The organism is Streptococcus pluranimalium, assembly GCF_047785745.1.
Taxonomy (GTDB): domain Bacteria; phylum Bacillota; class Bacilli; order Lactobacillales; family Streptococcaceae; genus Streptococcus; species Streptococcus pluranimalium_B.
Genome location: NZ_JBLOJT010000002.1, coordinates 1 through 57,671, shown reverse-complemented (window position 1 = coordinate 57,671; position 57,671 = coordinate 1). Strand labels below are relative to the sequence as shown.

Genomic DNA, 57,671 nt, shown 5'->3' with positions numbered 1-57,671 from the left:
CTATCAAATTCGCTAAATTTAAGGTAGTAAAATATGGGACAAAGACACCAATATTGTCAGCACCACAACTTGCAAAAGTAATCATAGCGACTAGAAAAATCAGGTTTTTATTATCTTTGCTCAAACCTTCTTTGGCAATAGCTTCTCCATCAGAATCTCCTAAAAGCAAAACTTTGAGGCCTAGGAAAATTGGAATCAAACCGAGCAAACCTAAAATCTCTTTACTAGGAATATAATCTAAGACAAATGCAAAAAGCAAACTTAGCAATATTAGACTAACAGAGCCTAGAAATTGTCCTAAATAGATGTTAATGATGTCTTTTCTGCTTTTTCTTTTGGCAAAAAATAACATTAGGATGATAAGTAAGTCTACGGCTGTCCCAGAATACAGGATTATTGAAGTAACAACATTTTGAATCATAAAACACCTCATTCAAATATATTTTTGAATGAATTTTAACATTAAACTTTGTAGATGTCAACTTAAAATCCACCAATTAATAATTGCATGTCAATATTTGTATTGTGTTGTTTCAGAAATATATTGTAATTCAAATTGTAGAAAATTACATCAAATATTATAATGAAAAAAGAATCCAACAAAAATATGAGCCATTGGAAATCTCGTATGATGCATATATGTCTAATTGCAAACATTAACTAGAGTAATAGCCTAGTTACAAGTCTACCTCAGTTCCTTCTAAAAATCTGACAGTTATCTGTCCATCCTCCACAATTGTAATACTATCCAATGCCTGACACATCTCATACGAATCGAATTCCCAGGATGGCTTGTTTATTATATCAGCCAACTTTGTACTATAATGCTTTTCTAGCGGACGATTTTCTTCTATAATCTTATTCCACTTCCCTTGCAACAGATCCACGTTCTCACTCAATAGTTCTACAGCCATTACTACGGCTTTCTCTAACGTTTCTTCATCAATATGGTTATTCTGACAGCCAATCTGTCCTTTGACCCTATATCGATTGTTACATTGCCAAACCTTGCGTTTACCTCGACTGGTGGTCCAGTTCTTTCGACCAAAGGCTGAACCACATTCTTTACAGAACACCTTAGTTGTAAAAGGGTTATCGTCATTTTGCATGATATAGGACTTGAGCTGATGCTCCTCTCGGTAGGCTTTCCTCCTTGCCAATTCCAACTGTACTAATTCCCAAATGTCTTTGTCAATAATAGCTTCATGGCTATTTTCTACATAGTACTGGTCAACCTGACCGTCATTTTGAACTCGTTTCTTAGTCAAAAAATCAACGGTAAAGGTCTTCTGCAATAAGGCATCACCCTTGTACTTTTCATTTTGAAGCATTTTCTGTATAGCACTTGGATACCAATTTGCCTTCCCAGTCCAACCAGATATTTCATTGTCATTCAAATACTTAGCTATGGACTCAGGACTATACCCATCTAAGAATTTCTCGTAAATGAATTTAACTGTTTCAGCTTGCTGAGGGTTAATGATAAGCCTACCATTATCATCCTTGTCATACCCCATGAACTTAGTAGTATTCACGCGCACCTCACCACGTTCAAACTTCTTACGAATTCCCCATGTCGCATTCTCTGAAATGGAACGTGACTCATCCTGTGCCAAGGAAGAAAGGATTGTTAGAAGAACCTCACCTTTGGAATCTAGGCTGTCAATATTCTCCTTCTCAAAAGTCACGCCAACACCCAGTTCTTTCAGCTCTCGGACATACTTGATACAATCAAGGGTGTTTCTGGCAAACCGACTGATCGACTTGACCAAAATCCTATCCACCTTACCTGCCCTACAATCTTGTATCAAGCGGTTAAAGGCATCACGTTTTTTGGTATTGGTTGCTGAAATGCCCTCATCCGCATAGATGTCAACTAACTCATAGTCCTCGTGTTTAGAGATGAACTCTCGGTAATAATTTACTTGGTTTTCATAACTTGATAGCTGTTCTTCTTGGTCGGTGGACACTCGACAATATGCGGCTACCTTGATTTTCTTCCTGACCTGATGAAGAACGCTGGTCTGCACTTTCTTGGCCGGAATAACTGTAATACTCTTCCCCATCTCTATCTCCTTCTATTACTGTAACTGGTGAGTTTATCTCCCAATTTGAAATATCTACTTCTGGCACTCGCATTCCCTGACAGGCTACTTTTCCCTCTTTTATGTATTTGGAACAGCACCAAACAATTTTTTTCTTGTAAGAAACTTGTCTCTTTAATGTCGAACCACAATGCTGACACTTTAACAACCCAGTAAATTTATAGGTTTTGTTTCTACCTTTTTGCCATCTTCTACTATTTAGCTTATCTTGGACTCTTTGCCAATCTTCTTTTGAAATAATAGCTTCATGATTATCTTCTATCAAGTATTGTTCAAGTTCCCCTTGGTTCAATTTTTTAGGACCATTCACACCATCATGGAAATACTTCTGCAGTAGGACCGAACCTTTGTATTTTTCATTGCTTAACATTTGACGGATTGTGGTGTCATGCCATTTAGCACCTGTAACAGTCGCAACACCCTTTTCATTTAACTGTTTGGCAATACGATGTGTACCATTTCCTGCAAGGTAAAGTGCAAATATTTCCCTTATTATTAAGGCTTCTTCTGGCTTGATAATCAACTCACCGTTTTCGTCAACATCGTATCCTAAGAATCGCTTGGTGTTAATGACTAGCTCGCCTCGTTGGAATTTCTTCTGAAAAGCCCAACGTTGATTGCCACTCATACTCCTTAACTCATCCTCTGCAATACTTGCTAATACTGAAAGCATCACTTCCCCTTCACTTGAAAGGGTATGAATGTTTTGTTCCTCAAAGAATATGTCTACTCCAATTGCCTTCAGTTCACGACTAATTTCAAGAACTGTAACCGTGTTTCTGGCAAAGCGGGCAATAGACTTGGTGTGGATAACATCAATCATACCTTTACGACAATCTTCTATCATAGCTTGAAAATTTGGACGATTATCCTTAGAACCAGATATACCTCTATCATGATAAACACCTACAAAATCAATATCGTCTCTATTGGAATACAGGTTTTCAAAATACTGTTTCTGATTTTCTAACGATTCTAACTGACTTCCATTGGTCGTCGAAACTCGAATGTAGGCACAGACTCTCTTCCTATGTTTTTGTCTATTGACTCTAATCTTCTTTACGGACATTTACTCTCCTTCCTATGTAATGGCACACTATATATCACTCTAAAAAGGATATTAGTCAAGTTATCAGACAAACTAATTCGACCTGATAAATTTATGCCATAGTTCATGGAATACAAATATTCCTCCTACTTTACTAGGTAGGTTTGGGAGCGATTTTTCCGCACTTTTTGAAAAAAAGGCAAAAAAATAAAGCCTGATGTTCCCACCAGGCTTATATCTTAATTATGAAATTCTAAACCAACCAACAACTTTACCAAGTTTAACTGTTCCAGTAGAATCGTAGAGTGAGCCATCCGCCATCCATTGACGTTTCACACGACGAGTGATACCACCGCCACCAATTTCCAATTGGTCATTGATACCGTTCTTATTATGGTCAGAATATCCATCAATATTCTGTTCCACACCATCAATACTTTTTCCATCTGAATCCGTCACACAGACACCAATGTGACCATATACCAAACCATCCGTCTGAATGACATAAAAATCACCTGCTTTAGGATTCACACCCCAAGCATCGTAGATTACTTGAAAACCATTTGATTTTGCTTTCTTCAAACAATCAATGGCGTTAGTATAGGACATATTCTTGTCCGTAAGTTCTTGAACAATCTTATCCACCAAGGCAACACACTGTCCGCCATAAGGGTTAGATGGAACAGTCACCTTTTGACCGACCTTAGATAAAGCGGACGCAACCACACGGCTTGCAACACTGGTTGGAATAGCGGTTGTTGTCCTTGAAGCCGCGTTGACCTTTAGAGTTTGTCCAACTCTTAAAATATCCGTCTTCTTCAAGCCATTTACCGCAAGAAGAGCATCAACTGTTAAACCAAACTTCCGAGCGATTCCATAATAGGTATCGCCTTTCTGTGCTTGATAGGTCTGCTCACTATGGCCTTTAGTTGTTCCTTCTACATCCTGCTCAAGCACCCAAGACTTGATTCCATCAAGTAGATAAGCTCTCTTACTGTTGGACTGGTGAACATTCTTCACTTGGAGGATTTTGTAGGTGCGCCCCTTGACCCAGTTGGCAATTTTCTGACCAGTCTGATAATGAGTCGCATGAGGCAACACCCTAAGACTATCACCAACAAGATAGATTGGTTTTGAAGGAGTTCCTGAACTCCCAGCGGTTGAACTGGGAGTCGAGGGAACTATGGTCTTGACTTCAACTCCTGTTATAGCTGATACAAGACCTTTCGCAATGTCCTCTTTCTTCTTTTCAAAAATCGCCATATCTTGTTCATTATCGATGAAGGCAATCTCCACCAAACGATAGGTATATCCACGACTTGCTGCTTGGTTGGCATTATAGAGCCAATCTACCTTCTTAATGCCACGATTTTGGAAATAACGTGAAAGAAGAGATAGGATAGCCATATCTTCCTTATCCGCTTCTAAGGAAGATTGAATCAAGACTTCTGTTCCTTTGGCACTGCCATTAAAGGCATTGAAGTGCAATTCAGTAATCGAGTCGTATCCCTTACCAATACTAGAAATACTCCGATAATCATAAACATTTTGTTCGGTAATAAAATCAATCTGTTGCCCACTGTACTTAGACATGATCTTGGCTAATTCTCGAACCTTTCCTGCTTCTGTGATACCCAGTTTGGCATTCACTGCTCCAGGATCATAGCCTGTTCGACCTTGTCCATGACCACAAATAACTAGATATTTTCCCATATCTTCTCACCTCTCATTGATTTGCTTTAAGATTGCTTGTAGTTTCTCAGGTATAGGTAAACCGATTCGAACGGTATTTTCTAGAATACTTAGTCCCTCATTGCTGAGATAAAAGAAAATGACCATGGTGCGAATGGTTCCACCTTGCTTGATAATGGCTGTATCAATCAGATGACCTAGTGAAACTAAAAATAAAATGGCTATCTTTTTAAAGATGCCACGAAAACCGATACTACTAGACAATTGTTTCTCTACAACCGCCGCAAAAATTCCTGTTAGATAGTCAATAATAACGAAGACAAGTAGGGCATATAGGATACCATCCAACTCCCCAAATAGACTACCAATCAAGCCTCCAATCATGGAAAATAAAATCTTATTAAGAGTTAACAGTTCCTTCATCGGTCACCTCACTTTCTACTGAACCTTCCTGCATAATGGTAGGGTCTGACCAATCCGGTTGACCGTTCTCATCAAACCGCATCAGATAAAAACATTCATGAAATAAATCAGAAAGATTCAGAGTTAATGTCGTACTGCCCCACTGATTAAAAGCCCAAACTGTTTCTGTTGTAACCAACTGGCGCTTTCCATTTTTAATAGCAGGTCGCCTTACTTCTTCAAGATACATGTAAAAATCCTGCTCTGCTGTCTTACAACGAATGAACTCTCCATTCTTACGCATGTAAGCGAGAGCTGTCTCCAAATCAAATGGTTCTGTTACTTTGTCAATATTGAGAAGTGCCATGATAACTATTTTCCTTTCCCTTCTTCAGGTTTTGTCTGAACTTCTAATAGCTCAGTCAATTCCTGTTTTTCTTTACGCAACAGGCTAAGTTCCTCATCCCTTTCCACCAATTGGATGGCAATGAGGTTCTTAGCAGTGATTTCATCAGATAGCTTGGTGACAAGCTCCTGGATAGTTAGTTTAAGTGATTGGTTGATTTGTTCTAGATTCATCTGTGAACTCCTTTATTTAATCGTGTCCCATGTCAAGATGACGTCACCTCGACCTGTGATGTTTACTAAGTGTTTAAAATTGTGATTGAATTGATGAAGTACATCTTTTAGACTGACATAGGTTGTCCCATTTCGATAGATGCGGATATCTCCGATATTCAAAATAGAACTTGGTCGGTCGGATGCTTTAAAGGCATCAATACTCAGTCGGTTAGGCAACGTTACAATCTCCCACCCATCTGGATTGGTATATGGAGCACTTGCTAAGCGAACTTTATCACCTACCACATCAATTTGGTCAGTATCAGTACCGTTCCATGCTCGAATCCCTACAAAGCCACCGTCATTGGCATTCCAGTTATTCCATCGATTCGAACCGATAATGGTTACCCCACATGGTTTCCCGTTTGACGTTCCTGTCTCAAAGGAAACCCATTGGTGAGGATATCCACTAACCTCTCGAGAAATGGATGGAGAGTTGGTATAGAACTTGATGTTTCCAAGTGATAGATTGATTTTCATAGCTCCGTTGATTGCTGACAAAATACCTCCAGAAATTTTGTTGGCAGATAGGGTTACTGACTGCACTTGGGTTATAAAGGCAGACTTGGCAAACAACTGCTTGAGATAGGCATCTGTTGCCATAAACTTGGTAAAGAATGCTTGATCAACCTTTAACTTATCCGCAGTGATGGCTTCTGCTCCAATTCGAGCTGCTGATATAATCCCTGACGTAATCTTTCCTGCATCAAGACTGGCTATCTTACCGCTCGCAATCACTCCATCTTGGATATAAGTTGTACCTGTTATTTGAACGAGTTTTCCATCAATCTTGACTGTGCCATCCTTATTGAGATTGAGCTGACTCAAGACTGTTCCTGCACTGGTCAGATTTCGAACCGACCACGCCCCTGCAAGTGTTGAAACCTGCGTTTGAATGGCATTTACTGTGGCAGTTGTTGCTCGACTTGTTTCTAGATTGCCAACTCGTGTCACAATCCCAGTAGCCGTTTGAACAACCTGACTGATTTGATTGGTGTGATCACCAATTGTTCGAGTGTGACTGCTTACAGTATCCCGTACTTCATGAAAAGCTGTTACTGTCGTCAAGTCGTCTAATGACGGAGTCCAATAGTCTGGAAAGATATCACCAGTTGATACCATTAAAGCTCTCACATGAAACTTACCTGTCTTAACTCCATCAATTCTGACTTGAAGTTCAAAACCTTTAGAGTGTTGGTACATCTCTTGAGTGATGGTAGAGGTTAGTTTGATTAACCGATAATTGTTACCTGTTGTCAGATTACTGCTCCACTTATTGTAGAAAGGGTGATACAAATTCCAGTTGGTCCATGTCCAAACATTTTGACTATCCAAGATTGGACCTTGAAGTTTCATAGTACGAGTCGTCACCGCAGGGTCAAAGATAATCTCATCCGCTGAGATATGAACATATAAATGAACTTTTGATCCAACATAAATTCCACTACTATCCCCAAATTGCACTCTTCCTAATGATGCTATCCAGTTACTATTGGCATTTATCGTCTGATAAGCACCCCATCTATCCGAAGTACCAGCTATCAAATTACGATGTGAAACTGAGGTTGGGATTCTGCTTTCCGTTTGACTGATTCGTTGAGTGAAACTATCAGAGGTTGTTTTGACCAAGTTCTGCACACTGGTTGTCGTCGCATAAGGTTGTAACGAACTGCTCGTAAGATAGCCACGACCCGCAATATTGGAATCAACCTGTGACTTGGTTTGGTAGCCTTTTGAGTTAATGGCAGATTCAACTTGCGTACTTGTTAGTCGTTGTTCAATTTGCCCAGCTTGTGTTCGAATAGTGGTTTCTGCACTTGCTACTCGGCCAGTCAAGCTATTAAAGTCTGTCTTTGCGACTTTCTGTGAAATGGCATCATTGGCAATCCGCAGGTCTGCCTTGGTTTGAGTAATCTGACTTGCGTTTGTATTGGCCTTAGCCAAGGCATTCTCAGCGGTTGTTTTGACCCCCTCAAGAATGGTCTTATCAGCCTTAAGCAAAATAGATTGCTGTGTTTGTTGGATGGATGTAGTATGTCCCTCAACAGTCCGTTTCAAGTTATTAAAATCCGTTTGACTGACCTTTGAGGATACATCCGAAACTAATTGTCGAATCTGGGTTTCACTACTAGAAATCTTTCCATTTGCTTCGGTTAATCTTGTAGAAACCTGCTCTACACCAGAAGCCGTTTGAGTGATGAGTGTCCGTTGGGTGGTCAATTCACCAGCTATATCTGCTGGATTTTCTGAATACCCTGTGTCTAGTGAGGTCTTTGCGACTTTCAATCCTGCCACATAGAATTTATTGCCATTTGGGATAGTACTGCCATTGTACTCTGTCCGAAATTGGAGTGAACCATCAGATAATACATGAACTGTTTTCCAGTAGCGTTTCCAGTCACTGGTGACAGAAATAATATCGTCAGACTCTCTCACTCTTGCGACTGGAGCACGATAGACACTCGAACCGGACCAAATCGCTGAAACTTTGATGGAAGAAAGTGGCTGATTCGCTTTGGCATAAAAGCTAAAGGTAATGACATCTCCTGCTTTCACAACAATATTCTGATGACTTCCGTTGAACCCTGCTTGGGTTGAACGAACAACCAGTCCTCTGAAATTCTCTGTTTCGGTAGACCAGTTGTTTCCTAAATGCCATGCATTTCCTTTATTTGACCAATCGCGAGTACCAGTCATCAAATTGAGACCGTCTAGGCTAGTTGGAATTTTCGCATCCACCTGACTGATTTCAGTTGTTATGCGATTCCCCAATTGCGTAATCGATGACTCGGCAGTTTCGATTCTCTGTTTTGCTTGGTTAAAATCACTGGTTTTAACACGCTGAGAAATTTGGTCTGCTTGTACTTGAATCATGGATTCTGCACCCGTTACTCGACCAGTCAGACTATCCACCAGTTGCTTACTCGCAAGAAGTTTTATATCCTCCTTGGTTTGTGAGAGATTGGTACTGACAGTTGACAACTGCCCACCTAATAGAGCTTTTGCTACATCAACCAATCGACTAGCTTCAGTGATAGCTTGTGATTTTGCTGTCGCAATCTTTGACTCTGTTTGACTACGCTCCGTTGAAGTCAATCGGTTAGCTTCTTGAATAGCATCAAGCTTGGCTTGTTCTGCCCTTCTGAGGGCTTCAGTTGCCCCAGTTTGAGCCTGTTCTGCCTTTTGTTTGGCTTCTGTGGCTAGGTTGCTATTTACCCCAGCCTTTGCCAATAATTCACGAGTTGTACGTTGCTGCTCCTCTTCCTGTTGCCGCATCTGTTGGTGAATAGAAGTAAGTTCATTATCAATGCTGGCCTTTAATCGATCCGCATAGACCTCCCCACGACTTTGAGCCTGTTCGATAGCATTATCAATAGCTACTTGACGTTTCTCAAATTCCGCATCAAATGCTCTGTTGGCATTATCAATGGCAATTTCAACGGCAACATCCTCACTCCGCTTATTTCCATCAAGGAGATTATTGGCTAGTGTAGTTAAGCTACCGCCAGTTTTACCTGTACCGCTACTTGCCTTATCATCAAAAGTGATAGAGCGATAATTCTTAGCTAAAGGATCATAATCATAAGCGATTGCTTTCTTCCTAACATCAATTCCGTGTAGCTTGCTTTTTAAAGTTACGGTATCGCCTAGATGAACCGTTTGACCATCTAACTCAAATGCCTCAATGATGATGGCATCTTTTGGCTTATCAATTCCCTCTAAACGAAACTTGCTACTAGCCCATTCTATTAACTCTTGACGAGTTCTGAGATGATTATTGGTATAGGTCACTTCATTGATGAAAGGATAGAAGTTAATCAACGGACTATCTACAGTGACTTGAAGTACAGTCTCCCTATCCTGCCCCTCTTGCTTGAAGCTTGAAGTGGCATGGATACGAGTGATAATCTGTGAACTTTCTTTGGTTCGTTGATACTTTTTCAAATTGTAGTGAGTAGAGATAACAACTCCACGGTCTTGTCCTCGCTCACTCTTAATTGATAGGGCAAGGTTATCTCGAACCAATTCTCCCTCCCAAGTTCCAAGGATAGAGTGTTTACCATCCAGTAGTGTGGAGTAAAGCGTCTGCTCCTTGTCTGTTGTATAGATTCTATTCTTGACAATATCACTTGTAAAAGAAAAATCTCCAAGCAGAGACTTACTTGCCATGACCATGCTTGATAAGGCAGTTGCACAGGGTACCTGTTCACACCTAAATGGCGATACCAACCTAGTCATGACGTCATCTGATATATGATAGGCCACAACTTCAAGACTGGTGTCCCCTTCGATGACTTTCTTTATCCGAAACAACTGATGTCCCAATACTGGAACTGGGCTACGAACGAGGTAGTCCTCTTTTAACTCTCGAAATATTCCGCTGTCTGTGATCGGATAGGTAAAGTTCAGGACAAAATCCCCATTCAAGGTTTCTTTAACGCTTGCCTTAATGGTCTCTGGGAGTGGTTTACCATGCCATTTTACCGTTCGAACAGTTTTGTCCAATAATGATAACACTAAGCCCACCCCCAATTCATTTCTATTGTTAATGATGTGATACCAGCACCTAAGACAACTCCAACCGAGTCATTTCTGCCTGCATCAATGGAAATAAAATCGCCAGACCATTTTACAGGCTGACCTCTTTGTGTTTTAAAACTTGGCTGACTAGGATTATTATCCATAATGAGTGTTTCTTGTAATCTCTCCAAGCGGATGACATCATTCCCAATCGTAAAGCTAGTTTCACTAGTCGAGTTGCCACTTATGGTAATCTTTGGAAAAGCAATGGCTGAACCTTGACTTCTCAAAGTACCACTGGTTCTAAACACCTGCGAGGTCGTCGTTTTGAACCACTTGGTTGGGTGACAAGAAAAGGTAACCTTAAGTTCATACACCCCCAGCTTATCTTTTTGAACTGGAGTATGGCGAACCTTGTAACACCAAAAGCGTATGGTCTTGAAACTAGCGTTCTCAAGCCAAAATCCTTCTTTCAAAAATAGCTTCAAAAAGGAAAATAACTGTTCTTCACTAGGTTTAACAAGATAGAGGATGTAGCTCAATTCCATGACACTTCTGCGAGGATTGGTTTGAAGAACCGCACCTGACAGACCTTGGTGTTCTATCAATTGAGTCTTACTTTCACTAACTGTGATAGAAGGGCTATCTTCCACGATTACCTTAAAAGGAAAACTAGCAGTGGACACTCCACCAATGGTTAATGCATTATGTCTAATCATGGTTTCACTCCTCTCAATCCTTGTTGACGTTCTAATTCATAAACGAGTTTTTCTCCAACCATCTCCGCAAGTCGGTTAAGGTCAGTCTCTTCCCTTACCGAATTTCCAGTAATGGTGATCTGAATGGTGGGCAGGTTGCTTGTCATGGTCTTTGCGATTCCTCGACCAATTGCACCCAATGTTTGTTCATTCAAAGGCAAGACTGCTTCTTTTCCAGCCTCACCTCCAACCATTAGGCTATTGCCGTTTACCCCAAATGCGGTTGGTTTGGTTAAAATTCCTCCTTTGGCATACCAATCAATGGAGATTCTCGGAATTCCGCCCTTCAACCAATCGAGTGGATTGGCTGAACCTGATACTCGAAAGTGAGGAAGAGGAATATGCGGCCATCTGATTTGGAAGTTAAAGAGATTTTTAATGGCATTGATGGCGTTACTCACGGCATCTTTTGCACCATTGATGGCACTTGAAATGGTATTTTTCACACCGTTCCAAACAGATGAAACTGTATTGGATATCCCATTCAGAATGTTGGATACGGTACTTCTGATACCATTCCATATAGTTGATACTGTTGAACCAATCGCAGACAGGACACTGGAAATTGTCGACTGAATAGCTGACCAGATAGATGAAATGACAGAACTAATGGCAGATAATACATTTGAGATGGTATTCTTGATACCCGTCCAAGCAGTTGAGATGTACTGGGCGATGAAATTGAGAGCTAAGGAAATAAGGGACTTAATGCCCTCCCATACCATCGAAAAGACCTGTTTGATGGTTTCCCAAGCGCCAGTCCAATCACCAGTGATAACCTGCATGACTGCCTTGATGATACCAAGTACCACATTGATAGCAGTCTCGACCACAATCTTTATCATCTCCCAAGCGGCTGTGATGATGAGTTTGATATTCTCCCAACTTGCTTGGATGAGCGGTCCAAGAATAGTCATCACCGTTTGAATAACCGTATTGATGGCATTCCATACCGTGGTTGCAGCATTTAGAATCAATTGCTGGTTTTCAGTCCACCATGTGGTTAACGTTCCCCAGATGGACATGACAAAACTTGTAATCTGCTGGATGATCATAGTCAGAAAGGCATAGATACTATTCCAGATTTCCATCACAGTCGTTCGAAAGCCTTCGTGATTCGTCCAGAGTTCTTTTATCCCAACAATCAGTAAGGTAATGGCAGCTACAATACCAACAATAATCCCCACAATCGGCAAGAATGCCGTTATCATTCCAACAACGGTTGTCCCCATAGCGGCTGCCGCAACCTGTAAGCCCAAGAAAACAGGAAGTAACATCCCTACCACGGCTAAAATACCTGTGAAGATAATGACGACTTCCTTGATGGGACTGGATAAGTTGGTAAACCAAGTCGCTAGTTGACTAACAATGTCTGCCAAACTTTGAAAGACTGGAATAAGCATCTCCAGAATCGGTTGACCGATTGCTGCTAGAGCATTAGTTCCAGACTGTCTTAAGTTACCCAGAACGTTTTCCAGTCCATCTGATTCCCTTGCAGCTTGTCCCAAGGCTCCAGAGAGTTCATTGCCGTCCTCTACCATTTGAAGGAGGGTTAACTGCTTCTGAGCTTCTGATAGTTCATTGAAGGACTTTCCATAGAGCTTGTTCGCCGCTGCATTACGAGTGGTTTCTGTCGCAGAAATACCTAGAGCTGCGTCATTTTCATAGTTTCCTTTGAGGAAGGACTGCAGGTTTTCGGTGACTTCTTCGATGGATTTGTCGTAAAATGCTGCCCCATCAGCCGCTGCTCTGGTGGCACGAGTGGTCAGATCCAAAGCCTGAGCCGTATCCATTCCAGAGGTTTTGGCAAAGGAAGCCATCTGAGTGAAGGAGCCTTGAAGACGCTCTGGAACAATGTCCATCTCTTCCCCAATCTTATTGAGGGCATCCTTAGCAGCATTCTCCATATCTCCAAAGACGGTAGAGAATTGGGCATTGCTGGCTTGAAGTTGAGCTGCCGCAGACATGGACTCTGTTCCGACTTCGAAGATTTTCTGAGAGATGTCTGCAAGCTTCTCACTGGTCGCTTGAAGTGCCTCAGCCCGAATGGTGTCAGACATGGCTTTCATGCCATCTTGAGCACCATCGGCAGAGGATTTGGTCTCATCCATCTCGTTGTTCAGGTTATTGAGAGCGGTCTTTGCTTGATTCAACTCAGCTTCCATCTTATTGGCTTCAATGGAATTCTCACCATATTCCCTCTTTGTCAAGGCTAGTTGCTTTTCGAGATTGGAAATTTGTTTAGAAACAATTTCTGACTGTGCTCCAATCTTTTGTTGGGCTATGGCATTGCGTTCTGCTTCAGAACTATTGGATGACAAAGCACTTTCTTGTAGCTCAAATTGAGACGTGACCTTGTTCATCTCACTTGCTAACTGCCCCTGCTCCACTTGGAGTTTATCTAATTGTTGAGCCGCTGAACTACTGGCTCGACCGTGATTCTCAAGTGTTGATGACACATCAGCTAACTTAGTTTCATAGGACGTTAGCAGCCTTTGAGTAGTTTCCACCTCACGTTGAAAGGCACGGTACTGGTCTGCCCCAATATCCCCAGCCTTAAATTGAGCTTCCACCTGTGATTGGGCTTGACGGAGCGTTGCCATTTTTTCTTTGGTTGTCTCGACTTGTTTTGCCAAGACTTCCTGCTTTTGAGTAAGGAGGGTGACATTGCCTGTATCAAACTTGAGAGCCTTATCAATCTGTCTTAGTTCTTTGGTAGCTTCAGAGGCTTGTTTGTTTACACCCTTAAGTGCATCTTGTAAGGGTTGGGTATCGCCACCAATTTCAATCGTAATTCCCTTTATGTTTCCAGCCATAGTCCCTCCTTTCTACCATCAGAAATTATCAAAATCAGCTTGAGTTGCTGGGCGTGTTTGAGAAGTTTCCCGAGTACGCATCTCCACATAATCCGTTTGGTAGTCAAGTGCCATCCCAATAGAGATATGTTTTAAATCGTCAATGGTCAATCCAGTCTCCTTACAACAGGAGAAATAGCTCTCTACTGTGAAGATTTCCTCACTCGCTGATTCTGTTTCATCTGCTTTTTTCTAGTTGACATCCCTTGGTTCAACATATTCATCAAGACAGGGGCTACTTCCTGAACTGGAAATTCCTCCAATTCCATGAAGAAATCCACAAAAGGTTTCACACGAGGATTGGCAGATTTGGCAAAAACCCAAAAAAGACGATGGAAAAAGGTCATATCAAAGTCAGATAAGATAGACACATCAACCTGACTTGCCTTGAGTTCTTCCCCTTCCTCCAACTGGTCTAGCTTATCCAAGATAGCTTGACTATTGACCATAGAAAAGAGATCTTGGAAATAGTCCTTACCAAACTGCTCTTTATAAGCAATTGGTGTGTAGGCATTGGTTGCTAACTCGTAGGTGGTGCCTGCTATGGTAATACTTTCTCTCATGGCCTACTCCTTACTTACGAGGTTCAAAAACTGCCTTGAACCAGTTTTGACGAATCTCATCACTCGTTTCCTCCGTTGTTCGTCTACGTACAACCTTATCGAGTGGGCGAGGACTGGCAGTAAAGGTCAACTCTACCTCATTAATATCCGAACCTGACTTGGTTTTTGAACCAACAGCCGGACGAGATGCGTAACAATAATACAAAACGTGTAATGTTTCTTTTTTATCCCCTTCAAAACGGAACATCAACGCAAAATTTTTCTTTTCGCTATTTGCGATTTCTGAAATGGTATTTGTCGTCGCATCCAACTGCTCTCCGAGGACTCGAGTCAAAAATTCCTGCGTTAGAAGAGCAACTTTTAGTGTTCCTTCATAACCATCGTTTGACTCCGTTGTATAAAAATTGATATTGTCTGCCTTATAAGAACCCTTGTCACCTGTTGGTTCAAGGGTTAATTCCGCAGCACCACGAAGGCGTTCCACATTGCCGTATGTCAACGTACCATCAGAACCTTCGCTTGTAACTTCTGCCCAATGGACATCTTGTAGTCCAAAGGTGACCTTATTCTTTTCAGCCATATTATCCTCCATGTAATGTGATGTAATAGGTTATTTGGTAGAGTTTCTCAGATGAGATATAGGTTTCTACTTTTTCAAAATAAATAAGGTGGCTGTCAAATAATGACTCCACCTTTTGTTCAGTTGCTAAATCTTTCTTAGTAGTATAGAGTTCCACTTGCAGGTTATTCTGCTTATGATAGGTCCAATTGTCTGCACCATGATTTTCTGAATCAGTTACCAAATAAACCAGATACGGTGGTATTGGACGACTCCCTTCTTCAAAATGATGGTAGGCGACTGGGAGCTGTAATTCTTTGAGAATGGAGTACATTTCACTTAGGAACATGTCTTATCACACTCGCTTTCTCAGCTTTTCTTCCAAGGATTGTATTGCTTGTTTTTCTACAGGAGCGATATGCTTTATCCCCTCAACTCGCCCACCAGAGCTTTTGGCATGACCATTTTCTAATAGATGCGTCAGGCCTGGCGTTTGATTATGAATGGTTTTGGTTAAACCTGTACTGGTATCAATCGTTGCTTTACTCTTCCACCCTTTGGCATAAGATCCACTCTTTCTCGGTGACGTTGCTTTCAAGGATTCAATAGATTCCTCAGTGACTTCCTCTACAACTTCACGCATCACCTCTGTTGTATCCTGCACATACTCAGTCAGCTCATTTGCGATGGCAGATTCTAGTGCACCCAATTCAATTCTAGTCATAACTCTCCTCCTTAATGGCGACGATGTAAATCAGTTGTCTTGGCACCGTATCTCCATCAATCGACTCAATCTCATAGGTTTGACCACGAAATTGAATGCGAGTCGTTAAGGAATGAAGTCCAAGAATTGCTTTTTCATACCTGAGGGTGAACTGGACTTTCTCTTGTTCCAGTTTTGTCACCCTCCCATCACTTTCGGTCAAGGTGAGAGGACGGCAAGAGCACCATCGTTCAAATAAAGGTATCCATGTCGAACTTTCATTGCCAATCTCATCTTGAACAATCTGTCGAACATGAAACGACAAGCGTTCCCTCAAAGGTGCAATCTTCATCAGAACACATCCTTTCGTTCAGCCAACAATAAGTGATAAAGCGTCTCCTTCAACTCTCTATGATTTGCATCTTCTCTGTGTTCATAAAGATAGGCAACCCCGTATAGGATTGCCGTCTTTAGAACTTCTGAATAAATTGATTGTCGCAAAATATCTTCACAGAGTCGTTGACTGGTTTCAAGCAATTGCTCAATCAGTCCATCCTCATCATCGTGTTCCACTTTGAGATACTGTTTTGCTTCTGCTAAACTGACCATCATTACTTAGCCTTCACTGTTAAAGTCTTAACGGCTTCAGGTAGGACTAACTTACCATCCACACGTTGTGAAGCAAGAAATCCAATCTGTCCATTATTGGCATAGAGTTCATTCAGACGTTTGAAGGTACGTCCCTGACGATCCGCAATCCAATAATAAGAGAAATCACCAAATGCAATGGCTTTATTTCCTGCTTCAGGTAGTGGAGCAAAGGTTGATGTGTAGTATGGACGATTTAAAATCAAATCTGGTTGTCCAGCTTGTGTGGATGGCTGCCAAATGTAATTACCGTTGTTGTCCTTGAGTTTACGGATAGCTTTGACAGTCGTATCATGTAAAATCCAAACTGCGTTCTTACGATAGGGTGCTGGTAGAGAATGATACAATTCAATCATGTCGTCAAAGGTAATATCCTTTGTAGCAGTCGTTGGACCTGTAACTTCTGCCTGAGTAAAGATTCCAGTTGGTTTCTTAGAACCATCACCAATCAAGAATGCTTTTTCTTCTTCCGTTCCAATACGACGAGCAAATTCAGCTGTCATATAGGACTCAAGGTCGAAGACTGAATCGTTAAGCAGCTCTTCTGAAATACGAATAGCAGTCCCAATCTTATGAGAGTCTAGTGTCACCTGACCAAAGGTTTCTTCTGTTTCAGGATACAGACCATTTTCATCCATCCATGATGCTGAACCGTGTCCGGTCACAACAGGAATCTTACGCTCACCACTAGAGGTTTTGATGACGGTCGCAAGACTACGGAAGAAATTCTCTTCTTGTAATCCTTGAACTAGTTTCTTCTCATACTCATCAGGAACAAGATGACCACCTTCGGTATCTTCCCCTACTCGAAGGACGTCTTTGACATCAAAGAAGTGACGCTTACGGACACTTGTCCAAAATGTCTTGGCATAGCTATCAGAAGCCACACCATTCTTTTCCTCTTCAGAAGTCTTGTCATTCAAAACTGTAGTGGGCTGCCCAATTAGAGCCTGTGTTGCTGGTTGAGAAAGTTCAAGGTCAATCTTTTCTTGTCGCTCCAATCGAGCAATCTCTTGATTGTAGAGGTTGATTTTCGCTTCCATGTCATCGTAGCGTTTGGAATCTTCCTCTGATACCAGTCCGTCTTCTGAGCGAACAGAGTCAAGGAAGGTTTTTGCTTGTTGCCAAGCTTGGTTACGTTTTTCTTTCAATTCAAGTAATTTAGACATCAGTTCATATTCCTTTCGTTATTTGAGCAAATTCAATCGTTTTTCCAACTGATTGATAGGGATTGTTTTCTTTGGTTGTTGGACTTCAAGTTTCGCCTGCATTTTTACAAGTAAATCTTGTTGTGCAGTATTTCGACTGAAAGAATAACTCTCGGTGTCCATTCCATGTTCCTCTTGTTTGTCAAAGAGAATCTTGTCCGCAAAGCCTAGTTCAACAGCCTTTTTGGCATTGAACCAAGACTCTGAGTCCATGAGGTGCGAGAGTTTGGTTCTTGAAAGTCCTGTTCTCAGTTCATAGGCATTGATGATGGATTCCTTAATTTCTCCCAACATTTCAATGACCTTCTGCATATCCTTGGCTTCACCTTGTGCTACAGTCCAAGGGTTGTGAATCATCATCATGGCAACTGGACTCATAGAAACCGTTGTACCTGCCATGGCAATGACACTAGCAGCACTTGCGGCCAATCCATCAATCACTACATGGACATCACCTTTATAATCCATCAACATGTTATAGATTTGAGCAGCTGCAAAAACATCACCCCCTGGACTATTAATCCAGAGGGTGATGTCTCCATTTCCTGCATGTAAATCATTTTTAAATACCTGTGGAGTGACTTCATCGCCAAACCACGTCTCATCAGCAATCTGTCCTTCTATACGAAGTGTTCGACCACTATCATCTTCTGTAAAATTCCAAAACTTATGCATCCATATCCTCCTCAGATTGAGTTTCTTGTTCTAATGGTGCTTGTTTCATAAAGCCACCCGCATCCTTCAGTTTCGTCATGTTTCCATTTATCAAGTAGAGATTGCCACCTTCCTCATCTGAAAGGAGGTTCAAGTCCTCAAGTTCACGAATATCATTTGTCGATAGCCAGCCATTTTGTCTCCCAATCGCATAGCCATTCATTCGACTCTGATAATCACCACGAAGTAGACCATCTACATTAAACTTCACAAAGTAGGTTTTCTTTTCTTCAGGTAAAAAAAGAGACCTCTTGAAAGCCTGTTCGAGACGAACCACCCAAGGGTCTAAGGTATATTTAACAAATTCTAGAGATTGTTGCTCAATGTTTGAAAATGAGGATTTCTCCAAGTCGCCAACCATATGAGGTGGAATTCGGTAGAGTCTTGCAATTTCATTAATTTGGAATTTTCTTGTCTGAAGAAACTGGGCTTCTTCAGGTGGAATGCCTACTTGAGTGTATTTCATCCCTTCCTCAAGAACTGCCACTTTATGGGCATTGGTTACCCCATTGTAGACTGCATTCCATGAATCTCTCACTCGTTTGGGATCTTTGAGGATACCTGGGTGTTCCAAAACTCCTCCTGGATTTGCACCATTCTTAAAGAATGAAGCTCCATAGTTTTCCGTAGCCAATGTCATACCGATAGCATTTTTTGCAAGAGCAATTGGAGAATAACCTATCAAGCCATCAAACCCCAGACCAGGAACATGGAGAACATCTTCCGCTTTCAATATAGCATCTCCCTTTTCCTTAAAGTTTGGGTTTTCTTCTGACTGACGCTTGTATTTGTAATAGAGCTTTCCACTTTCGTCCCGATGTACAGACATTTTATCAGGCAATAGTGGATAAAGACTTATAACCTGTCCACTCCTATCTCGGATAATCTGGACATAGGCATTGCCCCATATCAGTAGATGGGTCATCAAGGTTTCTCTAAAAACAAAGGATGACATCTCAGGATTAGGTTCATCATGCAAGAGAAAATATAGGGGATGTTCCACCTTTTTCTCCTTTCCAGTTGCCGTTCTCTCATAAACATGAATGGGTAGTGAAGCTACTGCTTCAGCCAAGATGCGGACACAAGCATAAACAGCTGTTGTCTGCATAGCCTTAAACTCATCTACATTCTCCCCACTGGTCGTTCGTCCAAACAGATAGGAAAAGTCCTGTCCTTCATAACTATTTCGTGGTTTATCTCTAGCACGCTTACGTCCCAGTAAATCTAGTAGTCCCATAGTTCCTCCTTTTGAGTACGAAAAAAGCACCTCGATTGAAGTGCTTATCGTTTGTTCTTAGATGTTTTTCATCTCTCCTTCTTCAAGAAGATACCATGTTCTATCACTTTCTTGAAAAAGATAAATGTAATCTGCCAGGGTATCCTCTGCCAATTGACTGATGTCACCGATGAAACGATGTTGCTGGGCATTCCCCTGTAAGTCATCGTGTTCAATTTTGTCAAGACTATCTTCAAGCTGAATGATATCACCTTTCTGAAGTAATGCACGAATTTCTTTACTTGATTTAAAGTGTTTCTTTAGAAGTTCCCCAGTGTATTCTGGATATCCTTCATACGCTACCTCGATTGTTTGTGCTGTATGGTTTTTCGTCAATAATCCAATCCGTGCTTTTGTTGCCATTGTTTTGTTCCCCTCTTCTTTTTGTAGTCACATATTACCGTAGAAGCAAGGACTTATCAAGTCATTTTGGCGATATTATCAACTATTTTTTGAACACTTTGAATAGAAAAAGCACCTCCGCTTGGAGATGCCAATATTAGTTCACATCATTATCTTCTGCGATATCTCTCAATAATGCATCAATGTTAGAAGTACCATGTAATACTCGAAGTACAGTTACAACCTCTCCAACAAAACGATAAAATATAACATAGTTTTTAACAATAAGTTTTCGAATCACAATACCCTCACTCTCAAACCCTTCAAGAATAGGACAACGTTCTGGAAACGTTGATAAGGATTTGATGGATTGTTCAAAGAGATGGATATTTTTATCTGCTGTTAAGGGTGATTGTAGCTCTATCGCAATAAAGCGATAAATGGCAGTCAAATCGTCACTGGCTTGTTTTGTCAATCTCACGGGATATTCAATCATTAATTCACCCCTTTAATACCTTTGAAAAAATCTTCCGCCAATATCGTTTCTTCATGATCCGCTGAGTGATAGCTCTGCACCAACAGGTCTTTCAATTCACCAGCAGACAGTGGTGAGACATCCACAGAAGAAGGTGCTTGTGGTAAGGCAATATCAAACGGAATGCTTCGTGTCATAGAAACCTGCTTTAATAGTAGGGTAATCAATGTAGACATAGGCATTCCAAGCTCTTTCAAGACACTTTCTGCATTTAATTTATCATCCGAATCAACACGTACATTTAAAGTGGCTGTTTTTCCCATACTACTTCTCCTTTGAATTTTGTACTGCAATTGTAACGTATTTTGCTTTATTTTGTCAACTAAAAACTCAATATACCACGTTCATCATAAACACTTCCTTCTTCGGTTTGGTGACGAATACAACGGTCCAGCCCCATAATGAGTGCTACAATACCGTCAATCTTCTCGACTGACTTTTCCTTATCAGGCTTGATATTGCCAGCAGGGTCTTGTCTCATGACTACGTTTTGTCCCATCCATTTCAGAACTGGATGCCCACCATGTTGAATCTTGCCTTCCATCATAAGTTTATAGAGTTCCTTTGATGGTGGACTCATATCCTTGTATCCCTGACCGAAAGGCACCATGGTCAAGCCCATCCCTTCTAGATTTTGAACCATCTGTGTCGCATTCCAACGGTCATAGGCTATCTCCTTGATATGATAGATTTCCGATAAGTCTTCAATAAATTTTTCGATAAAACCATAATGAACGACATTTCCCTCTGTAGTTTTGATGTAGCCCTGACGCTCCCAAACATCATATAGAACATGGTCACGTCGACATCTAAGCTCCAATGTATCTTCTGGTAGCCAGAAAAATGGCAGAACAATATAATTCTCCTCTTCAAATCTAGGGGGGAATACCAAGACAAAAGCCGTTATATCTGACGTACTAGAAAGGTCTAAACCTGCATAACAGCTACGACCTCTAAGACTATCATATTGTATAGGATCATTTCCCATTGCATAAACATGTTCAGGAATCCAAGCAACACTTGAACTTGTCCACATATTTAGACGGAGCTGCTTAAAGACATTCTCTTCTGCAGGATTATCAAGTGCCTGTTGGTAGGCTTCTCTTACACGATCAATCCCAATAGTATGCCCTAGTGAAGGGTTGGCCTTGAGCCAGTTAGCTTCATCATTCCAATCATCTTCATCAGATAAACCATAAACCACTGGATAGAATGAAGTGTCCTTCTTTCTACCATTCAGAATATCCAATGCTTTGGTATGTAACTCATAACAGATAGAGTTTCTATCCGTTCCAGCTGTTGTGATAATAAAAAAGAGGGGTTGTTCCCTTGCGTCTCCTGACCCCTTGGTCAATACATCATACAAATGACGATTAGGCTGAGCGTGGATTTCATCAAAGACCAAGCCAGATACGTTTAGTCCATGTTTTGTTCCAGTCTCTGCAGAAAGAACTTGGTAAAACCCAGCGTTAGAATAATTTACAATACGCTTGGTAGCTCCCATTATCTTAGACCGCTTTTCCAAGGGGCGACTCATTTGCACCATTTGCTTGGCTACATCAAACACGATTGACGCTTGATTTCGGTCACAAGCCGCACCATAAACTTCTGCACTGGCTTCATTATCCGCATATAATAGATAAAGAGCGATAGCTGCTGCTAGCTCAGACTTTCCATTCTTTTTTGGAATTTCTATATAGGCTGTTAAGAATTGCCGATTACCATCTTCCTTGACAATTCCAAATAGGTCACGGACAATCTGTTCCTGCCACGGCAACAAATCAAATCGCTTTCCAGCCCACTTGCCTTTGGTGTGGGAGAGGTTATTGATAAATGTTACTGCCCTATCAGCCTTTGCCTTATCATAATGTGAGGTTGGAAGCATGAATGGACTTGGTTCATAATGATAACTCATAAAATTCCTCCTAACAAATCTTCCATTTCATCACCAGTACCAACTTCCGCATCCATCGTTGCTAGACGGTTACGTGCTGAAGGTGTCAAACCAAACTGTTCACAGAATTTAAGCATGATTTTGAGGTTGGTCTGGCTGATAGAGACTTGAGGGACTTGTTGGAGATAGCCATTCGGAGTTTTGATAATGGAGCCATGCTTGGATAGGAACTCTTCCGCCTCTTTCCAGCGAGCGTAAGCTTGACAATAACCTGCAAATGCAGTCATGTCCATTTCGGTTAAAATTCCCATCTGTTCGAGAATTTTTCCCATCCGTTTCCACTCCTTCTTTGCATCATCTTCAAGCCACTGTGGGCAACGTGGGGCTTTTTGTTTGGGTTTGACTTCATTCGAAGGGAGTGGTCGCTTACTAGGATTTCCCTCAAGTATTTTCATATTCGTAGGCTTTGGTTTTCGCCCCCTGATTGCCACAATCTCACCTCCTTTAGAGTAAGAAAAAAGAACTCAATTCGAGTTCTTTCTCAAAGTTCATTAAAGTTATCAAGAACAGCCTGACAAACTGTTCTATCAATGTCGTCCATGTTATCTATTTCATTCCCATATCTATATTGGTAGATATATTCACCATCACGTTTTATTGTCAGTATTCTAATCCATGCACCGTCTATATTCCTTGGGTCTGTTGTGTCTTCACGGAGAAACTCACAAACGTAATGTCTGTCTCCAACCGTTCGAGTCATAATTTCCCACATCTCACATTACCTTTTCTACGATATCAATTCCATACAAAACATTTAGGCAACTGCCGTTTTCCCACTTAACTAAGAGTGAACCAATGTCATCCACTCCAATCACAGTTCCAAGTGTGCCTTTAGGAACTGGATGTGGGTCATCCATTCTAACTAATCTAACCTTAGTCCCAATAGGATAGGTTGTCTTTAGGTTATTGAACATTTTTGCGTCCATGTTATTCTCCAATCTTTTCAAATGCCCACTTAACGGCATGTCCAAAGTCTTCGAATATTCCTGCTTCTTGGTAAATGCGGTCAAATCTGCGTTCGAAGTTTTCAAACTCTTCAAGACTATCAGTCGTTTCGTAAATCTCAACTTCTGTTCCTTTATATCCATTCGATGCAACGATGACCCAATCTTTGTAAGGAATGATACTTGCGGTTGCTGGGTAGATGTCGTAAAGTTTTTCAAGTGTTGTTGTCATGGATGTGTTCTCCTCTTCCTTTGTTGTGTACATATTACCTCTAAAGGAGACATATATCCAGTCATTTCTCGATTATTTTGAAGATATTTTCGATAATTCTTCGCTTGCTAAAATGGCATATCCAATGGCATAAACAACTGTTACCGTCACACCATTTCCAGCCTGTTTATATAGTTGAGCATCGGAGTTTACTGCTTGGGCTTTCTCGAACAAATCATCTGAAAATCCTTGTAGGCGAAAACATTCTCGAGGGGTTAAGCGTCTGATTTTTACAACTCGATCATTCCAAACTACAGCACCCATTTGACCACCACAGGAGAGGTTATGGGCAATTCCTTTCCCAACTCTTGCTCGTCTCGTTGGTGAGTTGGGATAAGATAAATCCACCGAATCTCCAACCACTGCAACTTGATAACCTTGCTTCGTACCATTTCTGACCTTGATGCCTTCAAGAACACCATGGCGGTCTTGGGAGGTTAATGTGAACATTGGCTCATCCTGTTCCTTGAGCCTACGTCCATTTTGACGCTTATTGATTCGATTAGGTGTCAGAATGGGTTGAATTTCGAGTACTCCAGAATTCATCGCAGTCCGTTTTGTAGCACCAGCAGTATATCGTGCAGTGATACAACGTGCCTCATCTGTCAACTTTGGTTCGGTCAAAGATTGGTCAATTAGATAAAGACCTGTCTTAGCACCCAGTCCTCCACCCTCACCAACAAGAGTTGTGGCAATTCCACTAGGGTCGTAGACACGATAGCTTTGCACACCACCTACAAGTTGCTTAAGATGGCTACCGCTTTCTCCGCTGATAGGTAGTACTTTTCGTTGACCTCTGCTTCTAAGATGTCCGAGAGTGTAGATGCGTTCTCGATTTTGGGGAACTCCGTAGTCTTTTGAATTGAACACTTGCCACTCAAGGTCGTACCCTGCTTCATCCAAGATAGAGAGATAGTCGAGATAATCTCGTCCCCCGCCACTTGATAAAAGTCCCTTAACATTTTCAAGGAGTATCCACTCGGGTTTATCTTCTTCCTCTTGGCTTTGGAGGAGTTCAACAAATGTAAAAAAGAGTCCACTTCGTTCACCGTATAGTCCTGCTCGCTTCCCTGCGATAGACACATTTTGACAAGGGCTTCCCGCAGTCCATAAATCTGCTTTTGGAAGTTGTGTTGGGTCAATGCTTGTGATGTCGTCATGAAACCATTCTCCTTTCGTGTCATACATTGCTTCATATGATTTTCGTGCAAACTTATCCTTTTCACAGTAACCGATACATTTGAAACCTGCTAGTTCCAAACCACGACGAAAACCACCCACACCTGCAAAGAAATCAAGAAAGGTTAGGCTCATACCGTAACCTCCATCATTGAATAGGCTTCATCAAAGGTCAAAGTCTGTCCATCGCGCAACACCGTCACGTTATGAATTCCTGTTGACTCTATATAACGTTTGACAATGACATCCACAAACTTTTCATCCAACTCAATGCCGTAACAAACACGACCAGTTTGGTCTGCGGCTATTAGAGTTGAACCAGAACCAAGGAATGGATCAAGAACAATCGTCCCACGCATGGATGAGTTTTGAATAGGATATGCCATGAGCGGAATGGGTTTCATCGTTGGATGGTCCTTACTGGATTTAGGACGGTCATATTCCCAAATGGTTGTTTGTTTACGGTCACTGAACCACTGGTGTTTTCCTTTTTGTTTCCAGCCAAAGAGACATGGTTCATGTTGCCACTGGTAGGGACTACGTCCAAGCACTAATGAGTTCTTCTTCCAAATGCAACACCCACTGAGATAGAAACCTGCATCTTTAAATGCCTTTCGGAAGTTCAGTCCTTCCGTATCCGCATGGAAAACATAGATGGAGGCATCAGCTTCCATATGTTTTTCTACCTGAGTAAACATGGTAAAGAGAAACTGGTAAAAGTCACTATCAGGCATATTGTCATTGAGAATCTTTCCAGCTGTTTCTTCCACATCAACATTATAGGGAGGGTCTGTCACAACCAAATTTGCCTTTTTATCACCTAAAAGTTGGTCATATGTTTCAGCTTTCGTAGAGTCTCCACAAATCACTCGATGCTTACCAAGTTGCCAAATGTCCCCTCGTTTTGAGAAGGTGGGTTTCTTCAATTCCTCTTCTACATCAAAGTCATCATCTGATAGGTCTTTATCATGGACATTTGATAGGATATCGTCAATTTCTGGTGGTTCAAAACCAGTCAGGTCGAGATTGAAATCTGACTCCTGTAAATCCAAAAGCAAGTCCGCCAAAAGCTGGTTATCCCATTGACCTGTGATTTTATTAAGGGCAATGTTTAAAGCTTTTTCATCTTCCTTGGATAAATCGACAATGACACATTTGGCAGTTTCATAGTCTAAGTCCTTCAATACAGTTAATCGTTGATGGCCACCAATAACCGTCAAATCTTTATTGACAATGATGGGGTCAACGTAGCCAAACTTGAGTAGGCTTTGCTTAATCTTTTCATACTCCTTGTCACCCTTTTTGAGTTTTTTCCGAGGATTGTAAGAGGCTGGGTGTAGTTCAGATAATCGAATCTCTCTAATTTCCATTCTTGGTTGACTTGTCATTGGTTTCTCCTTTATAAAAGCGTGATTGAATGTAACACGAATGGCTACAATATTTTCGATTTGGATTGGCATAAGATAAAAATGACCTGCCACATTGTTGGCAAGTCAAAGCTTCATATGCAGTTTTTGATTTATCGTGTTCGTCAGAATGAGTGGTCCACCAAACCTTACGACATCTATCCGAACAGAACTTCTTTGGCCTACCTATTTTGCGAGTTTTAAGTGCTTGATAACACTGTGGGCAACGAAGTCCATCATTCTGGTCGGCTTTTGCCATCTGCTTTGTAGCAGTACCATGACCAAGCAATACTGGATTTCGTTTACAGTATTTCTTAACGGAATCTCTAGATAAACCTGTAGCCTTACCGATGAAACCATAGCCAAGACCTTCTGCGCGCATTTTCCAAATTTGTTTGCGTTGACTTTCGTCCATTTGTTTTCCTTTCCAGCAAAAAAGGACTAAAAACAACTATTTTCTGCATTGTTTCTAGCCTTTTTCACTATTTTATTACCAAAATGACATACTAGGGAACGCTACATCCCCACACTGGAAACGTGATAACGGTGGGAAGGAACGTCAAAATGAAGCGATTTTAATGTACCCGCTTGCGAATTTTGCGAAATTGCACGTTTGAGGGGGCGTCGGTCTTAGTCTCCCAAGGGTTTAGAGATTTCATCCCCCCTCCCCCAATGAGTGAAAAATGAGATACTTTTGGAACGAAACACCAAGACTAAAATCGATACGAATACTCCACATATCGGTCAGTTGTCTTGGTCTTGCGGTCGTGACATGACTTACAAAGTGCTTGCCAGTTGGTTTGATTCCAAAAGAGGTCTTGGTCACCTCGGTGGGGTGTGATATGGTCAACCACTGTTGCCTTGGTCAATCGACCTTTGACTTTGCATTGAACACAGAGAGGATGAACTTTTAAGTAACGAAGTCGTTCTTTGTTCCACTGGGCATTGTATCCTTTGGCTTTGGTTGACTTGGTATCCAGTTGGTAGTTTGCTTTATGGTTGTCACAATACTTGTGACCATAAGGTACTAGGTTAGGACAACCATTTTGTTTACAAGGTGTGCTTGGTCTTCTTGGCATTTTCCCTCCAAAGAAAAAGCACAATTATTCTAGGTAATTGTACTTTACTAATCTATTTATTGCCCTACAAAACAACGTCCATTCTCTTGGAAAATTATTATCGCCCGAGCAATTGTAAGTTCTTCCATTCATGACAAATGATACATTCCACTGAGTACCATCTAAAATCTCCATCTCATTTGAATAATATTCCTTCCATTCAGACAGTTTCACACGTTTTAATTGATTTAAGAAGAAAAATAATCGGAGATTGGAGATTGTTATTATCTCGGCTTCTGTCTCAGGAAATTTTTGGATACTTACCAATTTTTCTTCTACGTTTATGTCAATTGAAATCATCGGCAACATGAAACTAAATAGTGATACGGTTATAGAAGATACTTGAGGATTGGGCATATGAACACTCCTTTTCTCTCTCAATTATATCACTATTTCTCCCAAGGAAGATAGTCTTTCGTGAAATGCCCAAAGCAAGTTGTCTTGGTGTAGTCTACATTCAAGAGATGAAGTTCCTTAATGATACCTCTTGGTGTTAAATCATAACGCTCACGAATCATTCCTTCCAGTTGTTTTGCGGTGTAGCGACTGGTTCCAAAGGTATCTACATACACCGAAACAGGTTTAGCTACTCCAATGGCGTAGGCTAATTGTACTTCACATCGTTTCGCATACCCTTCTCGAACAGTATCCTTAGCAATCTTTCGTGCCATGTATGCTGCTGAGCGGTCAACCTTGCTTGGGTCTTTTCCAGAGAAAGCACCGCCACCATGATGTGCGAAACCACCATAGGTATCGGCCACAATTTTTCGACCAGTAACTCCTGCATCCGCAAAAGAACCACCAAGTACGAAACGACCTGTTGGATTGACTAGAACTTTGAAATCTAGATTCTGACGGTAACGAAGTGCTACTGACATCATAGCTTCGGTCACAATTCGTTTCACTTTGGCAAGGTCGGCCATTTCAGTATGCTGGATGGAAACTAAAAATGTATCAATTCGATTCTTCTCATAGTCGTAGGATACCTGTGCTTTCGCATCCTTTCCAAGTAAGGGGTAACCAAGCGACATCAGTTTCTCAAGGACTCGGGTTGCTAGAACATAAGGAAGTGGCAGGTACTCAGGCGTTTCGTCTGTCGCATAACCAAACATCATTCCTTGATCACCAGCACCTCCATTATCTACTCCTTGTGCAATATCAGAACTTTGGAGTCCAAGTAAATTTGTTACTTGGACGTTCTTCAAACCAAGTGGCTCGACAACATGACGAACAATGTTCTCGAGATTAAAGTTATGTCTTGTCGAAATTTCACCAGCTACTATAACCTGGTTATCCTTGATTAAGGTCTCAACTGCCACTCGACTTGATTTGTCAAACTTGAGACACTCCGTCAAAATGGCATCTGAAATCTGATCACAGATTTTATCTGGGTGTCCAACCGACACCTGTTCACTAGAAATAATCATAATTCCTCCACGCAAAAAGCCCAACCTTTATGAGGCTAGGCTTTACTTTATTTTACTGATTGTTGTCCTGCTTCGTAGGCTCGTTCGAGTGCTTTTTTAATTCCCCAAACTGGAATGTCGTAGAAATCAAGGTTATCGCTCCAGCGTTGTTCCAAGGTTTCAACTTGTAATTCCTCTTGAGCAATCCTTGTAAAAATCGCATCCAGTTTTTCTTGTTGGCGTTTTGTCATTGTATTGTTCTCCTCTTCTTTTGTTGTGTACATATTAACTCTAAAGTGGAGATATATCCAGTCATTACTGGGTATTTTTTATCTTTTTTGACACTTACAATTCTACCACAAATTTTGACAAAGTGAGGTCAATGTTAGGTCACACTTAGTGTAGGGGTAGGTTACTGGTAGGTCAAGGGTAGGTCAGGGAGAGGTTACTTTTCCAAAGAAAATCCCATTTTCATATACACTTCCCTAACATGGTCTAAGACCTTACGTCGCCAATTTCTAACAGTACTTCGACTAATATGAAACTCTCTCATCAAGCTATCCCAATTACTATCTGACTTAAGCATGGATTGCGCAAAATCATACAAATCTCCCTTTAGAAATTTTAAAGCCATCTCAAAATTATCAAGGTCATTAGCCAATCGGATATACCGCTGCGATAAATCCGCCAATTGTTCCTCATTTTCTTGAATCATCTTCTCACGAAAATTCAGTGCAATCATCTCTGACCGTTGATTAGTAGGTGTACTTTTAACTCTAGGTTCATCAGATTTTTCAAAAACGAGTGAACCAATAACCTCATTTTCTGTCACTGGTTTGAAATGTTCCAAACGATACTTTAACATCTCCAAGTCACTTTTGAGTTCATTGTAATTCGTCAGTATGTGCTCTGCCTTATCCATCTGCCCCTCCTACTTGTGCTTTAACAGCTGCAATCAGCCGTTCTTGTTGTGCATCTTTGTTTTCTAGTGCCTTGAGGATTTCCTCATCAATCGTTCCCTCAGTCACAATGTGTTGGATAATAACAGTCTCAGACTCTTGTCCCTGTCGCCAAAGCCGTGCATTCGTTTGTTGGTATAGTTCCAACGACCATGTTAAACCAAACCAGACCAAGTGGTGACCGCCTTTTTGGAGGTTCAAACCATGACCTGCTCCAGCTGGATGAAGTAAGCCAACTGAAACATTACCTTTATTCCATTCACGAATATCTTCTTCTGTTTTCAACACCCGACTCTTTACCTTGAGTTTTTCTAAACGACCCAGAATCCGAGCCAAGTCATGTTTGAACCAATAGGCAACTAAGACAGGTTCTCCATTCGCGGATTCGAGGATATCCTCAAGGGCATCTAGTTTCTGTTCATGTAATGCCACAACCGAATGATCATCAGAATATACGGCTCCATTGGACAACTGAACTAACTTGCTCGTAAGGCTTGCAGCATTGGCAGCAGTTACTTCTAGTCCATCTAACTCTGACAATACATACTCTTTCTTAAACTGAATGTATTTTTCTTTTTCCTTTTCTGTCATGCGCACCAGTTTCTTGGTAGAGATCAATTCAGGCATATCCAGATAATCTAGGGCTTTCATGGAAATGGTAATATCACTAATCTTGTCTTGAATTTGACACTCCGCATAATCCATGGGGATGTATTCATAGACAATGTTTCCGTTGCGACGACCTTCTTCAAAGTAGCGACTACGAAACTCACCGATGAAGCGACCAAGACGTTCTCCTCCATCAATGACTTTAAACTCTGCGAACAAGTCCATCAGTCCATTAGAACTCGGTGTTCCTGTTAGTCCAACAATACGTTTCATGTAAGGACGCATTGCCATAAAGGCTTTGAAACGCTTGGACTGCCAAGACTTGAAAGAACTCAATTCATCAATCACTACCATATCCCACTTGAAATAGGGACTACATTGTTCCACCAGCCAAGGTAGGTTTTCACGATTGACGATATAGATATCCGCATCTTTCTGAAGAGCTACCATTCGTTGCTTGGGAGTACCAACTATTTTCGAATACCGTAAGTGACGCAACTCAGACCATTGCTCAATCTCATCACTCCATACTGTATTTGCGACTCGAAGCGGGGCAATAACCAAAACCTTTGTGACTTCAAATCGGTCAAACATCAATTCATTCACTGCAGACAAGGTTGTAGCCGTCTTTCCCATCCCCATGTCTAGGATGACTGCTGCATGAGGGTGACCCATGATGAAGTCCTTGGCGACTACCTGATAGTTATGTAATGTCAATTTCATCTAGCACTTCTCCAATCATCTCAATGCGGTCAATGACATAGACCTTAAAGCCTAATCGCTCGAATAGTTTATGTCTTGACCCTTGTAACTTCCTTGGCTTTTGGTCAGGAGCCTTCACTTCCGCCAAGCCAAACTTGCCATTGGGTAAAAACACCAACCTGTCTGGCACACCAGAAAAAGATGGAGATACCCACTTAGGACAAATCCCTCCTCGAGCTTTCACAGACTTCACCAAAGCTTGCTCAACGTACTTTTCTCTCATCGTTCTAAATCCTTTCGTCAAATTGAAGTGTGTAGGTCTAGTGCAGTCATTTCCAAAACTCCCCTTATAGGCTTTTTTTATAGTAATTTTTGCTTATAGGATAGTTTTAGAAAAGACCATAATAGACCTACACAAAATCAAAAAATGTCACTCATGTTGGTCGTTTTAAGCATTTATCTGAAACCTCATTCAAAATAAGTTCCAACCTTTCAGTCAACGACCTACACACCTAAAATAATCAAATACCTCTATTGTGGAAGTAAGTTGGCTAAAAATGTTGGTCATTAATCTAAGAAATCATAGCCATCATCAACCAATTTCAAACCAAGAATGAAGTTACCTTTACTTGTCCGTTTTCGTTTAAAACCTGCCTGATCAAGAGCAGAATAAAAATCGGTCGTACTGCGTGTGTACTCCATGTTTTTGGCGCAATAGGCACGATACTGACTGTAAAGTTCTCCTGATTTTTCTGACAACTGATCACCAACTTGACAACAATCGCTAAGAAAATGTCCCAACCAGTCATTGGCTTCTCGGTAAGCTTTGACGGAAGCTGATACGGCAGTTGGTACTTTTGTTTTGAAGTTCGCTTTGATGGCTTTTTCTGCACCTTCTATAATCCAAGACATGATTGCTGGTGCTGCATTGTCGTACAGATAATCCGCAAAGTTTTTGATGTCAGAGCGACCAGTGATTTTGGCGTTAAACGGGATAACAACCAAACGTCGCCAAGTTCCATCATCGTTCGCCCCTACTTTAGGCAGATGGTTAGTGTAAAGAACCAGCGTGTGTGAGGGCACGAAGTGGAATGGATCCTTGTACTTCTTCTCTGCTTGGATTTCATCTGTTGAGGTAATCTGCTTAACAACCGCAGTATTGAGTCGCATCCCTTCTGCCATTTCAGAAGCAATGACCAGACGTTTCCCTTTAAGCTCAGCAAGCTCAGGACTGACATTACGCTTGTTTGACATAGTTAAGGCATCCGCAGATAATTTACCTGAATAGCTCCCTAGCACACGAGCGATGGTATTCCAAAAAGTAGACTTGCCGTTCGCTCCGCCTCCATAGGCAATAATCATGTGTTCCTGATAGACCTTACCGATAGCTGCCATACCAATAATTTCTTGAACATAGTCAATCAATTCTTGGTCATTACAGAAAAAGGTGGCTAAAGTTTCCTGCCATAATCCCATTCCCTGATCACTAGGGGAGACTGCGGTTATTTTTGTTATGTAATCTTCAGGATTGTGTTCTTGTTGCCCATTTATTCCTTTTCGTAAATCATAGGTAGCCTCTGGGGTATTGAGTAATAAGTCATCACTATCTAATTCTGACAATTCTACTGAAAGCATTGGTTTAGCTGTATTATAGACAGCCATCAAATTCTTATAGTCACGATGTTTCATGACAAATTTATGAAACTCTTTGGCAGCTAGATAGGCTTTTAAATACTTCAATTGAAGTGGAGTTTCAACTGCTTTTTCTAGATGTTTTCCTCCAGCCTTAATGGTCAATTCATCAATACCTGAAGACTGAAGTTGTTTTTCTGCAGTTTCCAAGAATGCATTCGCTTCAGCAAGTTGTTCATCGGTAAAGTGTACAACTGCACCTAATGCCAACTGTTTATTCTCACGCCAGTGAGTTCCGTCATAGTAAAGATAGTCCGTTGCATTGGTATATGCGAGCCTGTTCGCATACTCTCTAGCAAGAACTCCCGCTTCCCCAACATCAGAGTAATCATCTGGTTTTAATGTTTCTCTATTGAAAGCGTCGGGAGCCACGTAGCCTTTAGATGTTTTTATAGTTCTATTGTAGAATCGCACAGCACTACCCCAGATGGTATCTAACTCTGCTTTATCAAGTGGCGGTACACATTTCTGAGCCTGTTCATCAAAGCCATCTCTTGATTCTTGCGTTACTCCTAAACGTTTTAGAATTTTTGCTGCAAAGACTGACATGGTAGAGTTACGACTGCCTTGCTGGATTGGACCATTTGGTGGCGTATAGAAGTCTGCATCGAAATCTTCCCCGTCATCAATAGACACAGCTTGAAACAAATCTTCATCAATAGTTAGCCATGAATCATGCCATATAACCTGTGCATTGGGATTTCCAAAGAAGAATCGTGCCGCATCCTTGGCATTATCATCAAAAAACTTGTATTGATTACAAAGTTCTTCCTTCATTGCTACATAGATGTCTTTATCCGCTACCTCTTCAATCTGAAAATAGATGTGAAACTTCGGTCGAGGTGCTTTGCCACCTTTAGCCTTCAAATGACTTCTACTGGTGACCAAGGCAAAATTGTAATCCGCAAAGATTTCTTTTAATCGTTCTACAGTTATCCATTCATCAGGATTTTCTGTGTGATCATTATCAATATCCATGACTAACACATCTGACTTGATAAAGTTGACATTGGAGCGAGTATTTTGGACAAAAAGACCTGCCACATGGTCGAATTGAGCTACGTTTTGTAAGATAGCTTTATCAGTGATAGTTACCATATTTGGATAGACCGTAGTTGTTTGTATTCCTGTCTGTCCAGAATGAGATAGGGTAAATTTCATTTGATATGCCTCCGTCTTTAGTTTTTAAATTAGGAAACTTGCTTCCTACCTTACTAAGTAAGAAACAGAGATGATTTTCCGCACTTCCGAAAATTTTATTAGAAAAATAAAAGTTTCCTATTAAATGCACAGGAAACTTTTTTATGTTCAAAAAATTATAGTGAGAAGCGGAAAAACATCTCTTAGATCTACTTAGTAAGATGTAAGGGATAAAAATATTCCTTACAAAACGGAAAAATCATTCGAAACCTTACTTAGTAAGATAGGAGGACCCAATATGGCAAACGAACCATACATCGAACCTGATGATGATGTTGCTGATACTCTCATCGCTATCAGCGTCATCTCAAAACTACTCGCTCGTAAAATAAAGGAGGAAGAAATCAATGCGCAAAATGAAAGAACTGAATAGACTGATTCATGATATGGAAGAAACCGCAAAGTACTACCTTCGATTGGTAGATGAATTCAAGAAACTCCTCTCTTCTGAGGAAGAAACGATAACAAAACCTGATCAATCTAAACCAGAATCACAAAAGGAAATTCAATTGGAGGATGTCCGTGCTGTACTTGCCACGAAAGCAAAAGATGGCTATAAGGAAGACGTCCGTGCTCTTCTAAATGCTTACGGTGCTTCTTCACTCTCAGCACTTGACCCAAAACACTTTGCGGCTGTTCTTGAAGAAGCTGGAGGAATTGGTAATGACTAACCACGCCATTCTATCCGCATCTGCATCACATCGTTGGTTGAACTGCCCACCATCTGTTCGTCTTACAGAGGAACTTCCAGACACAACATCTGATTTTGCTCTTGAAGGTACGGATGCTCACGAGTTATGTGCTTATCTAGTCGAGAAAGCTTTAGGGAGGAATGCGCGTGATCCAACAGAAGATTTAGCATTTTACAACGATGAAATGCAGAATTGCGCAGAAGAATACCGCAACTATGTGATGGATCAAGTTGAGAAAGCCAAAGGCTACTCTCGTGACCCTACAGTTCTTGTCGAACAACGACTTGACTTTTCCAAATGGGTACCTGAGGGCTTTGGAACTGGGGATTGCATCATCGTGGCAGACGGACTTCTACAGGTTATTGATTATAAGCACGGACTTGGTGTTCTAGTAGATGCAAACTACAACCCGCAAATGATGTGTTATGCCTTGGGTAGCATTGAAATGTTTGATGGACTTTATGATTTTGATAAAGTCACCATGACCATCTTTCAACCACGAAAATATAACATTTCTACCTTTGAGATGGAAAAGACTGAGTTGCTTGAATGGGCTGAAAACGTGCTCGCTCCAAAAGCTGAACTTGCATTCAAAGGTGAGGGGGAGATACAATCTGGTAAACACTGCCAATTCTGTAAACTCAGGAATGTCTGTCGAAAACGTGCTGAGGATAATTTGGCACTAGCCAAGATGGAGTTTGCGGATCCAGCTTCCCTTAATAACGAGGACATTGCTGATATTTTGCCTAAACTAGATTTGTTGATTTCATGGGCAAACGACATCAAAGCTTATGCTTTAAATCAAGCAACAGATGGACATCCTATCCCAGGATACAAACTGGTTGAAGGTCGCTCTGTTCGTAAATTCTCAGATGAGTCAGCCGTTAGCCAAGCAGTGATTGAAGCAGGCTATGACCCTTATGAGAAGAAACTGCTCACTATCACGGCCATGACTAAGTTACTTGGCAAGAAAACTTTTAACGACCTACTTGGTGGTCTCGTAATAAAACCAAGTGGTAAACCAACACTCGTTCCAATTGACGACAGCCGTCAAGAGATGAACCTAGCAAAAAATGAATTTAAAGAGGAATAAATATATGACAACTAAAGTAATTACAGGACCAAACACTCGCTTCAGCTACTTAAATGCCAACGAGCCAAAATCTATCAATGGTAGCACTCCCAAGTACAGTGCCTCACTCATCATCCCAAAAGTGGATACAGTCACCATTAACAAAATCAAAGCTGCTATTGAGCAAGCATACAAAGAAGGCGAATCAAAGCTCAAGGGCAACGGTAAATCTGTACCTGCATTATCTACTCTGAAAACTCCCCTACGTGATGGTGACCTTGAACGACCTGATGATGAAGCATACAAAAATGCTTACTTTGTAAATGCCAACTCTCCACACAAACCTGGAGTTGTTGATGGCAATCGTCAAGAAATCATTGATACTTCAGAATTGTACTCTGGTATCTATGGTCGTGCTTCTATTACCTTCTATGCTTTCAATTCAAATGGTAATAAAGGTATTGCTTGCGGTTTGAATAACTTACAAAAATTGCGCGATGGTGAGCCACTCGGAGGACGTACTCGTGCTGAGGATGATTTTGCGACTGAAGATGATGATGACTTTTTGAACTAGAAAGAGAGAATTAGATCGATGATGTATACTATTTTAACTTGTACTATTATGGGACTCTGGGTGCTTATCGGACTATACTTCGGGTACATGACCATTAGAGATGACATTCGAAATGAAATAGAACGAAAGGCAAAGCAAAATAAAGAAAAACTTAGCCAAACACCACTCAGTCGAAAAAACAAATAGAACTTTAGGTGGCAGTACTTCTGTCACCTTTTTAGGAAGGACAAACTATGCCGATAAAAGAACTCAGCATTGACATCGAAACCTATTGTGAAATTGACTTACGAAAATCTGGTGTATATCGCTATGCAGAAGATGACAGTTTTGAACTCCTTCTGTTTGCGGTTTCTGTCGATAATGGACCAGTAACTGTTTACGACTTAACTAAAGAGAAATTACCCCAAGATATCCTTGAGAACTTGGTGGATGATAGTGTCATTAAATGGGCATTCAACGCTTCATTTGAGCGAATTTGTCTATCAAACTGGCTCAAGAAACATCATCCTGAGTTCTTATCAGATGGATTTCTCTCCCCAGTTTCGTGGCGGTGTAGCATGATTTGGTCCGCATATTTAGGACTCCCACTTTCCTTAGAAGGGGTTGGAACAGTTCTCAAACTCAAAGACCAGAAGATGAGAGAGGGGGCTGACCTCATTCGCTACTTCTGCTTGCCTTGTAAGCCAACCAAAGTCAATGGGGGACGAATTCGTAACTTTCCTCATCACGCACCTAACAAGTGGTCTACATTTATCGACTACAACAGACGTGATGTTGAGGTCGAATTGGCCATCAAGGAACGGGTGAAAAACTTCCCAGTACCTAGCTTTGTTTGGAATGAGTACCACCAGGATCAGATTATTAATGACCGTGGTATTGGCATTGATTTGGATTTTGTCAAAGCTGCTATCAATCTTGATGCCAATAGCAAAGCCAAAATTCAAGAAGAGTTAAAAGCATTAACAGGTCTTGAAAATCCCAACTCTGTTCTGCAGATGATTGGCTGGTTACGTGAACATGGAGTAACTACTGATTCTCTAGATAAAAAAGCTGTGAAAGGACTCCTCAAAACGGTTGATGAAACAACTGCTCAAGTTCTCAAACTTCGTCAGCAAGCTGCTAAATCAAGTGTGTCTAAATACCAGGCCATGATGAACTGTGTTTGTAAAGACGGTCGAGCAAGGGGAATGTTTCAATTCTATGGAGCAAACCGAACTGGTCGATGGGCTGGCCGTTTGGTACAGCTTCAGAATTTACCTCAGAACCATCTTCCTGACCTTGAGGAAGCTAGAGAACTTTTCGGAACAGGTGACTTAGAAGCTACTGAGCTAATCTACGACACACAAGATACCTTATCTCAACTTATCCGAACAGCCTTTGTCCCTAGTAAAGGAAAGAAATTCATTGTTTGCGACTTCTCTGCCATCGAAGCTCGAGTACTCTCTCACCTGGCTGGAGAGAGATGGCGGAGTAAGGTATTTGAACAAGGGAAAGACATCTACTGTATGTCCGCTTCTCAGATGTTTGGAGTACCAGTTGAAAAACATGGACAAAATTCCGAACTCAGGCAAAAAGGAAAAATTGCGGAGCTTGCTTGTGGCTATGGTGGATCAGTTGGTGCACTCAAAGCCATGGGCGCCATTGATATGGGACTATCAGAGGACGAACTCCAACCACTTGTTAACTCATGGCGACAAGCAAATCCAAATATCGTTCTCTTCTGGTGGGATGTCGATAAAGCGGTTAAGATTGCTGTAGAGGAACTACTTCCTACATCTACTCAAAATATTCAATTTGAAGTCAAAAGTGGCATATTGTTCATCACCCTTCCTTCTGGTCGTCAACTCGCCTACGTCAAACCTAAAATTGGTGAGAACCAATTCGGAGGGGAATCTGTCACCTACGAAGGGACTGGAACTGCCAAACGTTGGGAGAGACTAGCAAGTTATGGTCCAAAATTTGTGGAGAACATTGTCCAGGCTATCAGTCGTGATATTCTTGCTTACTCTTTGGAGCAACTGAAAGAGTTTAAAATTGTAGGACATGTACATGATGAAGTAATAATCGAATGCCCAATGGAACAAAAACTTGATAAGATTGCATCATTGATGGGTATTGCACCAGACTGGATGTCTGATATTAACCTTCGTGCCGACGGATACGAATGTTCCTTTTACCAAAAAGACTAAAAAATCGCCACCTCGCAATTGAGATGGCGATTCTGTTATTTATTTAATTCTTTGTAAAGCTCAATTCCTTCTTTCTTAGTATTATTGACTTTTTTATAGCCTGCAGATTTCTGTACTCCTAGTTTTTCAAAGATTTCCTTATTTTCATAACCATCAAATAGCATTTCCAATATTTCTGGTGCTTGAAAGTTTGATTCTGCAAGTTTTGATTTCAAAAACTCAAATTGATCCATGAATAGATAAAGTTCAATCCCATCATCGATAACTGGTAAATCTTGTTTCTCTGTGAATGCTTCCAATGATGAAATCTTAGGGGAATTTTTACTAGGCTTACGAAAATCTTTGAGATAATCATTAACTGAGTTATTATACCACCAGACCATCTGTTCATAGTCCTCTTCTGAGACAGGAACAAATGCAGTGAGTATTGGAATACCCATAATTCGACATTGACGAAACGTGCCACGTAGCAAACCTGAATGGCGTGAAGTCATGTAATAATCCTGCACGAACATAGGTGCTAATACTTCACTTTCAGTTGGTTGTACTCCAGTTGATGAAGATTGAGCTTGGCAGTAGTTGAAGAAGTTGACATTGATTGTCATGATAAATTGGCTTCCCAGTTAATACCGAAAGCACACATGACAAATCAAGGCATGCAAAAAATATTCTTGACCGCATAGTTACTTTCCTCTATGTTATCGGTCAGCTAACCTCACAGACTGACTGTGCACTCTCACACCATGACTTTGAGGTTCGCTATGATCAGTAGCAAATCATGGTATGAGATTACTTTTAGTCTAGTATCTCATGGAAAATAAAAAAGAAAATAGCAAGATTCTGACACGGTCAAAACCTTGCTATTATGCAATTTTCTCCCTAAAACACAGAAAATATCACAGAAATAATATAAAAATCGTGTCAACATTGTGACACGATTACTTGATAGATATTCCCCTTTTTGTTAAAAATTGTTTTGCAGCCGCTACAGATTGTCCTTGGAAATGGTTAAGTAGGTATTGGTAAGCCATATCTTCTTTATCACCATTTTTTATTTTAAAGTTTGAGAGCGATAACAGATGCTGATTAATAAAATCAGGTAGCTCAAGATACACCAATACCAATACAAAGAGCTGTAAACTACCACCCGTTCCTTTAAACAGTCGTTTAATCGTTGATTCACTGGAATCTACTGCTTCTGCGATTTGGGGGAAAGTTTCTTCTTGATAATCTTTTACTTTATTCATTGCTTCAGTGAAGTCATTTGGCAATTGTTTAAACAATGTAAATTCACGATTTCGTTGCTCCGTTTCAACTTCAAGCTTTCTTTCATCTACAGAATATTCAATCCCATGTTTGTATGAAATCTCAAATTTATACGAGCTAGGATGTAAAAGATATAATGTAAAATCTTCTTCAAAACCCATTTCCTCATATTCTTTACGCTTAATGTCAAAAATAATCGCATACTCATCTAATTTCTCAAGAGCTGCTGGCGATATCAAAGGATACTTAATAAAGTACCAAACTACTTCTGGACTATTAATAACCACATGTCCGTCAACATAGATATAACGTTTAGAATCAATCAATTCTCGAAAATTACTATCGGAGGCATATAAATCAAACATTTGTTGTTCTGAAATAGTTAGAGTCTGATTGTGATTTACTTTTAGTTTATTAAAAGCATAATTGTTAACATATCGACCATCTACAAATTCCAAAACCCCACGAACTTCATCAAATCCTAATTCAATCAATCTTACTCTTGCTGACTGTTTTGAGACATGGAAAAAATCTGCCAACTCTTCAATAGTAATTTGAAGAATATCTAGCATTCCAGTACGTTTGTTATGTTCTGCAATCTCAGTAATTAATTCTAATGCTTTTTTACAAAATGTACTTCTTGGCATCAAAATTCTAGGTGGAACAACCTTCGCTTGTTTTTCTATCCACATTCTAGCATTCTTAAAATCTTTATCTCTACTCTTATAATCATCTTGCGAAAGTAAAAATTCCTTCATCATTATGTGTGGTCTGTGTCTATATTGATGATATGCCTCATGAATGAGTGTTAGGTTTTTATTCCCTTTCACAAATTTACTTGCATCATAAATCACCGTTCCTTCAGAAACAACCAAACTCTTGTAAGAATTGTAAGTATGGTCATATACCCTAGCTATTTCTGACCTAAAATGACTTTGACCACGAATGCTACCATCAGGACTTAAGGGGCTTTCCAGCAATGTCAGTCCAAGACTATTTATTGCAATTAGAGGGTCAATAGGTTGCGGTAGCTTCAATGCAGAACTATAAAAAGTATTCAAAAATTGTTCTGCTTCTTCCTCGTATTTTGTTTGATACATATAGGGAAGTAACGTAGAATCTAGCTGTGTTTCACTATCAAACTTTACTTTTCGATGTTCACCAATTTCTACTAGCGACATTATAACTTCATCATCAAAGAATAACAGATATTCAATCGTATGTTTTCTTTGGATATCTCTTATCTCTGTCTTATCTTTACAAACAAACTCGAAATGTGTTTCTGAGGTCACATTAACTAATAATCGAATAGTTCGATAATCTTTTTGAAACGGAGTAACTTTAATATACTTTATGTTTGGAAGTTCTTTTGAAAACACTTGCCAGCTCTCAACAGTGGTTTCTATCTTAGCTTTAATATCCAATAAAATATTACTATGAATATCTGATTTAATTTGATTTGTAAATTTTCTTTTAATATATTCTGTAATCGGCATCTTACAACCTCAATTCCGTTGCTTTATAATGCAACATGATATTGGGAATATTATATCAAAAATTGTTAAAAAAATCAGCACATTATTCTATTACAAGAAAATTTGTGCTAATGTTACTTTAGATATGATTCAACTACTAAAACCAGAAAAACGATATATTTTACATATAGAATGAATGAATACTAAGCAGATTTTGCATCTGAATAATCTTTTGTTGCAAAGTTTGATATTTTTGATATAATCGTTGCATAATAAAGCAACAAAGGTGGTGCGTCATGTTTTCTGGAATTCGTCTTAAAGAAAAAAGAATTGAGAGAAAATTTAATCAGTCTGAAATTGCCTATAAATTAGGTATCAATAGAGCTTCTTACAGTAAGTGGGAATCAGGTAAATCAATCCCAAATCAGAAAAATCTCTCAGCTATAGCAAAAATCCTAGATGTCCCCGTCACCTATTTCGAATCAGAATACAATATTGTCAATAATTATCTTCAGTTAACTCCCGGTAACCAGCTAAAGGCAGAGGACTATGTTGAGGAGCTTCTTCTATCCCAACAAACTTCAAACGTCATTCCACTCTTCTCAGTACAGGTACTATCAGATATTCAATTATCTGCTGGCCTGGGAGAAGGATTCTTTGACGAGTTTGAAACTGAAACTGTCTACTCCGATGAGGAACAATACGGCTACGATATTGCAGCATGGATCGAGGGAGATTCCATGGAGCCTGTCTATAAGAGCGGTGAAGTCGCACTTATACGCTCGAACGGTTTCGACTATGACGGGGCTGTTTATGCATTATCATGGAATGACTCAGTTTATATCAAAAAACTCTACCGTGATGAGGATGGATTTAGAATGGTTTCACTGAATAAGAACTATCCAGAGAAGTTCATCCCTTATGAGGATGAACCAAAAATTGTTGGTCTAGTTGTAGGCCACTTCATGCCTGTAGAGGGAGTATAGTCATGAAGCTAAAGGATATTTTAGAACTTGGGACGTATGGTTTCAATCCGGACTGTAAAGTCGAAATTTTCAATATGGACAACTTTGAAGAGCGACTAGAAAATGAAGGATTCGATGAAATTCTTATTCCTCAAAATGATGACGTAACAATCTATCCCTACGCATTTTTGATTGAGGATTCTATTTTGATTGCTATGACCGAGGAGGATGACAATACCAATGAATGTTAAAGAAATGATTTACATCAAAGACGAACGTATTATCTTCACCCCTGACAAATTTGAATACGACATCACAGATTACATCGGTGAACTTATCGAAGAGCTAGAAAAACTTAAAAGGAGATAATCCTATGGGCTATATCGACTATTCTTTTGAACCTCAAAGTGACATAGCCTTCCTCGATATGAAGTCCTTCTACGCTTCGGTAGAATGTGTGGATAGAGGTTTGCATCCGCTCTACACATCACTGTGTGTCATGAGCCGTGCAGACAACTCGGCAGGATTGATTCTCGCTTCTTCTCCTATGTTTAAGAAAGTCTTCGGTAAAGCAAATGTAGGTCGTTCCTACGACTTGCCATTTGATATCAACACTCGAAAATTCAGCTATCAAAATGCATGGAAACAGGGAATTGAGGTAACACCAAAGTATAAATCGTTTATTGAACACTGGGCAAAACGTACACTCATCGTTCCTCCTCGAATGGACAGATATATTGAGAAGAATCTAGAGATTCAGCATATCTTTCAAGACTATGCTGCTCCAGATGACATTCTCCCCTATTCAATCGATGAAGGCTTTATTGACCTTACTAGCTCACTCTCTTACTTTATTTCTGATAAGTCAATGTCAAGGAAAGATATGTTGGATAATGTTTCGGCTATGATTCAAAGGGATATTTATCGCAAAACAGGTATTATCTCAACTGTGGGAATGAGTAATTCCAACCCTCTTCTAGCTAAACTAGCTCTTGATAATGAAGCTAAGAAAACTGCTACAATGAGATCTAACTGGTCATACGAAGATGTAGAAACCAAGGTATGGGCCATTCCAAAATTAACAGACTTTTGGGGGATCGGTAGTAAAACCGAGATTCATTTACAAAAACTTGGTATTCATTCAATCAAAGAATTAGCCAATTTCAATCCTGATATTCTCAAAAAAGAATTCGGTAAAGTCGGTGTTCAACTTTGGTTTCACGCCAATGGAGTTGACGAGAGCAACGTCCATGAACCCTATAAACCAAAATCACGAGGATTGGGTAACTCACAAGTACTTCCTAGAGATTACAGAACCCAAAGAGAAATTGAAATCGTATTAGCTGAAATGGCTGATCAGGTTGCTAATCGACTGCGTTCGGCCCATAAGAAAGCAACTGTTGTTTCAATCCATATTGGCTATTCTAGGACTGAGATGAAAAAATCTATAAATGCACAGAAAAAAATAGAACCAGCAAATCTCCCAAAAACAATGGTAAGTCATGTACTTGAATTATTCCGAAAGAAATACACCTCTGGTGCAGTGAGACAAATTGGTGTATCTTATAGTGGCTTTGTAGATGAAAGCTATACTCTACTATCTCTCTTTGATGATGTAGAACAAATTGAAAAAGAAAATAGACTTCAGACAGCTATTGATGTTGTCAGAGAACAGTTTGGCTTTTTAGCCATACAAAAAGGAACCGTCCTAACTGAAGGTTCCAGAAATATTGAACGTAGTAAACTTATCGGCGGTCATTCCGCTGGTGGATTGGAGGGATTAAAATGATTGACCGTTCATACTTACCATTTCAGTCAGCAAGAGAGTACCAAGATACTAAGATGCAAAAATGGATGGGCTTTTTTCTATCTGAGCATACATCAGCACTCACTGACGATGCAAACAAAGTAACGTATATGTCAGATTTGTCACTGGAGAAGAAATTATTACTCCTCAGTCAGGTGTATGCTGGGCAACTGAACACGCGCATTCATGTAGTTGAAAAAAACAATCGAGTTTCCTATACTGGAACAATACCAAGTCTGACCAAAGATTTCATATTAATAAAAACTACAACAGGTCACATTAATTTGAAATTAAAAGACATTGTTAGTATTGAACTTGTAGAGGAGGTGCTCTATGAATCAGCTTGAATTTCAGCGTAATCACCTGCAAATGGACTATTATAGCGAGAGCTACCAAGATTTTGAACGTGACTTCTACCGCTACTCCAACATGAATATTCCATTGACCTTCCTGACTGATGATATCCTCAAAACAATGGCGACTTCTCGTAAGAATTACTTTGTCCTAAATAAGGAAAAAGCTAGAGATAATCGTGATCACTTCTTCATATTTGAAGTAAGTACCGTAGATGAGAATCCGCTAATCTATCATTATACATATAAGAAAACTACAATATATTTAGCAGAAAAATAGGAGCAGTTCAATTGACTGTTCCTATTTTTAATATTCATAAAATCTAAAGTCTTTATACTCTTTAACAATGGAGTCGCCAACCAGAACAGACTATACTGACCAGCGACTACCTTAAATTTAATGTTTCAGATTTATTTTCTTATCTCTAATTTCATAAACTACATCTGCTACATTTTCGAGTAATCGTTTATCGTGGGTGATAAACACGATAGTTCCGGTGTACTCCTTCATTAGTATTTCCAAAGCCTCTAAACTTGGTATGTCAAGGAAGTTACTGGGTTCATCCATTATTAGGATGTTATATCTACCCATGAGCATTTTAGCAAGCAACAATTTTATAATTTCTCCACCGCTTAAAACAGATAAACTTTTTCCAATATCGTTCTGTTTGAACCCCATAGATGCTAGCACTGAACGAATTTCTGATATATTGTAGTCACAATCCTTCTGCATAAACTCCATAACATTCTGATTACTGTTGTACTTGTAACCATTCTGTGCAAAGTAACCTATTTTTGCCTTAGGCGAAATAGAAATTCCTTCTTCATGGTTTAAGATCATTTGGATTAAAGTTGTTTTTCCGATTCCATTACCACCAGTTAACGCCACTTTTGCTCCTAACGGAATTTGAAAAGATGCATTTTCAAAAAGAGCCTTATCCCCAAATACTTTATTAATTTCTGCACCGACTATAGGGTATGGATTATGGAGCTCCAATGCTTTACTTTGCCTGAAACGAATTCTGCGAATGCCTTCCGGAGCTTCTACTTTTCCTAAGGCCGCAATCCTGTGCTCTAGGGTTTTAGCAGCATTATACATCTTTTTTTCCTTACTTCCTATTGATTTTTGATGAGCTAAACGCCCTCCGCCTTCAGTACTTTTTTTCTTTGAAGAACCTTTTGCCTTCTGTTCTATTTTACGAGCCTGTTTTCGCTTTTCCTCCGCAGCCCTTTCCAATCGAGCACGTTCCGCAATAAATTGTTCGTATTCTGCAGCTTGTCTCTTACGTTCTTCCTCTTTCTGACGAAGATAATCAGAATAGTTTCCCCAATACTCAGTGATTTTGCCATCTTTCAGTTCCCATATTTTATCTACTATTTCATCAAGAAAATAGCGGTCATGGCTAATAACTAACAGTGCACCTGTAAAATATTTTAGCTGTCCTATTAGAAAATCAATTCCTTCACGGTCTAAATGGCTCGTAGGTTCATCCGCTAAAATACCATGAACCTGTGCCGATAAGGCCTGTGCTATTTTAAGCCTTGTTTCTTCACCACCGCTCATGGTCTGTATATTTAATTGCTCAACACCTAGCTTGCCTACAAGCGCAAAATCTTTTTCCTCCTGCAGAGTTACTTCGTCCAACTGGGGAATATAGGCAAGTTCACCCAGATGATTCATTTTACATCCTGGGGGAATTAATTCTCCTAAAAGTACCTTGAATAAAGTGCTTTTTCCTGCACCATTTGCTCCTACTAAACCAATACGGTCATAATCATATACTTCTAATTCATTTATATCTAAAACATCGTGTCCTTTGAATTCCACACGAATGTCTTTTGCTTTTAATATTAATTCCATAACATTTCCTCCTGTCTATAATCGCATGCTTTCATTTGCTTGTACGCAGGAAAAACCCTGCGATTTTAGCAGGAAGAATTACATGAAAATAAGATACATAAATATCCCTCCAATATTGTTTATTTTAAATCTAATTTTCTAATCTCATTTATCATTGGGCAAACTATTGCAATGCAAATAATTAAAATACCTGATAGTAAAAACCAATGATTTACACCGATTCTATCAGCAAAGAGTGCAGAAAGAATTAACCCAATTGGCATAGCAAGTGACATGATACTTCCGGTCAAAGAAAATACACGTCCTAAATATTCAGGCTTAATTTTCTCCTGAAAAAGAGCTGTTTGCACACCGCTATAAAATGGCACCGAAAGCCCCATTATTGCACAGCAAACTACGAATATTACAAATCCATTTGGAGGAAGTATTCCCGAAACGGCTAAACTGGTCCCCATTATAAAAAATGAACTTGTTATTAGTAATACATGCTTTTCGAAGCCCCCTAATCTTCCTAATAATAAGCCTCCTGCTAGCATCCCAAATGCAAAGGAAATTTCCGTAATAGAAATATGCACAGGCGTTCCATTAAAGTGTTCCATGCTTATTAAAGGAAATAGTGCATTGATTGGCATATAAACAAAAGTATATAGTGTTCCTAAGAGTAATAAGGCAAACAATCCTTTGTTTTGTCTCAGAACCACAACTCCTTCTTTCATCTCTCTTATGAAATTTGGTTCTAAACTTTGCACTTGATTACCCAGCTTAGGTATACGTACAATTGCTACCGTAATAGATGCAATCACAGCACCCAATACATCGATGGCAATAATAGCATTTAGTTCCCAAACGGAGTATAAGAGTGCTGCAACCGCCGGACTAACAATATAGCTTATAGACTGCAAAGACTGACTATAGCCTGCACATTTCGTAAGCTGTTCTTCTGGTACTAAAAGTGGCGTAACCGCATTGAGAGCCGGGGTGTGAAAAGCTGTTCCAATGCTACGGATAAACAATACTATCATAACCATCCAGACAGGTAGCTCCATATAGAATGCAACAATAGTAAGCACCGAACCAGCTGCTGCGATAATTAAATCAGCACCAATCATTATCTTCTTCCTATCATGACGATCCACTAGCACACCAATTGCAGGTCCAAAGACCGCATAGGGTAAAAAACCTAATAGTGAAGCCATAGACAAGACCATCGCGGATCCAGTTTTTTCTGTAAGGTAAAAAATAATCGCCATTTGCAAGATGGCACTAGTGATTAATGATACTGCTTGCCCTGCCCATATTGTATAAAACTTAAGTTTCCAATTGTTGTATTTTTCCATTTATATTATCTCCTGCATATTATTTTGCTTAAATTTCTATTTTGAATAGCATTATAGGCAATAAAAAAATGCAGGCCTAAATCCACAATGTGGCTTTTGGTCTGCATACATACAATTTGGAAACATTCATATTAAAGACATAGTTAAATAAAGGTATAGTTAAATAACCAATATCCTCACCGTAACTAATGAATGCTCAATATCGTATAAATAAGCACAACAAAAAAGCCTATCATCGGGTATAGATTCTGCTTTTCTTATTGCCAGCTTATCTTAAACGCATTGAGGCTGTCATAGTTTCGGTTCCTCCTACATCTTTGTTTATATCAATTTATAGTATAACACAACAAGATGATATGTTCAATATAAAAGTTATGGAATGAGTCTCATACTTCCAATTCGATGCCAGATTTAAAGGATATGACGAAGTGTTCTTCATAGACTGTAACGCTCTGGATTATCTTCCTTAGTAGCAAGCGATTAGCTTTCACAAAATCTTCTGTTTGTAGTTTTAAAAATTCATCAGGATTTTCTAACTCAACCTCAAAATATTTCATTTTACATTCCCTCATTTCATTTATTGATAAATTGAGTTTACAAAAAAGAGTGGACAATTTTTGTCTACTCTTAACCTTTAAAATAGTTTTTTTTAATCGATTTGAAGTTGCCTAAATTATTACTTATTCGGTAAAATGAAGTATTGCTTTCAACAGATTTCCTTCAACTACACTTCACTTGATTCAAACAAGGTGGGTACATTTCTATTCCCACAAACTCCTTGTCAATGGAAACAAACACGTACCCACAGGGTAAATGGAAATAGAAACTGATAATTTCTAGCTATCACTTCTACTCATTCCAAAAATTTTCTCACTCTGATACTTACCCACCATAAAGCAAAAAGCCTTGCAATCAAGGCTTTCATTATCCCTTTCGTTCAAAGGTTTCTAAGCTTTTACAAGCAGAGCAACACACTCGATGTGATGCGTTTGCGGAAACAAATCAACAGGCTGCACTTTAGTCAACTTATAACCCAATTCTTCATACAGCTTGATATCACGCGCCATGGTGCCTGGGTTGCAAGAGATATAAGTGATTTTTTCTGGAGACATAGCTACGCTAGCTTTGATAAAGCTTTCTGTCAAGCCTTTTCGTGGCGGATCCACTAGGATAACACTCGGTTGAATACCTTCCTTGCTCCATTTAGCCATGGCATTTTCAGCAGAATCGGCAACATAGTGAGCATTGGTAATACCATTTCGCTCTGCGTTTTTCTGAGCATCCTTGACAGCAGCTTCAATAACTTCAACCCCATAAACAGCCTTGACTTTTTTCGCAAAGGACAAACCAATCGTTCCAATACCTGAGTAGGCATCAATAACCACATCATCAGTACTTAAGTCTGAGAAATCAATGGCAGTTTGATAGAGCTTCTCTGCCATTTCCGTATTAACCTGATAGAAAGATTGAGCTGAAATCTCATAATCATTTCCTAACATCTGGTCAGAAATGGTTTCTTTGCCATAAAGCGTACGGAATTGCGAGCCCAAAATGGCATTGGTATTTTGATCATTGATGTTCTGTAAGATAGAGACAACCTTTGGAAATTCCGCCGTAATCTTTTCCACGATTTGCTCGATGCGGAAAATCTTGGGACGAGTCGTCACAAGAACTAGCATGATTTCTCCAGTGTAATGTCCACGACGAACTAATAGGTTACGAATCAAGCCTGTCTGCTCTTTTTCATCATAAGGTCTGATATCAAAGCGGCGTAGCAAATCACGGACAAAGACAATCAGCTGGTCAATGTCCTTATCTTGAATATAAAAATCCTCAATAGGCATAAGATCATGGGAATTTTTACGGAAAAAGCCAGTTTCTAGCTGACCACTAACACGACGAACAGGCACTGCAGCCTTATTACGATAAGCAAGTGGCTTTTCCATACTAAGTGTCTCAGCTACCTCAATATCAGAAATACCAGCTGTTTTATAAAGATTATTGATTACTTGCTGGCGTTTGAACTTGAGTTGCTCCTCATAAACCATGTGACCAAAATCAGCGATACCAGAGCGCAAATAAGCAGCATCAATATCCTGATTTCGTTTGTCTGACACCTTGAGGTATTCTTCAACTTTTCCAAAACCAATTTTCTTTTTCAGCTTCAAAACACGCATGTTGATGATTTCCCCTGGAAGGGCATTATCCACAAAAAAGACCAAGCCGTCAACCTTGGCAAGCCCTTGTCCTTCGTGGGTTAAATCAATAATCTCTACTTCAACAATATCATTTTTTTGCATCTTTTCGACTCATTTCTAGTTTTACAGCTCTGCTATTTCCCAAAGAAAAAGAGAGACCCTTGTCTCTCCATTATATCATATTTACCTAAAACCTAAGTCAGACAGTTCTTTTTGATACTTATCAAAATCGATTGTTAAACCTTGCCCACCATAGACATCATAGTCATCAATCCAATCGCCTTGTTCAGGGATGGTTGTTTGATGAATGGCAAAATCCCCATCAGTTATACTTGACAATCCTGTTCTTAAAAGATAAGGATAAGATACGTTTGTTGACGTCAAAGCATAAATTTTTCCCAAAGCTTCCGAACCTGTAAAAAGCTTAGTTGGATTCTTAACCTGACGTAAAATTTCTTTCATCACTTGTTGCTGGCGCTTGGTTCGTCCAAAGTCACCATCATCATCCTTACGGAAGCGGGCGTAGTTGAGAAGGGTACGACCATCCATTCTTTGCTTACCAACTTTAATCGTTTGATTTGGAACACGCCCTTGGTCATCCATTCGCAGATCATCAGGAACCTCTACCGAGTTTACCCTTTCACCGTCAATAGTAGCAAATTTAGCATTGATGGCAACCCCGTTAGGGAATAAGGCATCAATCGCATCAGCAAAGGTTTCAAAATCAACCATCATATAGTATTTGATGTCAATGTCATAATTGGCTTTTAGCGTTTCACGCATTAATTCAGCTCCACGATGATTATTTTGCTCACCAACATTAAAGGCAGTATTTAATTTTTGGTCCTTAAGATAATCTGTTTCACTAACATCAGGGATATTAACTAAGGTATCACGCATGAAACTGACCATCTTGACATCCTTATCTTTGTTGCCGACATTGACCACCATGATAGTATCAGTTCTGGCATCCTCAGAACCTTGGGCAATACGCTTGTCACTTCCTAAAATAAGAATATTAGTGCCATCTCTTGTCTCCTTACCATTAAAGTATTCTTCCATAGCAGGTTGCAAATCCTTACCTTTAGGGCTTGAAATGCCTGTGACTCCTTTAAAAAACATAACCAAAAGTATCACAAAAACAAATAGCAACAACAGACTGAAAAGAATAAGGAAACGTTTCAAGCGTCCTTTTTTAGACTTCTTCACAACTTTAGATTGCTTGGCTAGCCTTCTAGACTTGACAGTAGATCGCTTTTCTTGTCGTGTTTTTCTGGGTTTTTGGGTTCTAGTAAGTTCACCAGGAAAAACTGGTAAGCCTTGATCAGTCACATTGTTTTGATGATTAAGCTCCTCATAGTCATCATTCAAATACGGACGCGACTCATCATCTGCATAGCCTCCGTAATCATAGTCAAGCCCTCCAGAAGGTAGGCTAGCTTCTTTGGTTTCTTGTTTAAGGCTTGTTCGACTAGTCTGTCGACTGGTTAATTTTTGGTAAAGGTAATTAAACTCGGTCTTTTCACGCTCACTCAAATAATGAATATTTTTGAAAAGGTAATTATACCTCAACTGCTCGTGATGCGACAAGCCCCCTGCATCTTTTTTTGCCATAATTAGTGTCTCATACTATTCTATCAATCCGCTGGAATCAAAGATTATTTCTTATATAAAAGAAGGTTTCTCTAAAATCTTATAACTTCTATTAAGACTTGTCAAGAATTCATCTGAATCCAGGGATACCTTTTACATTAACTATCGTATTTCTACTCCTTCTCATACCTAAGTTCAGACCTCAAATACTTGATGGAAATGTCTAAGTTCTTATCATCTATTCAACAAGTCTAACTGACCTTACTAACCATTTTCCATCCAATGAGCTAGGGGATTGCCCACGTCTGATATTCAATACTTGGGCGACCGTCAATTTTTAGCAAACTTGAAGTTACCTTAGCTAAACATCAATCCATTTGACGTTGAGGCTTGAAGCCATAATCAAAAACCAATCACAAGGGACTGGTTTTCCTTATATCTTAGATTTTTGAAAGAGCAGCTTCAACGCGTTCTTTGATAAGATTGGCTGACGCTTGCAATTTAACTTTTTCGTCTTCTGTTAAGTTCAACTGAACATGACCAACTTTACCTGAACGCCCAACCAAGGCAGGATAGCCTACATAGGTGCCAAATGCTTCTTGGAAACTTGAAATGACTAACTCCTCCTCAGCATCGGATAAAATAGCCTTAACAATACGGATTACAGTTGTTGCGATACCATAAGAGGTATACCCTTTACCGTAAAAAACTGTATGACCACCTTTCATAGATGCAAACGACATTTCTTCCAATTCATCTTTGGAGAAGAAATCAGAAATAGGTTGCCCCTTGACACTAACTTGACTCCAAGCTGTGAACTGAGAGTTACCATGTTCACCAAGATTATAACCAGACACACTCTTAGGATTAACTCCTAAACGCTCACTAACCACGCGCTTCATACAAGCTGTATCAAGGAGAGTCCCTGTCCCAATCACACGCTCCCTAGGAAAACCAGTCAGAGCTTGATAAAGGGCTGAAACAGCATCGACCGGATTTGAAATAACGACAAGGACACCGGAAAATCCTGAGTCCTTGAGTGAGACCGCTACCTGAGGAACCTGTTCCTGCATAAGGGCAAACTCCGCAAAGCGATCTTCACCTGCATTATGTTGAAGACTGATATTACCAAGGGCTGACACCACTACATCAGCATCCGCTAAGGCAGAATAATCATTGATGGTAAGCTTAGCAAAGCTAGAGTGATTAGCCATGGCATCCTGGAAATCAATCTGGTCTGCACGCACTTTCTCCACTTTAGGATCTATCAGAACATAATGATCCGCGACACCCTCAGCAATCAAACCGTGCGCCAATGTTGAACCAACATTACCCATTCCAATAATACCAATTTTACGTACCATAATGATTTCCTCCTTCTAATACTCATTGAAAATCAAAATCTGATATTGTCAAGTTTACCTTGATGAACTTTAGTTCTAGCTACGACGCTTTTTCTAGTCAGATTTTGATTTTCTTCGAGTATAAAAGCGACTCGACTGTTTCCCTAATGGCTTATTTACCTGTTAACTCCTGTAAAGGCTTAAAAACAATACGCTCAATATCTGAGATATAGACAGAAAGAGCTTGTTGAGCATTGAAATAATCTCTGACGCTTGTATTTGCTTCCATTTTTTCAGTCATTGATTGAATAGCTTTTTGATCATCCTCAGTTGGCATCTGACCTGACTGCATCTTTTGATACAAATCTTCTTGGAAAGTAATAAATTCATCAAAAAGAGCCTTTGATGCTGGATCGTTCTCAATCTTAGTTTTTGAATCGGCTACCGCCTGATATTCTGGTAAGCTACGAATACCTCGCTCCAATTCATTAGCTAAATCGTAAATATTAGTAGACATGGTCATTCCTCCATAAAAAAGTATTGACCATATTTTAACATAATTTTAGTCGCAGGTAAGGGCAAAATAGCACGATTTTTCAGAAAAATGACTCATCACAAATAATAGATAGCATAATCCTTTGCCAAATAAGAAAAAGCTCCCTTTATAGGAACTTTTCATCTCTTTATGCCAACTCAAGATTATTTAGAACCGTGAGCTTTCTTTTTTATCATTAACTGAGTATATCAAACCTGACTACTTTGTGAATCTTCTTTAAGAACTGTCATAATTTTTTTCATATCCAACAATTTGATTTGACCCGGCGCACTAGCATTTTCACAATCTAAACTGGCAAATGTCCATGCTGAACCTGTCACATTACCTGAAATCCTCGAAAGTTTTCCGAGTTTCCCCATCGAAACTGTCGCATAGGTTTGTTCTGGATTTAAGGTTTTAAAACCACGTGTATAGTTCATTAGATCGAGTACTTCTTGTTCATTATGAGGCATCACTGAAATTCTAACAACTCGTGGTGCCAATGTGGTTAATTCTGAAAAAATCTCCATTAAATTTTCCGGTGTCTCGTGAAAATTGTGGTAACTTAGTGATAAATTCGGAAAACTTAACAACTGATCAAAATGTGATTTATAGGTAAAGTATTCAAAATCAATATAATCTGGGTGATAAAGCGCATCAACATCTTTCAAAAGAGAAATGTAATCCTCAGGACTAAGTTCTGCAAAACCGCCTTCGTTAACCGTACGAATGGTAAAGAGAATCTCGTAACCAGAAAATTTCTCAAAAACAGCTGGTGCCACTTTTAAAATATCATCTTTTGCTAAATAATCCGCCCGCCATTCAATAATATCTGCGCCTTCATATTTTGAACTATCAATATTTTTAACCTCATCGAGGCTTTTAGGAATAATTGGTACAACTATTTTCATTATCCAACCTTAATGGTAAATACTTTTAAGTAGTTACTTCTTTCATCATTCTTATTTATTTTAAAATCAGCTGGTAGTTGGTCTAGGGATAGCACTTGATAGGGCTTCCCACCAAAACCTTTATTAATCTGTTTTTGAAATTGCTCTACACTAAGGTTTGAAGCATTAGTGGACAAAATCAAAATACCATTTGGATTTAAAATAGCCACTGCCTCACTGACTAAACGATGGTAATCTTTTGAGACAGAAAACGTTTGTTTCTTGTTACGTGCGAAGCTAGGGGGATCAATGACAATCACATCATATGTCAAACCATGTCGTTTAGCATATCGATAATAAGCAAAGACATCCATAACCTTGAGTTTATGATTTAGAGTATCAAGTCCATTAGCCTTGAAATGTGCTTCTGATAATTCAACAGACCGCTTAGCTAAATCAACAGAGGTTGTTTGTCTTGCCCCTCCCATGGCTGCAGCAACAGAAAATGCAGCTGTGTATGAGAAAAGATTCAAAACGGATTTACCTGCTGCTAAACCATCAACCAAACGTCCTCTAACCTCATGTTGATCCAGAAAGATTCCTGTCATCAAACCATCATTTAGAAAAATTTGGTACTTAACATTATTCTCAAGCACTTCAAAAGTCTCAGGGGCTTTCGCACCATAAAGATGTCCTGATTGCCTCTCTGCACCTTTAAAGCGATACTTTTCATAAGCCCCTGAAAGGTCAGAAAAAACCACTTTAAACGCTTCGACAATTCTGTTTTTTATACTGTAAACAAAAGCATTATACCATGAAAAGATGACAAAGTCACCATATCTGTCAACAGTAAAACCACCAAAACCATCTCCTTCTTGATTGAACAAACGATAAGCTGTCATACTTGAGTCATTAATAAAGGCAAGACGAGATTCTCTTGCTTTAGTGAATAAAGCTTCGAAGAAAGATTGAGTTAACTCTATATCATCTGTAGAAATGACCCAACCGATTCCTTTATGTTGTTCTGATAAGTAGGCTGTCGCTAGCAATTGGCCAGATTGAGATATTAGCTGGACCAAGCCATTTTCTGTTTTAGCAGTCGGTAAATCATCTTTTTCTAATAGAACAATACCTTTGCTTAGTTTCTTCTCCACTTGTGCACTTAGTCGAAGTTTTTCCATAAAAATCATTATATCAAAATATCAGTTGTATGAATAGCAAGAGGTAACAACTTTATTTGTGACCTCTTTTTAATTTATGATATAATAACTATTGAGATTCTTTATTATTTAGGAAAATAAACAAGGAATAAAATTGTTGTGAAAAAAATTATCAATACAATACTTAAAGTGATGAGTACCCGCCTGGGATTTGTCCTTACTTTATTGTTTTTTTATTGGTTAAAAACCCTCTGGGCTTACCATGTCGACTTTGTGCTTAATATTGAAAATGTTTATCAAACTTTTCTAACCATCATCAATCCTATTCCCATCGGATTGCTTCTGATTGGCCTAGCACTTTATATCAAAAAAACAAAATTATTTTACAGCTTAGCTTGGCTCATCTACCTTTTACTAACTATTCTCATAATTGCCAATGCCTTTTACTTCCGAGAATTTTCAGATTTTATTACTGTTAGTACAATGCTAGGAAGTAGCAAAGCTGCCGCAGGTTTAGGAGATTCAGCTCTTAACTTAGTTCGTTTCACTGATCTTTTTTACATTGTTGATCTTATTTTACTCGCCTTCCTCTTTATTAAAAAGAAAGTGACAACTGATAGTCGTCCCTTTAATAAGAGAGCAAGTTTTGCGGTAACTGCCCTATCTGGTCTTCTTTTTTCTATTAATCTTTTTTTAGCAGAAATTGATCGCCCTGAACTTTTATCACGTGGTTTCTCTAATTTCTATCTAGTTCGAGCACTAGGCTTACCAGCTTTTTCAACTTATAGCGGTAACCAGGCTTATCAGGCTGAAAAAGAACGTAGTGGTGCCACTGCAGAAGAATTAACTGAAGTTAAAAACTATGTTAAGGAAAACTATGTGGCTCCAAATCCTGAATTTTACGGAATTGCTAAAGGGCGCAATGTGATTATGATCCATTTGGAAAGTTTTCAGCAGTTTCTGATTGATTACAAACTAAATGTGGATGATCAAGAACATGAAGTCACCCCATTTATTAATTCGTTATACCATTCCAAAGAAACCTTTGCCTTTTCAAATTTTTTCCATCAAGTTAAGGCCGGTAAAACTTCTGACGCCGAAACACTGATGGAAAACTCTTTATTCGGTCTAAACAGTGGCTCTTTCATGGTAAACTATGGGGGAGACAACACGCAGTTTGCGGCACCAAACATCTTAAAGCAAAAAGGTGACTATACTAGCGCTGTCTTTCATGGAAATGTTGGTACCTTCTGGAACCGTAATAATGCTTATAAACAATGGGGATACGACTATTTCTTTGATGAATCTTACTTCCAAGAGCTTACTAAAAAGAATTCCTTCCAGTATGGTCTAAATGACAAACATATGTTCTCAGACTCTATCAAATATTTAGAACATATGCAACAACCCTTTTATACAAAATTCTTAACGGTCAGTCATCATTATCCCTACACGAGTTTAGCTGGGGAGACTGAGGAGCAAGGATTCCCACTAGCAAAAACTGATGATGAGACTATCAATGGTTATTTTGCAACAGCCAATTATCTCGATAGTTCTGTTAAAGCATTCTTTGACTATTTGAAAGCTAGTGGCATTTACCAGAATTCTATTATCGTATTATATGGTGACCATTATGGTATATCAAATTCACGTAACACTAGTTTAGCACCACTACTCGGCAAAGACCCTGAAACGTGGTCTGAATACGATAATGCCATGCTTCAGCGTGTCCCTTACATGATTCACATTCCGGGTATGGATAAAGGATTTATCAGTGATACTTACGGTGGTCAAGTGGACAATCTCCCTACTCTATTATCACTTCTAGGCATGGATAACTCAAATTATGTAGAGTTAGGGCAAGATTTATTATCACCTGACAATAAACAAATGGTAGCTTTTCGTTCTTCTGGAACATATATCACCCCTAAATATACCAACTATGACGGGAAGCTCTACAACACAGCAACTGGGGAATTAATTACCAATCCTGATGAAACAACACTCGCTGAAAATCAAACTATCCGTGAGTCTGTAACCCAACAACTAAAAATGAGTGATGCTGTTCAAACTGGTGATTTACTCCGGTTTGATGAAGATAACGGTCTAGATAAAGTAGATGCTAGCCATATCTCTTATATCGATTCTTTAAAAGCTCTCAAAGCGATAGAAAAGAAACGTGGTGAAAAATCAACTAGTATCTATAGCCAACACAATAACACAACAACTCAGGACCTCTTTAAAGCTCCAAGTTACATGCAGCTAAATCCAGAAGTTACTGACACGTCAACTACTTCATCTACTAGCTCAAGTTCAAAAGAAGCTGAGAAAAAATAAAAAAAAAGAACTTCCAACGAAGTTCTATTTTTTA

The 57,671-nt window shown here is 39.7% G+C and carries 62 protein-coding genes (1 of these 62 running past the window's edge); 12 read left to right on the top strand and 50 right to left on the bottom strand.

Features of this window, described 5'->3' with window-relative positions; all coding sequences use genetic code 11:
• The 39 genes from ACMZ6U_RS00770 to ACMZ6U_RS00580 form a co-directional block, all read right to left on the bottom strand.
• A protein-coding gene (locus tag ACMZ6U_RS00770; protein ID WP_029179152.1) for a CadD family cadmium resistance transporter crosses the window boundary here: on the bottom strand, positions 1-421 show its 5' portion. 194 nt of this gene lie to the left of the window's left edge; 421 of the gene's 615 nt are visible here — the first part of the coding sequence; it begins with the start codon at positions 419-421; the stop codon falls past the left edge of the window.
• A 256-nt stretch (positions 422-677) separates the two neighbouring features.
• On the bottom strand, positions 678-1,970 hold the full coding sequence (locus tag ACMZ6U_RS00765; protein WP_416105783.1) for a recombinase family protein: 1,293 nt from the start codon (positions 1,968-1,970) through the stop codon (positions 678-680).
• Positions 1,933-3,174 carry a recombinase family protein gene (locus tag ACMZ6U_RS00760; protein WP_416105775.1) on the bottom strand — a complete coding sequence of 414 codons (1,242 nt, stop codon included), beginning with the start codon at positions 3,172-3,174 and terminating at the stop codon, positions 1,933-1,935. Before ACMZ6U_RS00760 ends, ACMZ6U_RS00765 begins: the two co-directional genes overlap by 38 nt.
• Before the next feature lie 222 nt (positions 3,175-3,396).
• Positions 3,397-4,866, bottom strand: a complete 1,470-nt coding sequence (locus ACMZ6U_RS00755) for a LysM peptidoglycan-binding domain-containing protein (protein WP_416105774.1) — start codon at positions 4,864-4,866, stop codon at positions 3,397-3,399.
• A 6-nt stretch (positions 4,867-4,872) separates the two neighbouring features.
• A complete protein-coding gene (locus ACMZ6U_RS00750; RefSeq protein WP_416105773.1) occupies positions 4,873-5,268 on the bottom strand; it encodes a holin family protein in 396 nt (131 codons plus the stop codon).
• Positions 5,246-5,614, bottom strand: coding sequence for a hypothetical protein (locus ACMZ6U_RS00745; RefSeq protein WP_416105772.1), 369 nt, complete (start codon positions 5,612-5,614; stop codon positions 5,246-5,248). The genes ACMZ6U_RS00750 and ACMZ6U_RS00745 overlap by 23 nt, the downstream gene beginning before the upstream one ends.
• A gap of 5 nt (positions 5,615-5,619) precedes the next feature.
• Positions 5,620-5,826, bottom strand: coding sequence for a hypothetical protein (locus tag ACMZ6U_RS00740; RefSeq protein WP_416105771.1), 207 nt, complete (start codon positions 5,824-5,826; stop codon positions 5,620-5,622).
• 12 nt (positions 5,827-5,838) lie between these two features.
• Positions 5,839-10,386: a phage tail spike protein gene (locus ACMZ6U_RS00735; protein WP_416105770.1), complete on the bottom strand. Its 4,548-nt coding sequence runs from the start codon at positions 10,384-10,386 to the stop codon at positions 5,839-5,841.
• The gene (locus ACMZ6U_RS00730) at positions 10,386-11,108 is read right to left on the bottom strand and encodes a phage tail protein (RefSeq protein WP_416105769.1); all 723 of its coding nucleotides are present in this window, start codon (positions 11,106-11,108) and stop codon (positions 10,386-10,388) included. Before ACMZ6U_RS00730 ends, ACMZ6U_RS00735 begins: the two co-directional genes overlap by 1 nt.
• Positions 11,105-13,963 carry a phage tail tape measure protein gene (locus tag ACMZ6U_RS00725; protein ID WP_416105768.1) on the bottom strand — a complete coding sequence of 953 codons (2,859 nt, stop codon included), beginning with the start codon at positions 13,961-13,963 and terminating at the stop codon, positions 11,105-11,107. The genes ACMZ6U_RS00730 and ACMZ6U_RS00725 overlap by 4 nt, the downstream gene beginning before the upstream one ends.
• An 18-nt stretch (positions 13,964-13,981) precedes the next feature.
• Positions 13,982-14,113: a hypothetical protein gene (locus ACMZ6U_RS00720; RefSeq protein WP_014638109.1), complete on the bottom strand. Its 132-nt coding sequence runs from the start codon at positions 14,111-14,113 to the stop codon at positions 13,982-13,984.
• A gap of 32 nt (positions 14,114-14,145) precedes the next feature.
• A complete protein-coding gene (locus tag ACMZ6U_RS00715; RefSeq protein WP_416105767.1) occupies positions 14,146-14,565 on the bottom strand; it encodes a hypothetical protein in 420 nt (139 codons plus the stop codon).
• A gap of 10 nt (positions 14,566-14,575) precedes the next feature.
• A complete protein-coding gene (locus ACMZ6U_RS00710) occupies positions 14,576-15,145 on the bottom strand; it encodes a major tail protein (RefSeq protein WP_205040901.1) in 570 nt (189 codons plus the stop codon).
• Between the two features lies 1 nt (position 15,146).
• A complete protein-coding gene (locus ACMZ6U_RS00705; RefSeq protein WP_277696832.1) occupies positions 15,147-15,473 on the bottom strand; it encodes a hypothetical protein in 327 nt (108 codons plus the stop codon).
• 6 nt (positions 15,474-15,479) lie between these two features.
• On the bottom strand, positions 15,480-15,848 hold the full coding sequence (locus ACMZ6U_RS00700; protein WP_416105766.1) for an HK97 gp10 family phage protein: 369 nt from the start codon (positions 15,846-15,848) through the stop codon (positions 15,480-15,482).
• Positions 15,841-16,179 carry a head-tail adaptor protein gene (locus tag ACMZ6U_RS00695; protein WP_416105765.1) on the bottom strand — a complete coding sequence of 113 codons (339 nt, stop codon included), beginning with the start codon at positions 16,177-16,179 and terminating at the stop codon, positions 15,841-15,843. Before ACMZ6U_RS00695 ends, ACMZ6U_RS00700 begins: the two co-directional genes overlap by 8 nt.
• Positions 16,179-16,436, bottom strand: a complete 258-nt coding sequence (locus tag ACMZ6U_RS00690) for a head-tail connector protein (RefSeq protein ID WP_416105782.1) — start codon at positions 16,434-16,436, stop codon at positions 16,179-16,181. Before ACMZ6U_RS00690 ends, ACMZ6U_RS00695 begins: the two co-directional genes overlap by 1 nt.
• Positions 16,437-16,438: 2 nt before the next feature.
• Entirely contained in the window at positions 16,439-17,644 is a 1,206-nt protein-coding gene (locus tag ACMZ6U_RS00685; protein WP_416105764.1) for a phage major capsid protein, read from the bottom strand.
• An 18-nt stretch (positions 17,645-17,662) separates the two neighbouring features.
• A complete protein-coding gene (locus tag ACMZ6U_RS00680) occupies positions 17,663-18,358 on the bottom strand; it encodes a head maturation protease, ClpP-related (RefSeq protein ID WP_416105763.1) in 696 nt (231 codons plus the stop codon).
• Entirely contained in the window at positions 18,351-19,634 is a 1,284-nt protein-coding gene (locus ACMZ6U_RS00675; RefSeq protein WP_416105762.1) for a phage portal protein, read from the bottom strand. The genes ACMZ6U_RS00680 and ACMZ6U_RS00675 overlap by 8 nt, the downstream gene beginning before the upstream one ends.
• A 57-nt stretch (positions 19,635-19,691) precedes the next feature.
• Positions 19,692-20,036 (bottom strand): hypothetical protein, encoded by a 345-nt coding sequence (locus ACMZ6U_RS00670; RefSeq protein ID WP_014636338.1) that lies wholly within the window; start codon positions 20,034-20,036, stop codon positions 19,692-19,694.
• 136 nt (positions 20,037-20,172) lie between these two features.
• Positions 20,173-20,511 carry a type II toxin-antitoxin system RelE/ParE family toxin gene (locus ACMZ6U_RS00665; RefSeq protein ID WP_014636337.1) on the bottom strand — a complete coding sequence of 113 codons (339 nt, stop codon included), beginning with the start codon at positions 20,509-20,511 and terminating at the stop codon, positions 20,173-20,175.
• Positions 20,511-20,813, bottom strand: coding sequence for a type II toxin-antitoxin system RelB/DinJ family antitoxin (locus ACMZ6U_RS00660; RefSeq protein WP_014636336.1), 303 nt, complete (start codon positions 20,811-20,813; stop codon positions 20,511-20,513). Before ACMZ6U_RS00660 ends, ACMZ6U_RS00665 begins: the two co-directional genes overlap by 1 nt.
• A gap of 59 nt (positions 20,814-20,872) precedes the next feature.
• Entirely contained in the window at positions 20,873-22,465 is a 1,593-nt protein-coding gene (locus ACMZ6U_RS00655; RefSeq protein WP_416105761.1) for a terminase large subunit, read from the bottom strand.
• Entirely contained in the window at positions 22,462-22,935 is a 474-nt protein-coding gene (locus ACMZ6U_RS00650) for a phage terminase small subunit P27 family (protein ID WP_416105760.1), read from the bottom strand. Before ACMZ6U_RS00650 ends, ACMZ6U_RS00655 begins: the two co-directional genes overlap by 4 nt.
• A gap of 50 nt (positions 22,936-22,985) precedes the next feature.
• Positions 22,986-23,204 carry a hypothetical protein gene (locus ACMZ6U_RS00645; RefSeq protein ID WP_228381536.1) on the bottom strand — a complete coding sequence of 73 codons (219 nt, stop codon included), beginning with the start codon at positions 23,202-23,204 and terminating at the stop codon, positions 22,986-22,988.
• 13 nt (positions 23,205-23,217) lie between these two features.
• The gene (locus tag ACMZ6U_RS00640; protein ID WP_416105759.1) at positions 23,218-23,430 is read right to left on the bottom strand and encodes a DUF4314 domain-containing protein; all 213 of its coding nucleotides are present in this window, start codon (positions 23,428-23,430) and stop codon (positions 23,218-23,220) included.
• A gap of 1 nt (position 23,431) precedes the next feature.
• Complete coding sequence (locus ACMZ6U_RS00635) at positions 23,432-23,680, bottom strand: hypothetical protein (protein WP_416105758.1); 249 nt, start codon at positions 23,678-23,680, stop codon at positions 23,432-23,434.
• Positions 23,681-23,752: 72 nt separating this feature from the next.
• A complete protein-coding gene (locus tag ACMZ6U_RS00630; protein WP_416105757.1) occupies positions 23,753-25,033 on the bottom strand; it encodes a DNA cytosine methyltransferase in 1,281 nt (426 codons plus the stop codon).
• Complete coding sequence (locus ACMZ6U_RS00625) at positions 25,030-26,286, bottom strand: site-specific DNA-methyltransferase (RefSeq protein WP_416105756.1); 1,257 nt, start codon at positions 26,284-26,286, stop codon at positions 25,030-25,032. Before ACMZ6U_RS00625 ends, ACMZ6U_RS00630 begins: the two co-directional genes overlap by 4 nt.
• Positions 26,258-26,719 carry a helix-turn-helix domain-containing protein gene (locus ACMZ6U_RS00620; protein WP_416105755.1) on the bottom strand — a complete coding sequence of 154 codons (462 nt, stop codon included), beginning with the start codon at positions 26,717-26,719 and terminating at the stop codon, positions 26,258-26,260. The genes ACMZ6U_RS00625 and ACMZ6U_RS00620 overlap by 29 nt, the downstream gene beginning before the upstream one ends.
• Positions 26,720-27,017: 298 nt before the next feature.
• On the bottom strand, positions 27,018-27,383 hold the full coding sequence (locus ACMZ6U_RS00615; protein WP_044752890.1) for an HNH endonuclease: 366 nt from the start codon (positions 27,381-27,383) through the stop codon (positions 27,018-27,020).
• A 24-nt stretch (positions 27,384-27,407) separates the two neighbouring features.
• Positions 27,408-27,779, bottom strand: coding sequence for a hypothetical protein (locus tag ACMZ6U_RS00610; protein ID WP_099832210.1), 372 nt, complete (start codon positions 27,777-27,779; stop codon positions 27,408-27,410).
• A gap of 32 nt (positions 27,780-27,811) precedes the next feature.
• Positions 27,812-28,849 (bottom strand): methionine adenosyltransferase, encoded by a 1,038-nt coding sequence (gene metK, locus ACMZ6U_RS00605; RefSeq protein ID WP_024414187.1) that lies wholly within the window; start codon positions 28,847-28,849, stop codon positions 27,812-27,814.
• A 47-nt stretch (positions 28,850-28,896) separates the two neighbouring features.
• The gene (locus tag ACMZ6U_RS00600; RefSeq protein ID WP_024412697.1) at positions 28,897-29,079 is read right to left on the bottom strand and encodes a DUF6900 domain-containing protein; all 183 of its coding nucleotides are present in this window, start codon (positions 29,077-29,079) and stop codon (positions 28,897-28,899) included.
• 194 nt (positions 29,080-29,273) lie between these two features.
• Positions 29,274-29,750 (bottom strand): hypothetical protein, encoded by a 477-nt coding sequence (locus ACMZ6U_RS00595; protein WP_024412698.1) that lies wholly within the window; start codon positions 29,748-29,750, stop codon positions 29,274-29,276.
• The gene (locus tag ACMZ6U_RS00590) at positions 29,743-31,119 is read right to left on the bottom strand and encodes an SNF2-related protein (protein ID WP_024412699.1); all 1,377 of its coding nucleotides are present in this window, start codon (positions 31,117-31,119) and stop codon (positions 29,743-29,745) included. The genes ACMZ6U_RS00595 and ACMZ6U_RS00590 overlap by 8 nt, the downstream gene beginning before the upstream one ends.
• Positions 31,100-31,381 (bottom strand): VRR-NUC domain-containing protein, encoded by a 282-nt coding sequence (locus tag ACMZ6U_RS00585; RefSeq protein WP_024412700.1) that lies wholly within the window; start codon positions 31,379-31,381, stop codon positions 31,100-31,102. Before ACMZ6U_RS00585 ends, ACMZ6U_RS00590 begins: the two co-directional genes overlap by 20 nt.
• Positions 31,382-31,665: 284 nt before the next feature.
• Positions 31,666-33,951 (bottom strand): phage/plasmid primase, P4 family, encoded by a 2,286-nt coding sequence (locus ACMZ6U_RS00580; protein ID WP_099832213.1) that lies wholly within the window; start codon positions 33,949-33,951, stop codon positions 31,666-31,668.
• Between the two features lie 277 nt (positions 33,952-34,228).
• Here ACMZ6U_RS00580 and ACMZ6U_RS00575 point away from each other — a divergent pair, with 277 nt between their 5' ends.
• The 5 genes from ACMZ6U_RS00575 to ACMZ6U_RS00555 all read left to right on the top strand — a co-directional run bounded on the left by ACMZ6U_RS00575 (position 34,229) and on the right by ACMZ6U_RS00555 (position 38,517).
• Positions 34,229-34,363 carry a hypothetical protein gene (locus ACMZ6U_RS00575; protein ID WP_257209395.1) on the top strand — a complete coding sequence of 45 codons (135 nt, stop codon included), beginning with the start codon at positions 34,229-34,231 and terminating at the stop codon, positions 34,361-34,363.
• Positions 34,338-34,661: a hypothetical protein gene (locus ACMZ6U_RS00570; RefSeq protein WP_024376924.1), complete on the top strand. Its 324-nt coding sequence runs from the start codon at positions 34,338-34,340 to the stop codon at positions 34,659-34,661. Before ACMZ6U_RS00575 ends, ACMZ6U_RS00570 begins: the two co-directional genes overlap by 26 nt.
• Entirely contained in the window at positions 34,654-35,775 is a 1,122-nt protein-coding gene (locus ACMZ6U_RS00565; RefSeq protein WP_099832214.1) for a DUF2800 domain-containing protein, read from the top strand. Before ACMZ6U_RS00570 ends, ACMZ6U_RS00565 begins: the two co-directional genes overlap by 8 nt.
• 4 nt (positions 35,776-35,779) lie before the next feature.
• The gene (locus ACMZ6U_RS00560) at positions 35,780-36,328 is read left to right on the top strand and encodes a DUF2815 family protein (RefSeq protein WP_024376922.1); all 549 of its coding nucleotides are present in this window, start codon (positions 35,780-35,782) and stop codon (positions 36,326-36,328) included.
• A gap of 233 nt (positions 36,329-36,561) precedes the next feature.
• Positions 36,562-38,517, top strand: a complete 1,956-nt coding sequence (locus ACMZ6U_RS00555) for a DNA polymerase (protein ID WP_105135967.1) — start codon at positions 36,562-36,564, stop codon at positions 38,515-38,517.
• 35 nt (positions 38,518-38,552) lie between these two features.
• Here ACMZ6U_RS00555 and ACMZ6U_RS00550 read toward each other — a convergent pair whose 3' ends face one another.
• On the bottom strand, positions 38,553-39,122 hold the full coding sequence (locus tag ACMZ6U_RS00550) for a hypothetical protein (RefSeq protein WP_024412704.1): 570 nt from the start codon (positions 39,120-39,122) through the stop codon (positions 38,553-38,555).
• A gap of 333 nt (positions 39,123-39,455) precedes the next feature.
• Positions 39,456-41,279 carry a hypothetical protein gene (locus tag ACMZ6U_RS00545; RefSeq protein ID WP_416105754.1) on the bottom strand — a complete coding sequence of 608 codons (1,824 nt, stop codon included), beginning with the start codon at positions 41,277-41,279 and terminating at the stop codon, positions 39,456-39,458.
• Between the two features lie 275 nt (positions 41,280-41,554).
• On the opposite strand from ACMZ6U_RS00545, the gene ACMZ6U_RS00540 reads away from it, so the two are divergent.
• From ACMZ6U_RS00540 to ACMZ6U_RS00515, 6 genes are read left to right on the top strand one after another with little or no spacing between them, the layout of a single operon-like run.
• Positions 41,555-42,244, top strand: a complete 690-nt coding sequence (locus ACMZ6U_RS00540; RefSeq protein WP_014636311.1) for a helix-turn-helix domain-containing protein — start codon at positions 41,555-41,557, stop codon at positions 42,242-42,244.
• A gap of 2 nt (positions 42,245-42,246) precedes the next feature.
• Complete coding sequence (locus tag ACMZ6U_RS00535) at positions 42,247-42,474, top strand: hypothetical protein (protein WP_014636310.1); 228 nt, start codon at positions 42,247-42,249, stop codon at positions 42,472-42,474.
• Positions 42,464-42,592 (top strand): hypothetical protein, encoded by a 129-nt coding sequence (locus tag ACMZ6U_RS00530; RefSeq protein ID WP_014636309.1) that lies wholly within the window; start codon positions 42,464-42,466, stop codon positions 42,590-42,592. The genes ACMZ6U_RS00535 and ACMZ6U_RS00530 overlap by 11 nt, the downstream gene beginning before the upstream one ends.
• A gap of 4 nt (positions 42,593-42,596) precedes the next feature.
• Positions 42,597-44,012: a Y-family DNA polymerase gene (locus ACMZ6U_RS00525; RefSeq protein ID WP_014636308.1), complete on the top strand. Its 1,416-nt coding sequence runs from the start codon at positions 42,597-42,599 to the stop codon at positions 44,010-44,012.
• On the top strand, positions 44,009-44,377 hold the full coding sequence (locus ACMZ6U_RS00520; protein ID WP_014636307.1) for a hypothetical protein: 369 nt from the start codon (positions 44,009-44,011) through the stop codon (positions 44,375-44,377). The genes ACMZ6U_RS00525 and ACMZ6U_RS00520 overlap by 4 nt, the downstream gene beginning before the upstream one ends.
• A complete protein-coding gene (locus ACMZ6U_RS00515) occupies positions 44,364-44,663 on the top strand; it encodes a DUF5960 family protein (protein WP_014636306.1) in 300 nt (99 codons plus the stop codon). The genes ACMZ6U_RS00520 and ACMZ6U_RS00515 overlap by 14 nt, the downstream gene beginning before the upstream one ends.
• Positions 44,664-44,780: 117 nt before the next feature.
• Here ACMZ6U_RS00515 and msr(D) read toward each other — a convergent pair whose 3' ends face one another.
• The 9 genes from msr(D) to ACMZ6U_RS00470 all read right to left on the bottom strand — a co-directional run bounded on the left by msr(D) (position 44,781) and on the right by ACMZ6U_RS00470 (position 55,321).
• Positions 44,781-46,244 carry an ABC-F type ribosomal protection protein Msr(D) gene (gene msr(D) / locus ACMZ6U_RS00510; RefSeq protein ID WP_014636305.1) on the bottom strand — a complete coding sequence of 488 codons (1,464 nt, stop codon included), beginning with the start codon at positions 46,242-46,244 and terminating at the stop codon, positions 44,781-44,783.
• A 119-nt stretch (positions 46,245-46,363) separates the two neighbouring features.
• Entirely contained in the window at positions 46,364-47,581 is a 1,218-nt protein-coding gene (gene mef(A), locus ACMZ6U_RS00505) for a macrolide efflux MFS transporter Mef(A) (protein ID WP_014636304.1), read from the bottom strand.
• Positions 47,582-47,967: 386 nt separating this feature from the next.
• Complete coding sequence (locus tag ACMZ6U_RS00500) at positions 47,968-48,138, bottom strand: hypothetical protein (RefSeq protein ID WP_002941306.1); 171 nt, start codon at positions 48,136-48,138, stop codon at positions 47,968-47,970.
• 390 nt (positions 48,139-48,528) lie between these two features.
• Positions 48,529-49,881 carry a 23S rRNA (uracil(1939)-C(5))-methyltransferase RlmD gene (rlmD, locus tag ACMZ6U_RS00495; protein WP_416105753.1) on the bottom strand — a complete coding sequence of 451 codons (1,353 nt, stop codon included), beginning with the start codon at positions 49,879-49,881 and terminating at the stop codon, positions 48,529-48,531.
• Between the two features lie 81 nt (positions 49,882-49,962).
• Positions 49,963-51,393 carry an LCP family protein gene (locus tag ACMZ6U_RS00490; protein WP_416105752.1) on the bottom strand — a complete coding sequence of 477 codons (1,431 nt, stop codon included), beginning with the start codon at positions 51,391-51,393 and terminating at the stop codon, positions 49,963-49,965.
• Between the two features lie 419 nt (positions 51,394-51,812).
• Positions 51,813-52,736 (bottom strand): L-lactate dehydrogenase, encoded by a 924-nt coding sequence (locus tag ACMZ6U_RS00485; protein ID WP_416105751.1) that lies wholly within the window; start codon positions 52,734-52,736, stop codon positions 51,813-51,815.
• Between the two features lie 151 nt (positions 52,737-52,887).
• Positions 52,888-53,232 carry a YlbF/YmcA family competence regulator gene (locus ACMZ6U_RS00480; RefSeq protein WP_415669976.1) on the bottom strand — a complete coding sequence of 115 codons (345 nt, stop codon included), beginning with the start codon at positions 53,230-53,232 and terminating at the stop codon, positions 52,888-52,890.
• A 227-nt stretch (positions 53,233-53,459) separates the two neighbouring features.
• Positions 53,460-54,161 carry a type I 3-dehydroquinate dehydratase gene (locus ACMZ6U_RS00475; RefSeq protein WP_416105750.1) on the bottom strand — a complete coding sequence of 234 codons (702 nt, stop codon included), beginning with the start codon at positions 54,159-54,161 and terminating at the stop codon, positions 53,460-53,462.
• Positions 54,161-55,321, bottom strand: coding sequence for a class I SAM-dependent rRNA methyltransferase (locus tag ACMZ6U_RS00470; RefSeq protein WP_416105749.1), 1,161 nt, complete (start codon positions 55,319-55,321; stop codon positions 54,161-54,163). Before ACMZ6U_RS00470 ends, ACMZ6U_RS00475 begins: the two co-directional genes overlap by 1 nt.
• Before the next feature lie 138 nt (positions 55,322-55,459).
• Here ACMZ6U_RS00470 and ACMZ6U_RS00465 point away from each other — a divergent pair, with 138 nt between their 5' ends.
• The gene (locus ACMZ6U_RS00465; protein ID WP_416105748.1) at positions 55,460-57,637 is read left to right on the top strand and encodes an LTA synthase family protein; all 2,178 of its coding nucleotides are present in this window, start codon (positions 55,460-55,462) and stop codon (positions 57,635-57,637) included.
• Positions 57,638-57,671 lie beyond the last annotated feature (34 nt).

Coding starts and splice junctions, on each gene's coding strand:
- ACMZ6U_RS00670 (WP_014636338.1), bottom strand. CDS start 20,036: ATGGCAACAAAAGCACGGATTGGATTATTGACGAAAAACCATACAGCA.
- ACMZ6U_RS00690 (WP_416105782.1), bottom strand. CDS start 16,436: ATGGTCAGTTTAGCAGAAGCAAAACAGTATCTCAAAGTGGAACACGAT.
- ACMZ6U_RS00710 (WP_205040901.1), bottom strand. CDS start 15,145: ATGGCTGAAAAGAATAAGGTCACCTTTGGACTACAAGATGTCCATTGG.
- ACMZ6U_RS00665 (WP_014636337.1), bottom strand. CDS start 20,511: ATGATTGAATATCCCGTGAGATTGACAAAACAAGCCAGTGACGATTTG.
- ACMZ6U_RS00570 (WP_024376924.1), top strand. CDS start 34,338: ATGCGCAAAATGAAAGAACTGAATAGACTGATTCATGATATGGAAGAA.
- ACMZ6U_RS00680 (WP_416105763.1), bottom strand. CDS start 18,358: ATGCATAAGTTTTGGAATTTTACAGAAGATGATAGTGGTCGAACACTT.
- ACMZ6U_RS00535 (WP_014636310.1), top strand. CDS start 42,247: ATGAAGCTAAAGGATATTTTAGAACTTGGGACGTATGGTTTCAATCCG.
- ACMZ6U_RS00515 (WP_014636306.1), top strand. CDS start 44,364: ATGAATCAGCTTGAATTTCAGCGTAATCACCTGCAAATGGACTATTAT.
- ACMZ6U_RS00615 (WP_044752890.1), bottom strand. CDS start 27,383: ATGCCAAGAAGACCAAGCACACCTTGTAAACAAAATGGTTGTCCTAAC.
- ACMZ6U_RS00620 (WP_416105755.1), bottom strand. CDS start 26,719: ATGGACGAAAGTCAACGCAAACAAATTTGGAAAATGCGCGCAGAAGGT.
- ACMZ6U_RS00725 (WP_416105768.1), bottom strand. CDS start 13,963: ATGGCTGGAAACATAAAGGGAATTACGATTGAAATTGGTGGCGATACC.
- ACMZ6U_RS00525 (WP_014636308.1), top strand. CDS start 42,597: ATGGGCTATATCGACTATTCTTTTGAACCTCAAAGTGACATAGCCTTC.
- ACMZ6U_RS00730 (WP_416105769.1), bottom strand. CDS start 11,108: ATGATTAGACATAATGCATTAACCATTGGTGGAGTGTCCACTGCTAGT.
- ACMZ6U_RS00555 (WP_105135967.1), top strand. CDS start 36,562: ATGCCGATAAAAGAACTCAGCATTGACATCGAAACCTATTGTGAAATT.
- ACMZ6U_RS00625 (WP_416105756.1), bottom strand. CDS start 26,286: ATGACAAGTCAACCAAGAATGGAAATTAGAGAGATTCGATTATCTGAA.
- ACMZ6U_RS00610 (WP_099832210.1), bottom strand. CDS start 27,779: ATGCCCAATCCTCAAGTATCTTCTATAACCGTATCACTATTTAGTTTC.
- ACMZ6U_RS00590 (WP_024412699.1), bottom strand. CDS start 31,119: ATGAAATTGACATTACATAACTATCAGGTAGTCGCCAAGGACTTCATC.
- ACMZ6U_RS00585 (WP_024412700.1), bottom strand. CDS start 31,381: ATGAGAGAAAAGTACGTTGAGCAAGCTTTGGTGAAGTCTGTGAAAGCT.
- ACMZ6U_RS00490 (WP_416105752.1), bottom strand. CDS start 51,393: ATGGCAAAAAAAGATGCAGGGGGCTTGTCGCATCACGAGCAGTTGAGG.
- metK (WP_024414187.1), bottom strand. CDS start 28,849: ATGATTATTTCTAGTGAACAGGTGTCGGTTGGACACCCAGATAAAATC.
- ACMZ6U_RS00550 (WP_024412704.1), bottom strand. CDS start 39,122: ATGACAATCAATGTCAACTTCTTCAACTACTGCCAAGCTCAATCTTCA.
- ACMZ6U_RS00715 (WP_416105767.1), bottom strand. CDS start 14,565: ATGAGAGAAAGTATTACCATAGCAGGCACCACCTACGAGTTAGCAACC.
- ACMZ6U_RS00685 (WP_416105764.1), bottom strand. CDS start 17,644: ATGTCTAAATTACTTGAATTGAAAGAAAAACGTAACCAAGCTTGGCAA.
- ACMZ6U_RS00470 (WP_416105749.1), bottom strand. CDS start 55,321: ATGGAAAAACTTCGACTAAGTGCACAAGTGGAGAAGAAACTAAGCAAA.
- ACMZ6U_RS00655 (WP_416105761.1), bottom strand. CDS start 22,465: ATGAGTTATCATTATGAACCAAGTCCATTCATGCTTCCAACCTCACAT.
- ACMZ6U_RS00760 (WP_416105775.1), bottom strand. CDS start 3,174: ATGTCCGTAAAGAAGATTAGAGTCAATAGACAAAAACATAGGAAGAGA.
- ACMZ6U_RS00635 (WP_416105758.1), bottom strand. CDS start 23,680: ATGACAACAACACTTGAAAAACTTTACGACATCTACCCAGCAACCGCA.
- ACMZ6U_RS00740 (WP_416105771.1), bottom strand. CDS start 5,826: ATGAATCTAGAACAAATCAACCAATCACTTAAACTAACTATCCAGGAG.
- ACMZ6U_RS00595 (WP_024412698.1), bottom strand. CDS start 29,750: ATGGATAAGGCAGAGCACATACTGACGAATTACAATGAACTCAAAAGT.
- ACMZ6U_RS00755 (WP_416105774.1), bottom strand. CDS start 4,866: ATGGGAAAATATCTAGTTATTTGTGGTCATGGACAAGGTCGAACAGGC.
- ACMZ6U_RS00530 (WP_014636309.1), top strand. CDS start 42,464: ATGAATGTTAAAGAAATGATTTACATCAAAGACGAACGTATTATCTTC.
- ACMZ6U_RS00565 (WP_099832214.1), top strand. CDS start 34,654: ATGACTAACCACGCCATTCTATCCGCATCTGCATCACATCGTTGGTTG.
- ACMZ6U_RS00695 (WP_416105765.1), bottom strand. CDS start 16,179: ATGAAGATTGCACCTTTGAGGGAACGCTTGTCGTTTCATGTTCGACAG.
- ACMZ6U_RS00580 (WP_099832213.1), bottom strand. CDS start 33,951: ATGAAATTTACCCTATCTCATTCTGGACAGACAGGAATACAAACAACT.
- ACMZ6U_RS00705 (WP_277696832.1), bottom strand. CDS start 15,473: ATGTTCCTAAGTGAAATGTACTCCATTCTCAAAGAATTACAGCTCCCA.
- ACMZ6U_RS00600 (WP_024412697.1), bottom strand. CDS start 29,079: ATGACAAAACGCCAACAAGAAAAACTGGATGCGATTTTTACAAGGATT.
- rlmD (WP_416105753.1), bottom strand. CDS start 49,881: ATGCAAAAAAATGATATTGTTGAAGTAGAGATTATTGATTTAACCCAC.
- ACMZ6U_RS00545 (WP_416105754.1), bottom strand. CDS start 41,279: ATGCCGATTACAGAATATATTAAAAGAAAATTTACAAATCAAATTAAA.
- ACMZ6U_RS00745 (WP_416105772.1), bottom strand. CDS start 5,614: ATGGCACTTCTCAATATTGACAAAGTAACAGAACCATTTGATTTGGAG.
- ACMZ6U_RS00480 (WP_415669976.1), bottom strand. CDS start 53,232: ATGTCTACTAATATTTACGATTTAGCTAATGAATTGGAGCGAGGTATT.
- ACMZ6U_RS00575 (WP_257209395.1), top strand. CDS start 34,229: ATGGCAAACGAACCATACATCGAACCTGATGATGATGTTGCTGATACT.
- ACMZ6U_RS00560 (WP_024376922.1), top strand. CDS start 35,780: ATGACAACTAAAGTAATTACAGGACCAAACACTCGCTTCAGCTACTTA.
- ACMZ6U_RS00485 (WP_416105751.1), bottom strand. CDS start 52,736: ATGGTACGTAAAATTGGTATTATTGGAATGGGTAATGTTGGTTCAACA.
- ACMZ6U_RS00675 (WP_416105762.1), bottom strand. CDS start 19,634: ATGGGACTACTAGATTTACTGGGACGTAAGCGTGCTAGAGATAAACCA.
- ACMZ6U_RS00700 (WP_416105766.1), bottom strand. CDS start 15,848: ATGACTAGAATTGAATTGGGTGCACTAGAATCTGCCATCGCAAATGAG.
- ACMZ6U_RS00750 (WP_416105773.1), bottom strand. CDS start 5,268: ATGAAGGAACTGTTAACTCTTAATAAGATTTTATTTTCCATGATTGGA.
- ACMZ6U_RS00660 (WP_014636336.1), bottom strand. CDS start 20,813: ATGGGAAAAACAGCCACTTTAAATGTACGTGTTGATTCGGATGATAAA.
- ACMZ6U_RS00630 (WP_416105757.1), bottom strand. CDS start 25,033: ATGAGCCTAACCTTTCTTGATTTCTTTGCAGGTGTGGGTGGTTTTCGT.
- ACMZ6U_RS00520 (WP_014636307.1), top strand. CDS start 44,009: ATGATTGACCGTTCATACTTACCATTTCAGTCAGCAAGAGAGTACCAA.
- ACMZ6U_RS00640 (WP_416105759.1), bottom strand. CDS start 23,430: ATGGACGCAAAAATGTTCAATAACCTAAAGACAACCTATCCTATTGGG.
- ACMZ6U_RS00475 (WP_416105750.1), bottom strand. CDS start 54,161: ATGAAAATAGTTGTACCAATTATTCCTAAAAGCCTCGATGAGGTTAAA.
- ACMZ6U_RS00540 (WP_014636311.1), top strand. CDS start 41,555: ATGTTTTCTGGAATTCGTCTTAAAGAAAAAAGAATTGAGAGAAAATTT.
- ACMZ6U_RS00500 (WP_002941306.1), bottom strand. CDS start 48,138: ATGAAATATTTTGAGGTTGAGTTAGAAAATCCTGATGAATTTTTAAAA.
- ACMZ6U_RS00645 (WP_228381536.1), bottom strand. CDS start 23,204: ATGACTCGAACGGTTGGAGACAGACATTACGTTTGTGAGTTTCTCCGT.